At 73.0% G+C, this 55,998-nt stretch carries 50 protein-coding genes, 2 pseudogenes and 1 riboswitch (2 of these 53 only partly in view); of the genes and pseudogenes, 25 read left to right on the forward strand and 27 right to left on the reverse strand.

Annotated elements, in window-relative coordinates; translation table 11 throughout:
* From ACPXCS_RS02655 to ACPXCS_RS02670, 4 genes are all read right to left on the reverse strand, one after another.
* A protein-coding gene (locus ACPXCS_RS02655; protein WP_425946283.1) for an STAS domain-containing protein crosses the window boundary here: on the reverse strand, positions 1-251 show its 5' portion. Its footprint begins 79 nt before the window's first position; only the first 251 of its 330 coding nucleotides appear in the window; the start codon lies at positions 249-251; the stop codon falls past the left edge of the window.
* Positions 248-1,642, reverse strand: a complete 1,395-nt coding sequence (locus ACPXCS_RS02660; RefSeq protein ID WP_425946284.1) for a PP2C family protein-serine/threonine phosphatase — start codon at positions 1,640-1,642, stop codon at positions 248-250. The genes ACPXCS_RS02655 and ACPXCS_RS02660 overlap by 4 nt, the downstream gene beginning before the upstream one ends.
* The gene (locus ACPXCS_RS02665) at positions 1,642-2,445 is read right to left on the reverse strand and encodes an alpha/beta fold hydrolase (RefSeq protein WP_425946419.1); all 804 of its coding nucleotides are present in this window, start codon (positions 2,443-2,445) and stop codon (positions 1,642-1,644) included. Before ACPXCS_RS02665 ends, ACPXCS_RS02660 begins: the two co-directional genes overlap by 1 nt.
* A gap of 157 nt (positions 2,446-2,602) precedes the next feature.
* On the reverse strand, positions 2,603-3,259 hold the full coding sequence (locus ACPXCS_RS02670) for a maleylpyruvate isomerase N-terminal domain-containing protein (protein ID WP_425946285.1): 657 nt from the start codon (positions 3,257-3,259) through the stop codon (positions 2,603-2,605).
* Positions 3,260-3,424: 165 nt separating this feature from the next.
* Here ACPXCS_RS02670 and ACPXCS_RS02675 point away from each other — a divergent pair, with 165 nt between their 5' ends.
* A complete protein-coding gene (locus tag ACPXCS_RS02675; RefSeq protein WP_425946286.1) occupies positions 3,425-4,591 on the forward strand; it encodes an amidinotransferase in 1,167 nt (388 codons plus the stop codon).
* A gap of 21 nt (positions 4,592-4,612) precedes the next feature.
* Here the strand turns inward: ACPXCS_RS02675 and ACPXCS_RS02680 are convergent, their stop codons facing one another.
* The 10 genes from ACPXCS_RS02680 to ACPXCS_RS02725 form a co-directional block, all read right to left on the reverse strand.
* Positions 4,613-5,467, reverse strand: coding sequence for an ATP-binding cassette domain-containing protein (locus ACPXCS_RS02680; RefSeq protein WP_425946287.1), 855 nt, complete (start codon positions 5,465-5,467; stop codon positions 4,613-4,615).
* Entirely contained in the window at positions 5,464-6,213 is a 750-nt protein-coding gene (gene cbiQ / locus ACPXCS_RS02685) for a cobalt ECF transporter T component CbiQ (protein WP_425946288.1), read from the reverse strand. The genes ACPXCS_RS02680 and cbiQ overlap by 4 nt, the downstream gene beginning before the upstream one ends.
* 6 nt (positions 6,214-6,219) lie before the next feature.
* Positions 6,220-6,588, reverse strand: a complete 369-nt coding sequence (locus ACPXCS_RS02690) for an energy-coupling factor ABC transporter substrate-binding protein (RefSeq protein WP_425946289.1) — start codon at positions 6,586-6,588, stop codon at positions 6,220-6,222.
* Positions 6,585-7,286: an energy-coupling factor ABC transporter permease gene (locus tag ACPXCS_RS02695; protein WP_425946290.1), complete on the reverse strand. Its 702-nt coding sequence runs from the start codon at positions 7,284-7,286 to the stop codon at positions 6,585-6,587. Before ACPXCS_RS02695 ends, ACPXCS_RS02690 begins: the two co-directional genes overlap by 4 nt.
* 30 nt (positions 7,287-7,316) lie before the next feature.
* A riboswitch (cobalamin riboswitch) is annotated at positions 7,317-7,501 on the reverse strand.
* Between the two features lie 77 nt (positions 7,502-7,578).
* Complete coding sequence (locus tag ACPXCS_RS02700; RefSeq protein ID WP_425946291.1) at positions 7,579-9,018, reverse strand: serine/threonine-protein kinase; 1,440 nt, start codon at positions 9,016-9,018, stop codon at positions 7,579-7,581.
* Between the two features lie 118 nt (positions 9,019-9,136).
* Positions 9,137-10,426, reverse strand: a complete 1,290-nt coding sequence (locus ACPXCS_RS02705; RefSeq protein WP_425946292.1) for an MDR family MFS transporter — start codon at positions 10,424-10,426, stop codon at positions 9,137-9,139.
* Positions 10,423-12,333 (reverse strand): ABC transporter permease subunit, encoded by a 1,911-nt coding sequence (locus tag ACPXCS_RS02710; RefSeq protein ID WP_425946293.1) that lies wholly within the window; start codon positions 12,331-12,333, stop codon positions 10,423-10,425. The genes ACPXCS_RS02705 and ACPXCS_RS02710 overlap by 4 nt, the downstream gene beginning before the upstream one ends.
* A gap of 5 nt (positions 12,334-12,338) precedes the next feature.
* On the reverse strand, positions 12,339-12,875 hold the full coding sequence (locus tag ACPXCS_RS02715; protein WP_425946294.1) for a GNAT family N-acetyltransferase: 537 nt from the start codon (positions 12,873-12,875) through the stop codon (positions 12,339-12,341).
* Positions 12,876-12,954: 79 nt separating this feature from the next.
* Complete coding sequence (locus tag ACPXCS_RS02720; protein ID WP_425946295.1) at positions 12,955-13,752, reverse strand: VOC family protein; 798 nt, start codon at positions 13,750-13,752, stop codon at positions 12,955-12,957.
* Positions 13,753-14,145: 393 nt separating this feature from the next.
* Entirely contained in the window at positions 14,146-14,988 is an 843-nt protein-coding gene (locus ACPXCS_RS02725; RefSeq protein WP_425946296.1) for an SDR family NAD(P)-dependent oxidoreductase, read from the reverse strand.
* A 189-nt stretch (positions 14,989-15,177) separates the two neighbouring features.
* Between ACPXCS_RS02725 and ACPXCS_RS02730 the strand changes: the two genes are divergently transcribed.
* From ACPXCS_RS02730 to ACPXCS_RS02750, 5 genes are all read left to right on the forward strand, one after another.
* Positions 15,178-15,906, forward strand: a complete 729-nt coding sequence (locus tag ACPXCS_RS02730) for a hypothetical protein (RefSeq protein WP_425946297.1) — start codon at positions 15,178-15,180, stop codon at positions 15,904-15,906.
* A gap of 226 nt (positions 15,907-16,132) precedes the next feature.
* Positions 16,133-16,771, forward strand: coding sequence for a sigma-70 family RNA polymerase sigma factor (locus tag ACPXCS_RS02735; protein ID WP_425946298.1), 639 nt, complete (start codon positions 16,133-16,135; stop codon positions 16,769-16,771).
* 483 nt (positions 16,772-17,254) lie between these two features.
* Complete coding sequence (locus ACPXCS_RS02740; RefSeq protein WP_425946299.1) at positions 17,255-17,947, forward strand: helix-turn-helix transcriptional regulator; 693 nt, start codon at positions 17,255-17,257, stop codon at positions 17,945-17,947.
* Positions 17,944-18,924 (forward strand): pyridoxal-phosphate dependent enzyme, encoded by a 981-nt coding sequence (locus ACPXCS_RS02745; RefSeq protein WP_425946300.1) that lies wholly within the window; start codon positions 17,944-17,946, stop codon positions 18,922-18,924. The genes ACPXCS_RS02740 and ACPXCS_RS02745 overlap by 4 nt, the downstream gene beginning before the upstream one ends.
* A 61-nt stretch (positions 18,925-18,985) precedes the next feature.
* Entirely contained in the window at positions 18,986-19,345 is a 360-nt protein-coding gene (locus tag ACPXCS_RS02750; RefSeq protein ID WP_425946301.1) for a cupin domain-containing protein, read from the forward strand.
* 33 nt (positions 19,346-19,378) lie between these two features.
* Here ACPXCS_RS02750 and ACPXCS_RS02755 read toward each other — a convergent pair whose 3' ends face one another.
* Positions 19,379-20,356, reverse strand: coding sequence for an NAD(P)-dependent alcohol dehydrogenase (locus ACPXCS_RS02755; RefSeq protein ID WP_425946302.1), 978 nt, complete (start codon positions 20,354-20,356; stop codon positions 19,379-19,381).
* A 186-nt stretch (positions 20,357-20,542) separates the two neighbouring features.
* Here ACPXCS_RS02755 and ACPXCS_RS02760 point away from each other — a divergent pair, with 186 nt between their 5' ends.
* Entirely contained in the window at positions 20,543-21,247 is a 705-nt protein-coding gene (locus ACPXCS_RS02760) for an SDR family oxidoreductase (protein WP_425946303.1), read from the forward strand.
* On the opposite strand, the gene ACPXCS_RS02765 is transcribed toward ACPXCS_RS02760, so the two are convergent.
* Together ACPXCS_RS02765 and ACPXCS_RS02770 are read right to left on the reverse strand one after the other, a co-directional pair.
* Entirely contained in the window at positions 21,248-22,606 is a 1,359-nt protein-coding gene (locus tag ACPXCS_RS02765; RefSeq protein WP_425946304.1) for a vWA domain-containing protein, read from the reverse strand.
* The gene (locus ACPXCS_RS02770; RefSeq protein ID WP_425946305.1) at positions 22,603-23,460 is read right to left on the reverse strand and encodes an AAA family ATPase; all 858 of its coding nucleotides are present in this window, start codon (positions 23,458-23,460) and stop codon (positions 22,603-22,605) included. The genes ACPXCS_RS02765 and ACPXCS_RS02770 overlap by 4 nt, the downstream gene beginning before the upstream one ends.
* 154 nt (positions 23,461-23,614) lie before the next feature.
* On the opposite strand from ACPXCS_RS02770, the gene ACPXCS_RS02775 reads away from it, so the two are divergent.
* Positions 23,615-24,193: a TetR/AcrR family transcriptional regulator gene (locus ACPXCS_RS02775; RefSeq protein WP_425946306.1), complete on the forward strand. Its 579-nt coding sequence runs from the start codon at positions 23,615-23,617 to the stop codon at positions 24,191-24,193.
* 894 nt (positions 24,194-25,087) lie between these two features.
* Here ACPXCS_RS02775 and ACPXCS_RS02780 read toward each other — a convergent pair.
* Positions 25,088-26,401, reverse strand: a complete 1,314-nt coding sequence (locus tag ACPXCS_RS02780; protein ID WP_425946307.1) for an FtsX-like permease family protein — start codon at positions 26,399-26,401, stop codon at positions 25,088-25,090.
* A gap of 3 nt (positions 26,402-26,404) precedes the next feature.
* The gene (locus ACPXCS_RS02785; protein WP_425946420.1) at positions 26,405-27,190 is read right to left on the reverse strand and encodes an ABC transporter ATP-binding protein; all 786 of its coding nucleotides are present in this window, start codon (positions 27,188-27,190) and stop codon (positions 26,405-26,407) included.
* A gap of 158 nt (positions 27,191-27,348) precedes the next feature.
* Between ACPXCS_RS02785 and ACPXCS_RS02790 the strand changes: the two genes are divergently transcribed.
* The gene (locus ACPXCS_RS02790) at positions 27,349-28,143 is read left to right on the forward strand and encodes an SDR family NAD(P)-dependent oxidoreductase (protein ID WP_425946309.1); all 795 of its coding nucleotides are present in this window, start codon (positions 27,349-27,351) and stop codon (positions 28,141-28,143) included.
* Between the two features lies 1 nt (position 28,144).
* Here ACPXCS_RS02790 and ACPXCS_RS02795 read toward each other — a convergent pair whose 3' ends face one another.
* From ACPXCS_RS02795 to rhaI, 6 genes are all read right to left on the reverse strand, one after another.
* On the reverse strand, positions 28,145-28,780 hold the full coding sequence (locus ACPXCS_RS02795; protein WP_425946310.1) for a LutC/YkgG family protein: 636 nt from the start codon (positions 28,778-28,780) through the stop codon (positions 28,145-28,147).
* Complete coding sequence (locus ACPXCS_RS02800; RefSeq protein ID WP_425946311.1) at positions 28,777-30,255, reverse strand: LutB/LldF family L-lactate oxidation iron-sulfur protein; 1,479 nt, start codon at positions 30,253-30,255, stop codon at positions 28,777-28,779. Before ACPXCS_RS02800 ends, ACPXCS_RS02795 begins: the two co-directional genes overlap by 4 nt.
* Positions 30,252-31,007 carry a (Fe-S)-binding protein gene (locus tag ACPXCS_RS02805; RefSeq protein WP_425946312.1) on the reverse strand — a complete coding sequence of 252 codons (756 nt, stop codon included), beginning with the start codon at positions 31,005-31,007 and terminating at the stop codon, positions 30,252-30,254. The genes ACPXCS_RS02800 and ACPXCS_RS02805 overlap by 4 nt, the downstream gene beginning before the upstream one ends.
* A gap of 70 nt (positions 31,008-31,077) precedes the next feature.
* On the reverse strand, positions 31,078-32,526 hold the full coding sequence (locus ACPXCS_RS02810) for a rhamnulokinase (RefSeq protein WP_425946313.1): 1,449 nt from the start codon (positions 32,524-32,526) through the stop codon (positions 31,078-31,080).
* Complete coding sequence (locus tag ACPXCS_RS02815; RefSeq protein WP_425946314.1) at positions 32,523-34,562, reverse strand: bifunctional aldolase/short-chain dehydrogenase; 2,040 nt, start codon at positions 34,560-34,562, stop codon at positions 32,523-32,525. Before ACPXCS_RS02815 ends, ACPXCS_RS02810 begins: the two co-directional genes overlap by 4 nt.
* 111 nt (positions 34,563-34,673) lie before the next feature.
* Positions 34,674-35,834 carry an L-rhamnose isomerase gene (gene rhaI / locus ACPXCS_RS02820; RefSeq protein WP_425946315.1) on the reverse strand — a complete coding sequence of 387 codons (1,161 nt, stop codon included), beginning with the start codon at positions 35,832-35,834 and terminating at the stop codon, positions 34,674-34,676.
* A 284-nt stretch (positions 35,835-36,118) separates the two neighbouring features.
* Between rhaI and ACPXCS_RS02825 the strand changes: the two genes are divergently transcribed.
* The 14 genes and pseudogenes from ACPXCS_RS02825 to ACPXCS_RS02890 all read left to right on the forward strand — a co-directional run.
* The gene (locus tag ACPXCS_RS02825; protein WP_425946316.1) at positions 36,119-37,636 is read left to right on the forward strand and encodes a sugar ABC transporter ATP-binding protein; all 1,518 of its coding nucleotides are present in this window, start codon (positions 36,119-36,121) and stop codon (positions 37,634-37,636) included.
* A complete protein-coding gene (locus ACPXCS_RS02830) occupies positions 37,633-38,673 on the forward strand; it encodes an ABC transporter permease (RefSeq protein ID WP_425946317.1) in 1,041 nt (346 codons plus the stop codon). The genes ACPXCS_RS02825 and ACPXCS_RS02830 overlap by 4 nt, the downstream gene beginning before the upstream one ends.
* Positions 38,666-39,679: an ABC transporter permease gene (locus ACPXCS_RS02835; protein WP_425946318.1), complete on the forward strand. Its 1,014-nt coding sequence runs from the start codon at positions 38,666-38,668 to the stop codon at positions 39,677-39,679. The genes ACPXCS_RS02830 and ACPXCS_RS02835 overlap by 8 nt, the downstream gene beginning before the upstream one ends.
* A 29-nt stretch (positions 39,680-39,708) precedes the next feature.
* Entirely contained in the window at positions 39,709-40,791 is a 1,083-nt protein-coding gene (rhaS, locus tag ACPXCS_RS02840; RefSeq protein ID WP_425946319.1) for a rhamnose ABC transporter substrate-binding protein, read from the forward strand.
* Between the two features lie 17 nt (positions 40,792-40,808).
* Complete coding sequence (locus ACPXCS_RS02845; RefSeq protein WP_425946320.1) at positions 40,809-41,129, forward strand: L-rhamnose mutarotase; 321 nt, start codon at positions 40,809-40,811, stop codon at positions 41,127-41,129.
* Between the two features lie 16 nt (positions 41,130-41,145).
* Positions 41,146-42,570, forward strand: coding sequence for a BNR repeat-containing protein (locus ACPXCS_RS02850; RefSeq protein WP_425946321.1), 1,425 nt, complete (start codon positions 41,146-41,148; stop codon positions 42,568-42,570).
* 88 nt (positions 42,571-42,658) lie between these two features.
* Positions 42,659-43,684: a LacI family DNA-binding transcriptional regulator gene (locus ACPXCS_RS02855; protein ID WP_425946322.1), complete on the forward strand. Its 1,026-nt coding sequence runs from the start codon at positions 42,659-42,661 to the stop codon at positions 43,682-43,684.
* 67 nt (positions 43,685-43,751) lie between these two features.
* Positions 43,752-47,111, forward strand: a complete 3,360-nt coding sequence (locus ACPXCS_RS02860; RefSeq protein WP_425946323.1) for a hypothetical protein — start codon at positions 43,752-43,754, stop codon at positions 47,109-47,111.
* Positions 47,101-47,952, forward strand: a complete 852-nt coding sequence (locus tag ACPXCS_RS02865; protein ID WP_425946324.1) for a hypothetical protein — start codon at positions 47,101-47,103, stop codon at positions 47,950-47,952. Before ACPXCS_RS02860 ends, ACPXCS_RS02865 begins: the two co-directional genes overlap by 11 nt.
* Before the next feature lie 67 nt (positions 47,953-48,019).
* Entirely contained in the window at positions 48,020-49,321 is a 1,302-nt protein-coding gene (locus tag ACPXCS_RS02870; RefSeq protein WP_425946325.1) for an alpha/beta fold hydrolase, read from the forward strand.
* A gap of 28 nt (positions 49,322-49,349) precedes the next feature.
* Positions 49,350-50,096: a PIG-L deacetylase family protein gene (locus ACPXCS_RS02875; RefSeq protein WP_425946326.1), complete on the forward strand. Its 747-nt coding sequence runs from the start codon at positions 49,350-49,352 to the stop codon at positions 50,094-50,096.
* 59 nt (positions 50,097-50,155) lie between these two features.
* Entirely contained in the window at positions 50,156-51,058 is a 903-nt protein-coding gene (gene sigJ / locus ACPXCS_RS02880; protein ID WP_425946327.1) for an RNA polymerase sigma factor SigJ, read from the forward strand.
* A 606-nt stretch (positions 51,059-51,664) separates the two neighbouring features.
* Positions 51,665-51,772, forward strand: a pseudogene (locus tag ACPXCS_RS02885) (pentapeptide repeat-containing protein); the annotation flags it as partial.
* A gap of 21 nt (positions 51,773-51,793) precedes the next feature.
* A pseudogene (locus tag ACPXCS_RS02890) lies at positions 51,794-51,943 on the forward strand (pentapeptide repeat-containing protein); the annotation flags it as partial.
* Here ACPXCS_RS02890 and ACPXCS_RS02895 read toward each other — a convergent pair.
* On the reverse strand, positions 51,905-53,401 hold the full coding sequence (locus ACPXCS_RS02895; RefSeq protein WP_425946328.1) for a cytochrome P450: 1,497 nt from the start codon (positions 53,399-53,401) through the stop codon (positions 51,905-51,907). The pseudogene ACPXCS_RS02890 and the gene ACPXCS_RS02895 overlap by 39 nt on opposite strands.
* Positions 53,402-53,511: 110 nt before the next feature.
* Here ACPXCS_RS02895 and ACPXCS_RS02900 point away from each other — a divergent pair, with 110 nt between their 5' ends.
* Together ACPXCS_RS02900 and ACPXCS_RS02905 are read left to right on the forward strand one after the other, a co-directional pair.
* Entirely contained in the window at positions 53,512-54,120 is a 609-nt protein-coding gene (locus ACPXCS_RS02900; RefSeq protein ID WP_425946329.1) for a TetR/AcrR family transcriptional regulator, read from the forward strand.
* A gap of 85 nt (positions 54,121-54,205) precedes the next feature.
* Positions 54,206-54,934: a DUF2470 domain-containing protein gene (locus tag ACPXCS_RS02905; RefSeq protein ID WP_425946330.1), complete on the forward strand. Its 729-nt coding sequence runs from the start codon at positions 54,206-54,208 to the stop codon at positions 54,932-54,934.
* On the opposite strand, the gene ACPXCS_RS02910 is transcribed toward ACPXCS_RS02905, so the two are convergent.
* Positions 54,902-55,998, reverse strand: partial view of a lactonase family protein gene (locus ACPXCS_RS02910; RefSeq protein ID WP_425946331.1) — the 3' portion only. The gene runs 94 nt beyond the window's last position; the window shows 1,097 of its 1,191 coding nt (coding positions 95-1,191); its start codon lies beyond the right edge, outside the window; its stop codon occupies positions 54,902-54,904. The genes ACPXCS_RS02905 and ACPXCS_RS02910 overlap by 33 nt on opposite strands.

Raw genomic sequence — 55,998 nt, forward strand, 5'->3', positions numbered from 1 at the left:
GGCACGGCGGCGAGCACGATGTCGGCCCCGGCGGCCAGGGCGCGCTGGCGGGCGGCGAGCAGGGCGGTGATGCCGGAGGAGTCGCAGAACCCGAGGCCGGACAGGTCCATCACCAGGCACTGCCCGGTCTCCAGGGGCAGCTGGTCGATGTGCCGGCGCAGTTCGGGGGCCCGGTCGAAGTCGAGGTCGCCGGCCACCCGCAGGACGGGCCCGTTCGGGGTGGCGCGGAGGTCGATGGTCAGGGGGTTCATGACAGGCGGCTCGCCGGGGGGCGTCCCGCGGGGGAGGGGGAGGCGGGGCAGGGGACTCCGAGGGCGAGCAGGGCGGTGTCGTCGTCCAGCCCGTCACCGAAGCTCTCCAGCAGCCCGGTCAGCGCGGTGATCACCTCGCGGGGCGTGGCGGGCGCGTGGCCGGCGCCGAAGGCGAGCAGGGCGTCCTCCCCGTACCGGTCGTCGCGGCCGGGCCCGGACCGGGCCTCGGTGAGGCCGTCGGTGTACAGCACGAGGGTGTCACCGGGTTCCAGGGCCGTCGTGGCGGTGCCGATCGGGGCGTCGGGCAGCACGCCGACGAGCATGCCGCCCGGGGTCGGCAGGTACTCGGCGCCGCCGTCGGACCGCAGGACGAGAACCGGCGGGTGTCCGCCGGAGGCCAGCCGCACCACGGCCGGGCCGTGCTCACCCGCGGGCTCGACGATCCCGAAGATGCAGGTGCAGTAGCGGGGGTTGCCGTCGCCCGTGTACCGCTCGTGCAGCACGGCGTTGAGCGTGGCCAGGGCGGCGGCGGGCTCCGGGTCGTGGTGGGCGGCGGCCCGGAGGGTGTAGCGCGTCAGCGAGGTGAGCGAGGCGGCCTCGGGCCCCTTGCCGCACACGTCGCCCAGGAAGAACGCCCAGCGATTGCCGGCCACCGGGAACAGGTCGTAGAAGTCGCCGCCCAGCCGGTCCGGCGCGGCCGTGTGGTAGTGGACGGCCGTCTCCAGGCCCGGCACGGCGGGCAGCGAGTCGGGCACGAGGGACCGCTGCAGGACGGAGAGCGCGGTGGCCAGCCGGGTCCGGTCGGCCTCGGCCTGCCGCCGGGCCGCCTCGGCCTCGGCACGCGCCTGCTCGGCCTCGGCACGGGCCTGCTCGGCTTCCGCGCGGGCGCGTTCGGCTTCCGCGCGCACGCGCTCGGCCTCCCGGCGGCGGCGCAGCAGCTCCTCCTCGTAGGCGCGCCGGTCGGAGGCGTCGAAGACGGTGGTGCGGATCAGCAGGGGCTCGCCCTCGGTGCCGTACTTGACCAGGGCGGAGACCAGCACGGGCAGCCGGCCGCCGCCCGCCCGCCGCATCTCCAGGGCGATACCGCGCAGTTCGCCCTGCATGCGCAGCAGCGGCGCGAAGTGCGTCTCGTGGTAGAGCCGGCCGCCGACCGTGAGCAGGTCCGTGAAGCGCTTGCGGCCCACGACGTCCTCGCGCTCCAGGCCCAGCCAGTCCAGCAGCGTCGCGTTGATCTTGGCGATGGTGCCGTCCATCAGGGTGGACAGGTAGCCGCACGGCGCCATCTCGTAGAGGTCGTCGGCGCTGTCCTCCAGCAGGGAGGTGAAGGCCGCGTCCGTGCTCGCCCCGTCCCCGGTTCCCGCCGGCTCCGGCGCACCGCCGGTGCGGCACATCACTTGACGGTCTCCAGGAAGTCGAGGATCGCCCCGGCGGTGGCCTCCGGCGCGCTCAGCTGCGGGCAGTGCCCCGTGGCGGCCAGCGTGACCAGGCGGGAGGACGGGATCGTCGCGTGCACGTACGCGCCGACCTCGCGGGGCGCGATGGCGTCCTGCTCGCACTCCAGCACCAGGGTGGGCAGGCGGACGCCCTTCAGGTCCTCGCGGCTGTCGGTCAGGAAGGTCGTGCGGGCGAAGACCCGGGCGATGTCCGGGTCCGTGGCGCAGAAGCTGTTGGTCAGCTCCCGGCCCAGTTCCGGGCGGTCCGGGTTGCCCATGATCACCGGGGCCATGGCGGACGACCAGCCCAGGTAGTTCGCCTCCAGGGAGGACAGCAGCTCGTCGATGTCCTCCGTGCTGAAGCCGCCGCGGTAGTCGCCGCTGTCGATGTAGCAGGGCGAGGGCGTCACCATCACCAGGGCCCCGATGCGCTCCGGCGCGGCCTGCGCCGCCAGCACACCCACCATGGAGCTGACCGAGTGCCCCACGAACACCGCCTGCCGCAGGTCGAGCTCCTCGCAGACCTCGACGACGTCGCGGGCGTAGCCGTGCAGCGAGGAGTACCGCTCCTCGCTCCAGGCCGCCAGGTCCGACTTGCCCGAGCCGACGTAGTCGAACAGCACGACCCGGTAGCGCTCAGCCAGCACCGGTACCACCAGGCGCCACATGTTCTGGTCGCAGCCGAACCCGTGCGCCAGGAGCAGCACCGGTGCGTCATCGGGACCGGTGACGTTCACGTTGTTCCTGCGGCTGATGTCCATACCGGCCATGCTCCCACCTCGGCCGGGAGGCTTCGACGCCGGGCCTCGCGCCGGCTGCCCGACCACGGCTTCCCGACGACGGCTGGCCGACGACGGCTGGCCGGCGCCGGCTGCCCGGCGAGGGCGTTTCTGCCGCTGGTTCCCCGGCGCGGGCCGCTCAGCCGAGGTGGAGCGGGAGCCGGCCGGCCAGATCGCCGAGCTCGGCCCGCTCCGCCTCGGTCGGCGCCCGCCGTCCCGTGCCGATGAGCAGCGCGTCCATGTCGTACAGGGAGGCGGGGAACGCGCTGCCCGCGATCCGCTCCAGCAACGCGCGGGACCGGGTGAGCGTCGCCGCCGGGGGCTGCTCCGGGTCCGGCAGGTACGCGATCAGGTCCAGGTGGTGCAGCGTCCACTCCAGCACGTAGGCCTCGAGGTAGTCGGCCACCGTGAGGACCTCGTCCCGCGTACCGACCCGCCCGGCCGGATCGGCGAGCAGGGCCGCGCGCCCGGCCGCGGAGCCCACGTCGTCCAGGTGGAACTTGAGCAGGTGCGGCTCCTCGTACGCGGCGGCCAGCCGGACCGTCAGCGCGTCGAGCGGGTCCTGGCCGGTCGGCGGCGTGCCGGAGACCTCCCAGTAGGTCACCGCGTCACGGGTCGGCTCCCGGCGGGACGGGGTGGCCAGCGTGATCAGGACGTCCTGCGCGTCGATGACCAGGTGGCACACCAGGTCCCTCACCAGCCAGCCGGCGCAGCCGGACGGCCGGGCGAAGTCCTCGTCGGAGAGATCGGCGACGGCGGCACGCAGCGCCGTCCAGGCGGTCGAGAAGAGATCCACCTCGGCAACGTAGTGAAGTGCCCGAAGGTGGGCAACCGTATGGCACGGCCGGTCCGCACGCGCGGACGTCGAAGCCCCGCGCGACGGCTGCGGCGCACTCCGGCGGGCCGCCTCGCGCCGCTCCCGGCGCGTCCCGGAGGCTTGCGACCAGAAGAGTGGTGAGCAATGGCGGTCACACACCGAACCGGAACAGTCACCTCCGCCGGCGAGGCCGCACGGCACCCCGCCCCGCCGGACCCGGGCGGGGAGCCCTCCGTCCAGCCGGTCAACTCGCACAACGAGTGGGACCCGCTGGAGGAGATCATCGTCGGGCGTCTGGACGGGGCGACGATCCCCTCCGGCCATCCCGTGGTCACCTGCAACGTGCCGCCCTTGGCCGGTCGCCTGCAGGGGCTGGCCGCGGGGATGCGGTATCCGCGCCTGCTCGTCGAGCGGGCGCAGCAGGAGATCGACGCCTTCGTCGCCCTGCTGGAGTCCCTGGGTGTCACGGTCCGACGCCCGGACGCGGTCGACCACCGGCGCCGCTTCGGCACCCCCGACTGGTCCTCGCGCGGCTTCTGCAACACCTGCCCGCGGGACAGCATGCTGGTGATCGGGGACGAGATCATCGAGACCCCGATGGCCTGGCCGTGCCGGTACTTCGAGACGCACTCCTACCGGCCGATCCTCAAGGACTACTTCCGCCGCGGCGCGCGCTGGACGGCGGCGCCCAGGCCGCAGCTGACGGACGAGCTGTTCGACCCGGACTTCCGCGTCCCGCAGGACGGCGAACCCATGCGGTACATCCTCACCGAGTTCGAACCCGTCTTCGACGCGGCGGACTTCGTCCGGGCGGGCCGCGACCTGTTCGTCACGCGCAGCAACGTCACCAACGCCATGGGCATCGACTGGCTGCGCCGCCACCTCGGCCCCGAGTACCGCATCCACGAGATCACCAGCCGCTGCCGCACCCCCATGCACATCGACACCACGTTCGTGCTGCTCGCGCCGGGCAAGGTGCTGGTCAACCCCGAGTACATCGACCCCGACGGGCTGCCCGACGTCCTCGGCTCCTGGGACGTGCTGGTCGCGCCCGAGCCGGACCCGATCGACGAACGGCTGCTCAAGATCACGTCGATGTGCGGCAAGTGGCTCAGCATGAACGTGCTCATGGTCGACGAGAAGCGGGTGATCGCCGAGCGGCACCACACCGGGATGCTGCGCGCCCTGGAGCGGTGGGGCTTCGAGCCGATCCCGTGCGACCTGCTGCACTACGCGCCCTTCGGCGGCTCGTTCCACTGCGCGACCCTCGACGTCCGCCGCCGCGGCACGCTCCAGTCCTACGTCGACTGACCGCACCGGCCGGGCGGGCGCTCACCCCCCGGACGCCCCCAGCCGGCCGGCCGCCAGGGCGGCGAGTTCCGCGGGCGTGCGCGGTCCCGGCTCCGTGTCGCTCAACAGGCCCTGCGCCCGCAGCAGGTCCGCGGCGGCGGCGCCCCAGGGCAGCCGCAGCCCGGCCTCGCGCAGCAGTTCCGTGCGGGCCAGGACCGCGGGCGCGGGACCGGTGCGCACGCCGGACGGGGTGAGCAGTGCCGCGTCGTCGGCCCAGGCCAGCGCGAGATCGACGTCGTGGGTGGCCATCACCACCGTGGTGCCGGCGGCCCTCAGGCCGTCGAGCGTGGTGAGGAGCCGCTCCTGGCCGTCGGGGTCGAGTCCGGCGGTGGGCTCGTCGAGGATCAGGACCCGGGGCCGCATGGCGACCGCGCCCGCGATGGCCGTGCGCTTGCGCTGCCCGTAGGAGAGCAGATGCGTGGGCCGGTCGGCCAGGGCGGTGATGTCCAGGGCGGCGAGCGCCTCCGCCACCCGTGCCCGCACCTGTGCGTGGTCGAGGCCGAGGTTGAGCGGCCCGAACGACACGTCCTGCTCGACGGAGGCCGCGAACAGCTGGTCGTCCGGGTCCTGCACCACCAGCTGCACGGTCGTGCGCAGCCGCGTCAGGCCCTTGCGGTCGTACGTCACCGGCCGCCCGTCGACCGTCAGCCGTCCCTCGTCGGGCCGCAGTCCGCCGCTGAGCAGGCGCATCAGGGTCGTCTTGCCGCTGCCGTTGCGGCCGAGCAGGGCGAGCGCGCGCCCCTCGCGGATGTCGAAGTCGAGGCCGCTGAGCACGGTCGGACCGTCCTCGTAGCCGAAGGACGCGCCGCGCAGGGCGACGAGGGCGGGCTCGCTCATGTCAGCGGCCTTTCCAGGACGAGGGCGAGGGCGGCCAGCGCCACGAGGAGGGCGCAACTGGCGGCCGTGAAGCGGGCGGAGACCCGGGCCTCGGGCACCAGGACGCGCAGGGTGCCGTCGTAGCCGCGCCCGGCGAGTCCGGCCTGGAGGCGGGCGGCCCGGTCGAAGGCCCGGACGAAGGCGGTGGCGCCCAGACCGGCCAGGGAACGCCACTCGGCGGCCCGGCCGGTGTGACCGAGGCGCGCGGCCTGGGCCTCCCGGATGCGGCGCACCGAGTCCAGCAGCAGGAAGCTCATCCGGTACGTCACGAGCGCGACGTCGACGACCGCCGGCGGGAGCCCGGCGCGCACCAGACGCGGCAGCACATCGGACAGGGGCGTGGTGAAGGCGAACAGCAGCACGCCCAGGGAGGCCGCCGAGGTGCGCAGCAGCAACTCCCCGGCCCGCACCGGCCCGTCGGCGGCCAACGAGACGGCACCGCCGGGCCCGCCCACCTGCACCAGCAGTGTGAGCGCGCCCGTCACGCAGAAGCCCAGCGGTACCCGGTAGGCCCGCCACAGCCGCCGGCCCGGTACGCCCGCCGGCCCCAGGAGCAGCGTCAGGGCCGCCACCAGCACCAGGGCCGCGCCGGGCCAGGGCGGCAGCGAGATCGCGAGCACGGTGAGACCGAGCCCGAGCACGGCCTTGTCCACGGGGTGACGGCGGCGCCAGCGACTGCTGTGCGCCGCCGCGTCGATCGGCAGCACCCGGGCTCAGTCCTGCCCGTCGGCGGACTTCCCGACCGCGTCGGAGGGCACGCTCCCGGCTTCCCGCGCCAGGGCGCGCTGCTCACCCTGGCGCCGCCCCCGGTGCAGCCCGAAGTAGTAGGCGAGGACGCCGGCGCCGAGCGCCGCCTGCAGGGAGAACAGGGCCGACTCGATCTCCCCGGACGGCGGTTCGTACAGCGGGGAGAACCACGGCTCGTAGTCCGGCTCGATCTCGGTGATCGCGGACTCCGCCTCACCGTCGGCGCCGGCGAACGGCTCCTTCTTGTGGTCGCCGAGGCCGAGGGCCAGCGGCAGCACGGCGAGGGCGGCCACGATCAGCAGCAGCACCAGGTTGATCTTCGTGTTCCTGCTCATCGCGCCACCGCCTCCGCCTCGGTCCGGGACCCCTTCGTACCCGGCAGCACGCCCAGCCGGGTCAGCTCGCCCTTGCTGGACTGCACCAGCAGCCGCATCACGAGCACCGTCAGCAGCCCCTCGCTGACCGCGAGCGGGATCTGGGTGACGGCGAAGATGGACCCGAACTTGCCGAGGGCGCCCAGGAATCCGCTGCCCGGGTCGGGGAAGGCCAGCGCCAGCTGCACGCTGGTGACGCAGTAGGTGGACAGGTCGGCGACGAACGCCCCGCAGAACACGCTCACCATGAGCGGCACGTCGTACCGGCGCAGCAGCCGGTAGACGGCGTAACCGGCCCAGGGTCCGACGATCGCCATGGAGAAGACGTTGGCGCCGAGCGTGGTGAGCCCGCCGTGTGCCAGCAGCAGCGCCTGGAAGAGCAGGGTGATGGTGCCCAGCACCGCCATGATGGGCGGCCGGAACAGGATGGCCCCCAGGCCCGTGCCCGTGGGGTGGGAGCAACTGCCGGTGACGGACGGCAGTTTGAGGGCCGACAGGACGAACGTGAAGGCGCCGGAGGCACCGAGGAGCAGGGTGCTCTCGGGGTGCTCGCGCACCTCACGGGTGAGTGACCGGACTCCGTGGACGACGAACGGCGCCGACGCGACGCCCCAGGCGGCCGCGTGCACCGGAGGCAGAAAACCCTCGGCAATGTGCATGGCTCAGCAGACCCTCTCCAGCACCTCGTGGATGGTTGACGCGCCTTGGCCGGTCTCCTGGCTGACGGGTACCACCGCCCGAACTCCGCCTTCCCGGGTCACGAGGACCCAGTGGCTGCCCGCGAGGGCCGGAGCCGGACTTCCCGATTCACAGTGGCGAGGGCCGCACCGGCATCACACCGGATTTCCCGTTCACCAAGGCGTGGTGACAATAAGGCCGGGTCGAGGGACATGACAAGCCGCACCGGGGGCGCGCGAGGGGGCGCCCGCTCGCACACCGGCGCAGACTCGCTCAGTCGTCGCCCTCGTCCTCGCCGTCCTCCCCGCCGTCCACGGGGACCCGCGGAGGCTGCGGCTTCGGCTGCTCCGCCTCCGGCGCGCCGCCCTCGCCCGCCTCGTGCGCCGGGTGGGACGGGGCGGGCGCCGGCTCGGCCGGCGCGGAGGCGGCGGGTGCCACGGGGGACGGGGTGACATCGGCCACGGTGCCGACGGTCGACGTCCCGCCGGCTCCGCCGGTCCCACCGGTGTCGCCGGTACCGCCGGTGGAGGAGCGCGGGTCGGCGGACGTCCCGGCCTCCGCCCCCTGCGAGGTCGAGGCCGGGCTGCTCGCCGACGGGGAGGCGTCGGGCTCGGTGCCCTTCGTCGCGGTGTCGTCGGGCGAGAACCACACCATGCCGAGGTACATCGCGGCGAGGAAGAGCGCCGCGGCGGCCGCCGAGACCGCGAGGCGCGACCGGTTGCCGGAGCCGGTGCGCGGCGCCGCGCGGCGGGACCGCCCGCCCGCTGCCCCGCGCGACCCGGTGGGCAACGCGTAGGTGACCGGCGCGCCGGTCCCGGCCGGGACGTGGGCCGCCGGCCGCGGGGCGGGCGCCGGGGGCGTGACCTCCGGCAGCGGCTCGGGCCGCCCCTGCCAGGCGCCGCCGGCGAACCACTCGGCGGCCTGCTGGGCCGACGGCCGGTCCTCGGGCTGCTTGGCGAGCAGACCGAGCAGGTAGTTCTCGAAGGCCGGCGGCAGACCGGCGACGCCGAGTTCGCGCGGCGGCACGGGCGCGGCGTCGAGATGCTGGTGGAGGAGGGCGACGGCGCTGTCGGCCTCGAACGGCGGGCGCCCGCTGAGCAACTGGTAGAGCACGCACCCCAGGGAGTACATGTCGGAGGCGGGGCCGGCGGGCTGCCCGAGGGCGCGCTCGGGCGCGAGGTAGAGGCCGGTGCCGACGATCTGCCCGGTGGCGGTGAGCGCCGCCCCGGGGTCGTCGAGGAAGCGGGCGATGCCGAAGTCGCCGATCTTGAGGGTGCCGTGGGTGTCCAGCAGGAGGTTGGCGGGCTTGATGTCGCGGTGGACGATGCCCTGCGCGTGCGCCGCGGCGAGCCCCGAGGCCGCCTGGGCGGCCAGATCGGCCACCCGGCCGGCGGGCAGCGCGCCCGACGCGGCCAGCACCCCGGCGAGGCTGTCGCCCTCGACCAGCTCCATCACCAGGTACAGCCGGTTGTCGTACTCGCCGAAGTCGAGCACGCCGACCAGGTTCGGGTGGTTGAGACGCCCGGCGGTCTGGGCCTCCAGGCGGAACCGGGAGGCCGCCGTGGCGTCGGTGTCCTGGGGGAGCAGCAGCTTGACGGCCACCGCTCGGGCGAGCGTCTCGTCGTACGCCCGCCAGACCTCTCCCATTCCACCGCGCCCGATCTCAACATCCAGCCGGTAGCGGCCCGCTAGCAGCACTCGTCCTCGTCTCATGCGTGTGGGAAGTACGTTGCCGCAGCCCGAACTCCCCGTGTTCGCACAGGGATTGGTGGGGGGTGCCACAGCCGACCCAGGATACTGGCGCCGGGTGATCATTGTGCTCCGCGGCCGGTCAGTCCGTCCGGGCCCTCGCCTCCTCGCCGTCCGGCCGGTCCTCACGGCGCGGCAGCACCGCCACCGCCACCGCCGGTACGGCCGCCAGGACCAGCCACGGTACGGCGGTCGGCAGCCCCAGGTCGAGCAGGGCGCCGGTGCCCGCGCTGCCGGCGAGCACGATCAGGCCGGAGACGGAGGACAGCGCCCCCGTGTACAGGCCGATCCGGCCCTCTTCGGCGAGGTCGGGCACCCAGGCCCGGGCGGCGGGCACCACGAGCATCTGCCCCACGGTGAGCAGCACCACGAAACCCGCGGCGGGCAGCAGCCCGGCGGTGCCCGTCCAGCCGGCCGGGCGCGCGGCGGCCACCACCGCGAAACCGGCCGCGATCAGCAGCAGTCCGACCCTGAGCGAGCGGCGCAGATCGAGCCGGTCGCCCGCCCAGCGGGTCACCGGCAGCTGCGCGCACACCACGAGGACCGACGACAGGGCGAACAGCCAGGACAGCGGCGCCTGGGAGCCGGCCGCGCGCTGCACCTCGTCCGGCAGGGCCAGATACAGCTGGTTGTACCCCAGCAGGTAGGCGCCGTACGCGCAGCACAGCGCCAGGAAGCGGCGGTTGCGCAGCAGGTGGCGCACTCCGCCCCGCTCCCGGACGCGGGCCCGGCCGGGGATGTGCTGCGGCATCAGCCGCAGGTGCCCGGCGAGGACGAGCACGAAGACCGCCGCGCCGGCCAGGCAGGCGGTGCGGAAGTCGACGGCGAGCAGCAGCGCGCCCAGCAGCGGCCCGGCGAACGCCCCGATCTGCCCCGCCACGCTGAACAGGGCCAGCACCCGGGTGCGCGGGCCGTGCCCGTCCTCCTCCCACGCGACCGCCTGCCGGGCCACCTCGGACTCCACGGCGGGCGAGAACAGCGCGGCGGCGAAACCGATCACCAGCACCGCCCCGACCACGGCCCAGGTGGCCTCCGCGTACCCGAGCCAGGCGAACCCGGCGATCCGCAGCGCACAGCCGGCCAGCACGACCGGCCGCACGCCCCACCGGTCCACCAGCCAGCCCCCGACCACGAACAGCCCCTGCTGGCTGAAGGTGCGCAGCCCGAGCACGAACCCGACCAGCCAGCCCGCCATGCCGATCGCGGTGCCGAGGTGCTCGGCGAGGAACGGCAGCACGGCGTAGAAGCCGAGGTTGAAGGCGAGTTGGGTGAGGATCAGCAGTCGCAGCAGCGCGGACAGATCCGTCCAGAGCCGCCGGGTGCTGTGGCGCGGGGCCCGGCGGGCCAGGACACGGGAGATCAGGGTCGTCATCGTTCTTCTGCCGGTGCGGCGGACACGGGGGCCGGGAGGGCGTCGTGGCGGCCCGGCCCGTGCGGGAAGGGGACGTGGCGGCCCGGCCGTCGCCCGGGCACGGAACCGGTCCGGTCCGGCCCGGCGGCGGCCGGCCCGGCGGTCCGCCCGCGCCGCCCGGGCAGGCGTACGCCCCCGGCGGCCGTCACCGCCAGGGCCCCGAGCAGGGCGAGCACGGCCGCGGGGCAGAGGACGGCCCAGGGGGCCCGCTCGGTGTAGGGCTGGTTCTCGGCGAGCAGCAGGCCCCACTCGGGCGACGGCGGCTGGGCCCCCAGACCGAGGAACCCGAGCGCGGCCAGGCCCAGCGCGATGCCGGGCAGCCGCAGCAGGGCGTGCCGGGTGACCGGCCCCAGCACGGCCGGCAGCAGTTCGCGCCGGAGCAGGTACCAGCGCCCGGCGCCCAGGGCCCGGGTGGCGGCCACATGGGTGGTCGCGCGCTCCTGACGCAGCAGCGCGGAGGTGTGGACGGCCAGCGGGGCCCAGGCGACGGCACCGACGGCGAGCGCGGGCGTCCACGGGCCGCTGCCCGCCGCTCCGGCCGTGAGGAGGCCGGCCAGCACGGGCGGCACGGCGCTGACCGTGTCGGCCATCGGCCCGGACAGCCGCGGCAGCAGCCCCAGCAGCAGCCCGGCGGCCAGCGCGGCGGCGCTCACGGCGAGGGCGGTGCCGAGGGTGGTCAGCGCGCCGTGGGCGACCCGGGCGAGCACGTCCCGGCCCAGCGCGTCCGTGCCGAACGGGTGCGCGAGGGACGGCGCCCGGAGCCGGGCGGAGGTGTCCAGGGCGAGCGGGTCGCGCGGCAGGCCGAACGCGACGACGGCGGCCAGCAGCGCCCCGTACAGCAGGGGCAGGGAGCGCGGCGCGGGCGCGGCGGGCCGGTGCAGGGAGTGCAGGGCGCCGGCGCGCAGGGCGGGCCCGGTCAGCAGCCGGGCCGCGAGCCGGGCGAGGACTGCGGCCGCGGCCGCCAGCAGGACCAGGGCGAGGGTGCCGGTCTGCAGCACGGGCAGGTCCTGGGCCAGGGCGGCGTGCAGGGTGAGCCGGCCAAGGCCCGGGATGTCGAAGACCTGCTCGACGGCGACCGCACCACCGGTCAGACCGACCACGAACAGGCTCAGGTTGGGCAGCAGCCCGGGAACGCAGCGGCGCACCGCCTGCCGCGCCAGCGACGCCGGCGGGACGCCGCGTGCGGCCGCGGCCACCGCCCACGGCTCGGCGAACGCGCCGGGCAGCAGATCATCCAGCAGCCGCCCGAGGACCGCTCCCGCGGGCAGCCCGAGGGCCAGCGAGGGCAGCACCATCCACTGCGGCCCGTACCAGCCCAGGGCCGGCAGCCAGCCCAGCTGCACACCGACCACCGACGCCAGCACGGAGGCGACGAGGAACTCGGGCAGCGCGGCCGGCAGGGCCGCCGCCGTGCCCCCGGGCCGGTGCGCGCCGAGCCGCCGCCGCGCACCGAGCCGGAGCGTGCGGGCACACACCGCCGCCGCCGTGAGGGCGGCGACGACGAGGGCCCCGGACATCAGCAGCAGGGACACGCCGAGCGCCTGCGCGACGCCGGGCAGCACCTCGGAGCCGGACACCCACGAGGTGCCCGCGTCCCCGTGCAGCAGTCCGCCCAGCCAGCGGCCGAGCAGGTGCACCGGGCCGTCGTCCAGGCCGAGTTCGTCACGGACGGCGCGCAGCGTGCCGGGTGCCGGGTCGCGCTCCGCCGAGCGGGCCTTGAGGACCGTGCGGGCCGGGTCGGTGCGCGACAGCCACGGCAGCAGGCCGATCGCACCCACCAGGGCGGCCGTCAGCACGGCCCGCCACAGCAGCGCCGCACCGCCACCACGTGCGAGGGCGCGCACGCGCGCGCCGTACGGGAAGGCCATGTGCGTTACGCGAACGGGATCTCGAAGTGCACGGCCCCGCTGCCCCCGCCGGGCACGTCCGTCCGCTCGTCGCACAGCACCTTGCCCAGCGTCCGCCACAGGCCCATCGCGCCGGGGGAGTCCGGATACGTGTGCAGATACACCGACCGGTAGCCGCCGTCGGCCCGCGCGAAGTCCAGCAGTCCCCCCACCAGGCGCCGGGCCAGCCCCCGCCTGCGGTGCTCGGGCCGCACGTACACCCGGCGCAGCTGCGCCGTCTCGCCGGAGGGGAACCGCTCGGCCAGCCAGGCCGGGTTCGGCGGATGGGCCGGTCCGCGCGCGTCCAGCGCGGCCGTGGCGGCCACCGTCCCGTCTTGGCCGTCCACCGCGACGAGCAGCGTGTGCCGCGGGGGAGCGAGGTAGAACGACACCGGATCGATGATGTCGGCGTGCCAGCGCGGCACGTAACCCGTCCCGAAGTCCCGGTACACCGCGTCCAGCATCACCACCCGGGCCCCGTCGACGTCGTCCGGCGTGGCTTCCCTGATGACGTAGTCGCGCATTTGCGCATCATATGCAAGTGGAATCGTGGCGCTTCGCGGGGTCCCCGCCGGTCCGGGTGCCGGACCGGCGGGCCGGCGCTCACATCTCGGACGGAGTGAGCAGCACGAAGTCCGCGTCCGCCGGGTCCAGGCAGAGCGCGAGGCGGCCCACGCCCTCCGCGTCCTCGGGGCCCATCTGCACGCTGCCGCCGTTCTCCTCGACCCGGGACACCGCGGCATCGCAGTCGTCCACGGCGAAGACGGGGTGCCAGTACGGCCGGCCGCCCGCGAGGGAGAGGGCGTCCTTGCCGACCTCCATCAGACCGCCGTGCATCCGCTCCTCGGGGAGTCCCTTGGGCGCGATCATGGTGTACGTGCCCTCGCCGCCCGGCAGTGGCATGTCGCTGAACTGCCAGCCGAAGAGGCCGCCGTAGAACTCCTTCGCGGCGGCGGCGTCGCTCGTGTACAGCTCCGTCCAGACCAGCGAGCCCGGCTGGTCCACCAGTTCGAGGCCCGCGTTCGTCCCGGGCTGCCAGACGGCGAACTGACCGCCCAGCGGGTCGCTGAACTGCGCCATCCTGCCCCACTCGTCGAGGTCCATCGGGGCCACCCGTACCGTGCCACCCGCCTGTTGCACGGCCTGGGCCGTCGCGTCCGCGTCGGTGACGTGGTAGTAGAGCATCCACGCCGAGCGGGCGCCCTCCTCGGTGAGCTTGCCGAGGCCGGCGACGATCTTGCCGTCCTTCTTGAACATGCCGCCCTCGAAGTCCTCGCTCTCGCCCATGGACTCGTACTCCCACCCGAGCACGGGGCCGTAGAAGGCCGCGGCGGCCCGGACGTCCGGAGCGCCCAGGTCGAGCCAGCAGGGGGAACCGGGGGCGAACTCCGTCGTGATCATGGCGATGTTTCCCTTTCGCAGGTCCTGTGCCCAGCCTGACACCGGGCACCGGCATGCGCCCCTCGGCGTATCCGCCGTCCGTGGAGCCCCGGCCCGTGCCGGGCCCGGGGCCACGCCGAGGGCCTCGCGGAACAGGTCGGCGAGGCCGCGGGCGAGCGTCCCGGGGCCGCAGCCCGGGTCGAGCAGTCGGCACGCAGTGCACCGCCGGCCGCATCACCTGGCAGTCGCCGACGTACGACCGCGCGGCCACCCGGCGGCTGCCGCCACGCCCGTCCACCACTTTCCGCACGACGCCGCCGGAACGATCGCCGAAGCACGGTGGGCGGCCGCCGCGCGGGAAGCGACCGGCAGGACCCGCTGGGCAGGGGCCCGCGCGGCCGGGTCCTCGCCGCGTCAGTGGACGGACAGCCCGCCGTCCACGAAGAGGGACTGCCCGGTGACGTACGCCGACGCCGGGCTCGCCAGGAACACCGCCGCGCCCGCGAAGTCCTCGGCCAGGCCGTTGCGTCCGATGAGCGTGCGCGCGGCGAGGCCGGCGACCTTCTCGGGATCCGCCGACAGCCGGGCGTTGAGCGGGGTCATGACGAAGCCCGGCACCAGGACGTTGCAGGTGACGCCGCGCGGCGACCACGCCTCGGCCTGGGAGCGGGTCAGCGCCTCCAGTCCGCCCTTGGACGCGCCGTAGGCGCCGCTCTGGACGAACGCCCGGTGCGCCTGCTGCGAGCTGACGTTCAGGATCCGCCCGTACCCGCGCTCCGCCATGCCGGGGCCGAAGCGCTGTCCGAGCAGGAAGGGCGCCTCCAGGTTGACGGCCATGGTGGCGTCCCACACGTCCTCGGTGAGCTCGTCCATGTGCGGACGGAGGTTGATCCCGGCGCAGTTGACGAGGATGTCGGGCTCGCCGAAGGCCTCGACCGCCCGATCGGCGGCCGTCCGCACGCCCTCGCGGGTGCCCAGGTCCGCGCTGACCCCGGCCGCGCGGCAGCCCTGGGCGGTCAGTTCCTCGGCCGTCGCGCGCAGGGCGGCCTCCGTACGGGCCACGGCCACCACGCTCGCCCCGGCGCGCGCGAGGGCGCCGGCGATGGCCCGGCCGATACCGGAACTGCCGCCGGTGACCACCGCGACCCGGCCCTCCAGGGAGAACAGCGAGGAGAGATACGCCGGTGCCGCGTGGTCGTCGTCGTGTCCTGCCCGGTCGCTGTGCCGCGCCTGGTCCGCCGCCGGATTTGTCGTCATGCCGAGCACCCTAAGCGGACCGGCGGGGCCAGCGGGCAGACGGCCGTCCGCGGTGCCGTCCCCGCCCCGCCGGCACGGCGGCGAGCCGCTGTGATCTGGTTCACATCAGGTCGATTGAGTGCCCGGCCCGGTCGGTGTCCGTACTCATGGGTGTGTCCGTGGGGCCCGAAAATGCGAGGATGAGGCGCCATGACGGCTGGGTGGGGTGTGCGCGCGATACGGGCCGCGGTGTTCGCGGCCGTCTGTGTCGTGCTCGCCGCCCTGGGGCACGTCATGATGTCCGGCAATCACGTGCCCGTGCCGGTCCTGCTGGCGGGCTGGGGCGCGACCGGCGCCGCGGGCTGGTGCCTGGCCGGCCGCGAGCGGGGGCTCCGGCTCGTGGTCGCCGTCGCCGTCGTGGTCCAGACGGCGCTGCACACGGCCTTCTCGCTCGCCTCCCCGGCGGCCGGCGCCCCCGCCCCGGACGTCCACCCACCGCACCCGGGCCCGCCGGGTGGGTCCGCCGCCTCGGCGCACGTCACGGGCTCGATGGACTCCCTGCCCGCGTCCCTGTCCACGCCCCCGTCCATGACCGTGCCCATGTCGCCGGACCTGGACCACCTGGACCACCTGGACCACCTGGGTCACCTGGGGCACGCCTCGGGCGGTGACTCCTCCCTCGGGATGCTCGCCGCCCACCTGCTGGCCGCCCTGCTCTGCGGACTGTGGCTGGGTCACGGTGAGCGCGCCGCGTTCCGGCTCCTGCGCGCCGTGGGCGGCCGGCTGGCCGCGCCGCTGCGGCTGCTGCTCGCCCGGCCCGTGCCGCCGCCCCCGCCCGCCCGCGTACGGCGGCCGTCGTCCGACCGCGCCCCGCGTCTGCTCCTCCTCGTCCACGCGATCACCTCCCGCGGCCCGCCCCTGGGGACCGCTGCCGCCTGACGGCAGCCGGCACTCCCGGGGCGGCCCTGCGCGCCCCGGTCACGGTCGTACCCCGGTACGCCGGTGCCCCGGGCGGCCCGGCCGCCCCGGCACGGGCGTGCCGCAGGGCGACGGCCGTGTCCCCACTCAGCTCACCGGACCCCGCGGCCCGCGCGCGCACGCCCCGGCACCCGTGTGCCGCCGTGCCCGCCCGTCCGCGGTCCGGGACACCCGAGAAGGACATCAGGTGATCACTCCTGCCCTGCCCCTCGCGCCCGAGAGAACGCCCTCGGCCGACGCGTCGGTCACCGCCTGGGCGCTGGCCGCCCGCGGCGGCGACGCCGAGGCCGTCGAGCGGTTCGTGCGCGCCCTGCACCGCGACGTCATCCGCTACGTGGCCCACCTGTGCGCGGATCCGCAGGCCGTGGACGACCTGGCACAGGACACGTTCCTGCGGGCGCTCGGCAGTCTGCACCGGTTCGAGGGCCGCTCCTCGGCGCGCACCTGGCTGCTGGCCATCGCCCGGCGCGCGGTCGCCGACAGCATCCGGCGCACCGCCGTACGCCCCCGCCGGGCCGACCTGCCCGACTGGGAGCTTGCGGTCGAACTCGCCCAGCCACGCGGCCTGCCCGGCTTCGACGACGGTGTGGCGCTGAAGGAGCTGCTGGCGGCGCTGCCCGAGGAGCGGCGCGAGGCGTTCGTCCTCACGCAGCTGCTCGGGCTGCCGTACGCGGAGGCCGCCGCATTGAGCGACTGCCCCGTCGGCACCGTCCGCTCCCGGGTGGCCCGGGCCCGGGCGACACTCATGGCCCAGCTCGCCGAGGCGGAGGAACCGGGGGCGGCCCCGGGGGCGCCCTCGGTGCCGGCCCTGGCGGCCGCGGCCTGAGGAGTCCGGGTCGCGGGCGTCCGCCGCAGGTGCGAGGTGCCTCCGGCGGACGTCTGCGGCAACGGGCGGTGCGTCCGTACCTGAACGGGCGGTGCGTCCGTACCTGAACGGGCGGGGCGTCCGCATCCGGACGGGCCGGTCCTCCGCATCCGGACGGGCGGGCCCTGCGCGCCCGGACGGGCGGGCCCTCCATGTCCGTTGAGGCCCCGTCAGGCCGGCCGCGCCACCGTCCGCCCCACCCCGCGGCGGCGCACGCCGTACCGGCCCGGCACCGGCAGCGACCCGACGCCCTGCACCGCCAGGGCGACCCGCGGGTCCGGGGACCGGCAGCGACGCGAAGGACTGCCCGCGCTCCGGCGCCCCCCGCACGCGGGCGCCGCAGGACCGGTCCGCGACACTGCGGCGCCGGTCGAACTTCTGGACGGTCTATCCAGGAGCTGGACTCCTGGTCTAAAGTGGTGGTCGACGGTGAGAGGAGACGGGATGACCACCGCGCTGAACGCCGAACGGGACGCGATTCTCGCCGCGCTGACTCCGGTCGTGCGCGGCGTCGCCGCCACCTTCGGCCCGGTCTGCGAAGTCGTGCTGCACGATTACAGGGACCCGGAGAAGTCGGTCGTCGCCGTGGCCGGTTCGGTGACCGGCCGGACGGTGGGCGGCGCCATGAGCGAGATCGGCATGCGCGTCCTCGCCGACGGCGACAAGGCGGCCGACGAACTGAACTACGTCACCCGGGCCCGGAACGGGACGGTCGTGAAGTCCTCCACGATGGTGCTGCGCGACTCGACGGGAGCCGTCTTCGGCGCCCTGTGCGTCAACGTGGACGTCAGCGCCGTCGGCAAGGTCCACGAGCTGCTCGGCGCGCTCGCCGGAGCGGGGGGCGGCTCCGGCTCCGCCCCGGCCGAACTGCCGGTCACCACCTTCGGCAACGACATCGACTCCGTGGTCGACGCCCTCGTCGACGCACACCGGACCCGGCAGCGCGGCAGCTGGCCCGAGCTCGACCGGGAGGAGCGCCTGGAACTGTTCGGCGGCCTGGACGACCGCGGTGTCTTCGCCGTGCGCGGCGCCGTGGAGCAGGTCGCCGCCCGGCTCGGCATCTCCCGCGCCTCCGCCTACAACTACCTCGCCCGGGCCCGGGCGGCCCGCGACACGTCCCCTGGAGGGCACTCGTGACGACCACCACCCCACCGGTCACCGTCGACGACGTCCGGGACGCCGCCGCCCGGCTCGAGGGAGTCGCCCACCGCACGCCCGTGCTGCGCTCGCGCACCCTCGACGCGCTCGTCGGCGCCGAGGTCCACCTCAAGTGCGAGAACTTCCAGCGCGTCGGCGCCTTCAAGTTCCGCGGCGCCTACAACGCCGCCTCCCGGATCGCCCCCGAGCAGTTGTCCCGGGGCATCGCCGCCTACTCCTCCGGCAACCACGCCCAGGCCGTCGCCTTGGCCGCCCGCGAGCTCGGCACCACCGCCGTGATCGTCATGCCCGAGGACGCCCCGCCCTCCAAGCGGGCGGCCACCGCCGGCTACGGCGCCGAGATCGTCACCTACGACCGCTACACCGGCGACCGCGTCGCCGTCGCCGAGGCCCTGGCCGCCGAGCGGGGCCTCGCCCTCATCCCGCCCTACGAGCATCCGCACGTCATGGCCGGGCAGGGCACCGCCGCTCTCGAACTCCTCGAAGAGGTCGGTGAGCTGGACGCGATCGTGACGCCGGTCGGCGGCGGTGGGCTGATGGCCGGCAGCGCCACGGTCGCCAAGGCCCTGTACCCGGGCATCCGCATGATCGGCGTCGAGCCGGAAGCCGGGGACGACACCAGGCGCTCACTTCAGGCCGGGCGGCGCGTCAGCATCCCGGTCCCGCACACCATCGCCGACGGGCAGGCCCTGCACACACCCGGGGAGCTGACCTTCTCCGTCAACAGACGGCTCGTCGACGACATCGCGCTGGTCGGCGACGACGAGATCCGGGACGCGATGCGGTTCGCCTTCGAGCGTCTGAAGATCGTCGTCGAGCCGAGCGGCGCCACACCGCTGGCCGCCCTGCTCACCGGCCGGGCAGGCACGCTTCCCCGGCGGGTCGGCGTGATCGTCTCCGGCGGCAACGTCGACGCGGAACGCTTCGCGGCGCTGACGGCACGGACGTCTCCCTGAATGGCGTGGCCCGTTCGGCGGACGGACGATGGAAGCAAACCCCTCACCGAGGAGGAGCGTCATGCTTGAAGTGAAGACGCTCGACAAGCCGGACGAGCGGCGCGACTACCCCCGGGGCCACCTCGAAGCCGTCCACATGAGCGGACTGGACTTCGCCGTGGCCACGTTCGAACCGGGCTGGCGCTGGTCCGAGTCGGTGGCTCCCATCGCCGGCACCGACAGCTGCCGGATCCACCACAACGGCTACGTCGTATCGGGCCGTTTGCACATCCGCATGGACGACGGCGCGGAGAGCGAAGTCGGACCCGGGGACGTGTTCGTCTGCACGCCCGGGCACGACGCCTGGGTCGTCGGCGACGAGCAGTGCGTGGTGTACGACTTCGCCGGCAGCATGGCCAAGGAGTACGCCAAGAAGGACTGACACCGCACGGCCCGCCTCCGCGCCGGCGGAGCGTCACACGGTGACGACCACCTTCGCCCGTGCGTGTTCCCCCTCCAGATACCGGATCGCCTCGGCGGCCTCGCCGAGCGGATACGTCCGCTCGACGACCGGGGCGATCGCGCCGGACTCGGCCAGTTCCCGCAGGGCCGCGAGGTTCGCCGTGCTCTGCCGCGCCGACACCTCCAGCAGCCGGCGGCCCCGGGCGAAGGGCGCCACGGCCCGCCGTCTGAGGAAGAGTCCCATCGGGCCCACCACGCTGCCGCCGTCGTACACCCCTCCGCCGGACAGCACCAGCGTCCCGGTGGGGGACAGGACGCGCCGGAACTCCCCGAGCGAGCGGTTGCCCACCAGGTCCAGGACGACGTCGTACCGGCTGTCACCGCGCGCGAAGTCCTCCCGGGTGTAGTCGACGACCCGGTCCGCGCCCAGGGAGCGGACCATGTCCACGTTCCGTGTGCTGCACACGGCCGTCACCCGCGCACCGAAGGCCTTGGCGAGCTGCACGGCGAACGTGCCCACGCCGCCCGACGCCCCGTTGACCAGGATGGCCTGCCCCGGTTGCACCCGGGCGACGTCACGCAGCGCCATGAGCGCGGTGTTCCCCGCCAGCGGCACCGCCGCGGCCTGCTCGAACGTGAGGCCGGCGGGTTTCGGGCCCGTCTCGGCCGCCCGGGCGCACACGTACTCCGCGAACGTGCCGTCGGCCTCCCCGTACACCTCGTCCCCGGGGCGGAGCCCGGTGACCCCGGTGCCCAGGGCCTCCACGACGCCCGCGAAGTCCCGGCCCCGCACGGGCGTTCCGGGTCTGCGCAGCCCCATCACGCCGCGGCCGATCAGCGGGTCACCCCGCATGAAGTGCCAGTCGTAGGCGTTGACCGAGGCCGCGCGCACCCGCACCAGCACCTCACCCGCGCCCGGCACCGGTCTGTCGACGTCCCGGAGCTCCAGCACGTCCGCCGAGCCGTACCGGTCCTGCACCACTGCCTTCATCGTGCCCCCTCTGCCACCCCGAGCGTAGGGAGGCCCCCACCCCCGGGCCATCGGGGACGAACCCTGATTTTCCCCTGGGTCGCGCCACCCGGGAGCCCGCGCTTGCCCTCGGAAACCGATCGGTTTACGCTTCCGGGCATGGGAAACCGATCGGTTTCCAGCTGAGGCAATGCGAGGGAGATTCCCATGACCGCCATCGAAGGTTCCGTCGCCCTGGTCACCGGCGGCAGCCGCGGCATCGGCCGGGCCCTGGTCGCGGGCCTGTACGAGCGGGGCGCGAAGAAGGTGTACGCCACCGCCCGCGACCCGCGCAGCGTCACCCACCCCGACGCCGTACCGCTCGCCCTGGAGGTCACCGACCCCGCCTCCGTCGCCGCGGCGGCCGAGCAGGCGCAGGACGTCACCCTCCTGATCAACAACGCCGGAGCCTCGGTGAACGCGAACTTCCTCGACTCGCCCGTGGAGGACGTGCGCCGCGAGTTCGAGACGAACTTCTACGGACCGCTCCTGGTCACCCGGGCCTTCGTCCCCGTCATCGAGCGCAACGGCGGCGGCCACCTCCTCAACGTCCACTCCGTGCTGTCGTGGATCGGCCTCGCCGGCTCCTACAGCGCCTCCAAGGCCGCCTTCTGGTCGCAGACCAATTCCCTGCGCCTGGACCTGAAGCCGCGCGGCATCGAGGTGACCGGTCTGCACGTCGGCTATGTCGACACGGACATGACCGTGGGCATCGACGCCCCGAAGTCCACGGCCGAGGCCGTCGCGGCCCAGGCGCTCGACGGCATCGCCTCCGGCGCCTTCGAGGTTCTCGCCGACGACATCTCGCGCCAGGTCAAGGCCGGACTCGCGGCCGACCCGTCCGCCCTGTACCCGCAGCTCACCGCCGCCTGATCAGACCGGCAGCAGCCGCGCCACCAGCGCGCTCAGCTGCCGGGCGGTGCGGCACTCGTGCATCTCGACCAGCTCGGCGTAGGCGGGCGCGACCGAGTCGCCGGTGCCCCAGCGGGAGCGCTGCTCCGGGTTCAGCCAGTAGACGCGGCGGGCGCGTTCGGCGATCCGGCGCAGGGCCGGCAGGTTGGGATCGGCGCCGTTCGTCCGGGCGTCACCGAGGACGAACACGGTCGTGCGCGGACCGGCCGCCTCCGCGTAACGCTCGGCGAACTCGCCCAGGGCCATGCCGTAGTCGCTGCTGCCGTGCCAGCCCGTGATCGCCGCCTCCGCCCGGATGCGCACGCCCAGCCCCTCCGGATCGGCCGCGCCGTGCTCCAGTAGCCCGGTCACCTCGTCGATCCGGTTGACGAAGGCGAACACGCGCACCTTGCTGAACTGGTCGTGCAGCGCCTGCACCAGCAGCATCGTGAAGTCCGAGAAGCCGGACACCGAGCCGGACACGTCGCACAGCAGCACCAGCTCGGGGCGGGCGGGCCGCCGCCGGCGCAGCACCGGCTTCATCGGCATCCCGCCCGTCGACAGCGAACCCCGCAGGGTGCGCCGCAGGTCGATCGCACCCCGGGAGGCCCGCCGGCGCCGGGCCGCCAGCCGCGTCGCGAGCTTGCGGGCGAGCGGCTGCACCGCCCTGCGCAGCTCGGCCAGCCGGTCCTTGCCCGCGAAGAGGAAGTCGACCCGGTCGGCGGTCGGCGCCACCGCCCGCCGGGCGATCTCGTCCCGGCCGCGCCGCTCGGCGACCCGGCGGCGGGCCTCGGCGGCCACCAGCGCCCGGAAGGCGTCGATGCGCCGCCGGACCTCGTCCTCCAGCAACCGGTCCGTGAACCCGGGACTGCCGCCCCTCGCGCGTATCTCGTCGCGCACCCGGGCCATCAGGGTCTGCGGGCGCAGCCGTTCCAGCGTCTGGTACGACGACCAGCCGTCCGACTCCGGCGAGGAGCCGTAGCCACCGAAGCCGTCGACCGCCTCGACCGCCAGCCGGCCCAGCATCGCCCGGTCGTCGGCGGCCAGCGCGTCCGCCAGCCGGTCGCGCAGGTCCTGCCGCCCGGCCGGCCTCCCCTCCGGGGCGCCCACCCCGCGCGGGAAGTAGAGGTCGAAGACCGGGTCGAACACCTGCCGCTGCCCGGTCCCGTGCAGCAGGGTGGCCGCGAGGCCCTCGCGCAGCAGTTCCCGGTCCGCCAGGCCCAGCTCCCCGATCGCCCGCGCCGCGTCCACCGTCTCGCCGGTGCCGATCCGCACGCCGTGCGCCCGCAGGGCGGAAACCAGGGACGTCAGCCGCTCCGCGACGCCCGGCGCCGTGGTCACAGCGCGTCCAGGTCGAGCTTGGCCGACGCCTTCAGGACGTCGTCCTGGTGCTTGAGGAGCACCCCCAGGGTGGCCTGCACGACCGTCTCGTCCAGCGTGCCGGCGCCGAGCGCGAGCAGAGTGCGCGCCCAGTCGATCGTCTCGGCGACCGACGGCACCTTGCGCAGGTCCATCGCCCGCAGCGCGCCCACGACCCGCACGACGGAACGGGCGAGCGTCTCGTCGAGCCCCGGTACCTTCAGCCGTACGATCCGGCGCTCCAGCTCCTCCTCGGGGAAGCCGATGTGCAGGAAGAGGCAGCGGCGGCGCAGCGCCTCGGACAGCTCGCGGCTCGCGTTGGAGGTGAGCACGACGAACGGGCGGCGCGTCGCGGTGATCGTGCCCAGCTCCGGGACGGTGACCTGGAAGTCGCTGAGCACCTCCAGCAGCAGGCCCTCCACCTCGACGTCCGCCTTGTCGGTCTCGTCGATCAGCAGCACCTTCGGGTCGTCGCCCCGGATGGCCGTCAGCAGCGGCCGGGTGAGCAGGAACTCCTCGCTGAAGATGTCGGTGCGGGTCTCGTCCCAGGTCTCGTCGCGGCCGGCGCTGATGCGCAGCAGCTGCTTGGCGTGGTTCCACTCGTACAGCGCCCGGGACTCGTCGACGCCCTCGTAGCACTGGAGCCGGACGAGACGTGCCCCGGCGACCTCGGCGACGGCCTTGGCCAGTTCCGTCTTGCCGACGCCGGCCGGGCCCTCCACCAGAAGCGGCTTGCCGAGGCGGTCGGCGAGGAAGACGGTCGTGGCGACGGCGGGCGAGGCAAGATAGCCGGTCTCGGCCAGACGGGCGGAGACGTCGTCGACGGACGTGAACACCGGGGCCTCCAGGACAGGGCGGCGGGGCGGGGCTGGGTGGCTCAGGGGCCTATCTAAGCGCTTGTTCAGCGATGGTGTCACGGGGTCGCCGCGGCGGAGCACGGGTAAAACCGATCGGTTTCCTCCGTGTGTGCGGCGCGGTAACCTCACGGGTATGGCCACCACCGACAAGGCGTCCACCAGGGACCGGCTCCTCGACGCGGCGTCCGAGCTCTTCTACCGCGAAGGGGTCTCGATCGGGGTCGAGACGCTGTGCCGGAGCGCCGGGGTCTCCAAGCGGTCGATGTACCAGCTCTTCGCGAGCAAGGACGAGGTCCTCGCGGCGAGCCTGGCCCGGCGGCTCCCCGAGTACGAGGCCCGGCTCGCGCCGCCGCCCGGCCCGCAGGACGGGCGGCTCACCCCGCGCGAGCGCATCCTCGACGTCTTCGCGCGGCTGGAGAAGGGGACGTGCGAACCGGGCTACCGGGGCTGCCCCTACCTCGCCGCACTGGTCGAGCTCAAGGACCCCGAGCACCCGGCGAGCGTGGTCGCCCGCGGGGCGAAGGAGTGGATGCGGGAGTACTTCCGCACCCACGCCGAGGAGGGCGGCGCCCGCGACCCGGACCTCCTCGCCCGCCAGCTGATGCTGGTCTTCGACGGGGCCAGCGCCCGGTCCGGCGCGGGGATCGAAACGCTGGACGGCCTGACGACGACGACCGTGACGGCCCTGCTGGACGCGTCCGGGACGCGGTAGCGGCCGGCCCGCCGCGTCCCTGCCTGCGGCCGCCGGCCGCGGCTGCGCCCGGCAGGGGCCGCCGCGCCGACGACGGCGGCGCCCATCGCGCCGGACGCTCCGGTTCCCGCCCGGGCGTGCCGGGGGTTCGTGCCGGGCGTACCGGTCCCTGCCGGGCACAGCCGTCCCCGCTGGTCCTTCCGGTTCCTGCCGGGCGCGGCCGTCTCCGCTGGGCCTTCCGGTTCCCGCGGGGCGAAGCCGTCTCCGCCGGGCGGCCTACCGGTTCCCGCGGGGTGCGGCCGTTTCCGCTGGGCCTTCCGGTTCCCGCGGGGCGCGGCCGTCTCCGCCGGACCTACCGGTCCCTGCCGGGCACAGCCGTCTCCGCTGGTCCTTCCGGTTCCTGCCGGGCGCGGCCGTCTCCGCCGGACCTACCGGTTCCCGCGTGGCGCAGCCGTCCCCGCTGGTCCTTCCGGTTCCTGCCGGGCGAAGCCGTCTCCGCTGGTCCTTCCGGTTCCCGCGGGGCGAAGCCGTCTCCGCCGGGCGGCCTACCGGTTCCCGCCGGGCGCGGCCGTCCCCGCTGGTCCTTCCGGTTCCTGCCGGGCGAAGCCGTCTCCGCCGGACCTACCGGTTCCGGCGTGGCGCGGCCGTCTCCGCCGGGCCTACCGGTTCCCGCCGGGCGCGGGCGCGAGGCGCGGTGGTTTCAGCAGACTCGGCGCTTCCCAGGGGCGACCACGCCGGCTGCGTCGGCCGCGGCGTTCCCGCCGGGGAGCCCGGCCGAGGCGCTTGCGTCACCGGGGTGTGTTTCCAGCCGGTGAGGGCGCTCCCGAGGGCTGTTCGCAGGCCCCGGCGGGCCGCCGCGGGGGCGTTCGGCGCGCCGGGACCGGCACGATCCCGACTCCGCCCACCACCCCCGCATCACGCCGCCGACGCCACCGCCCGTACCGCCGGGGTGCGCAGGACACGCCGGGCCGTCGCCAGGGCGGTGCCCAGTGTCACCGTCGCCGCCACCGCCACGACCGCGAGCCACACGCCGAGCATCTGACCGGGCAGCACCCCGTCGGTGCGCACCACCGTGAACGGCACGATGCCCGCCAGTGCCGCCAGCGTGCCGCAGCAGACGCCGGTCACCGTCAGGACCAGCCCCTCCGCTCCGACCGTGCCCAGCACCTGCCCGGGAGTCGCCCCGGCCAGGCGCTGCTGCCCGAACTCCCGCTCGCGGTACGAGGTCGCCGCGTACAGGGAGTTGACGAGCATGACGCAGACGAAGACGACGATGATGCCGACGACCGTGAAGTTGAGCGTCTCCAGGTTCTTCGCGTCGACCGACTTCACCGCACCACCCGAGGCCGCGACGGCGTCGCTCTCCACCGCCTGCATGGTCAGCGTCGCCGTGGCGACGGCCGTGAACAGGATCAGCGACATCAGGATCCCGGCGAGCTGCCCGGCCCGCGCGCGCAGGTTCCGCACCGCCAGCCAGCCGCTCGCCCCGCCCTGCGGCAGCCGGTCCAGCACTGCCGACAGCAGCCGCGGCGCCTTCAGGGCGCAGCCGACCGACAGCAGGATCGCCCCGTAGGCCGGCGGCGCCATCAGTGCCGCGTCCGTCGCCGACAACGCGAACGTCGACGTCACCGCCGCGGCACCGGCCGCCAGCGCCGCGTAGGCGAGCACCGTCCGCGCCCGGCCCGGCCGCCGTCCCCGGCCGGTGGCGCGGCGCACGGCGAGGAACGCGGCGCCCGCGGCGGCGAGCAGTGTGATGTCGAAGCCGGTCAGGTAGGCCACCGGCCCGAAGGAGAACTCCACCGACCGCGCGACCTGACCGCTGTCCTGGAACACCTCCAGCAGCGCCTGGCCGCCCAGCATCGCCGGGCCGACCGCCAGCGCGGCGCCCACCAGCGCCACCACCACCGCCTCGCCCACGACCATCCGCTTCAGCTGCGCCGGAGTCGCCCCCGAGCAGCGCAGCAGCTCCAGCTCGGCGGCCCGCTGCCGCACGTTCACCGTCAGCGTCGAGGCGATCGCGAAGAACACCAGCAGGGTGCCGTAACCGCCGACCACGCCCGCCGCCGTGGCGAGGGTCTCCGAGCTGACCGGGTCCACGCCCGGCTGCCCGGCCGTGTCGTGCATCGAGTTGAACGTCATGATGATCGCCGCGCCCAGGAACGCGGACAGCAGCGTCGCCAGGAACCGCCCGGGCCGCTGCCGGATCGAACGCATCGCCAGGACGAACATCGCTCACACCCCCGCCGGCACGTCGTCGCCCAGGTGCGCGAGCCGCTCGGCGACCGCCTCCGCCGTCGGGGCGTCCAGCCGGCCCGCCAGCCGGCCGTCCGCGAGGAACAGCACGGTGTCGGCCCAGGAGGCGGCGACCGGATCGTGCGTCACCATCACCACCGTGCGGCCGTGCACCCGCACCGCCTTCCGCAGCAGCCCGAGCACGTCCCGGGCGCTGCGCGAGTCGAGCGCGCCCGTCGGCTCGTCAGCGAAGATCACCCGTGGCTCGGTGACCAGGGCCCGGGCGATCGCCACCCGCTGGCGCTGACCGCCGGAGAGCTGGTCCGGCCGGTGCCCGAGCCGGTCGCCGAGCCCCAGGTCCGTCAGCACCTCGCGCACCCGCCGCCGGTCCACGCGCCGCCCGGCCAGCTTCAGCGGCAGGACCGTGTTCTGCCCGACGGTCAGCGTCTCCAGCAGGTTGTACTGCTGGAACACGAAGCCGATCCGGCCGCGCCGGAACCGGGTGAGTTCGGCCTCGCCACCGCCGGTCAGCTCGGTGCCGTCCACCCGCACGATCCCGCTGTCGGGCCGGTCCAGGCCCGCCGCGCACTGCAGCAGCGTCGACTTGCCGGAACCGGACGGCCCCATCACCGCCGTGAACGTGCCCCGCCCGAGCCCGAGCGTCACCCCGTCCAGGGCGGTCACGGCGCTGTCGGCGCTCCCGTACGTCTTGGTGACCTTGACCAGCCGCAGCGCCTCGGCGGCGGGTTCGCGCTGCTGGTCCTGTCGTGGGCCGGTGCGGAACATCTCGTCGTCCCCCTTCGTCGACACGCCCTGTGTCTCGCCCTCGACGCTACGGAGCGGGGGACGCGACCACACTGGCCGCAGAACCCGTATCGCGGGGTGTACTCAGCGACACCCCCCGGGTACTCGATCACCCCCCGTACGGAAAGGGCTGACTCGGCATGCAGATCGATCTGAAGGGCCGCACCGCTCTCGTCACCGGCTCCACGCAGGGCATCGGCGCCGCCATCGCCGCGGGACTGGCCCGGGCGGGCGCCCGGGTGGGTGTCAACGGCCGGTCGCCGGGCCGCGTGGAGGAGGCCGTGGAGCGCATGCGGGACGAGGTGCCCGGCGCCGACCTGGTGCCCGTCGCCGCCGACGTCACCGGCGACGAGGGCGCCCGGCAGGCGCTGGACGCCCTGGGGCAGGTGGACGTCCTCGTCAACAACCTCGGCGTCTTCGAGTCCGCCGACCCGCTGGAGATCAGCGACGACGAGTGGCGGCGCTACTTCGAGGTGAACGTGCTGTCCGCCGTGCGCCTCACCCGGCTCGTGCTGCCCGGCATGACCGCATGCGGCTGGGGCCGCGTCCAGTACATCGCCAGCGACTCGGCCGTCGTCATCCCCGCCGAGATGATCCACTACGGCATGTCCAAGACGGCCCTGCTCGCCGTGAGCCGGGGCTTCGCCAAGCAGGCCGCCGGCACCGGCGTCACGGTGAACTCCGTCATCGCCGGGCCGACCCACACCGGCGGCGTCGAGGACTTCGTGTACCAGCTCGTCGACCGCGACCTGCCGTGGGACGAGGCCCAGCGCGCCTTCATGCGGAAGCACCGGCCGCAGTCGCTGCTGCAGCGGCTGATCGAGCCGGAGGAGATCGCCCACATGGTCGTCTACCTCGCCTCCGACCAGGCCTCGGCCACCACGGGCGGCGCCCTGCGCGTGGACGGCGGCTACGTCGACTCGATCCTGCCCTGAGTCACGCGCCGCCCACCAGGATCACCTCCAGCGTGCGCGGCCCGTGCACCCCCTCCACCCGGTCCAGCTCGATGTCACTGGTCGCCGAAGGACCGGAGATCCAGGTCAGCGGGCGCGCCGGGTCCAGGCGTCCGAGCGCTTGCGGTACGGACGACACGACCTGGTCCGGGACGTGGACGACGCAGACGTGATGGTCCGGGACGAGGGTGATCCGGCGCCGCCCCTGGTCGGGCGAGCCGTCCAGCACGATCGTCCCGGTCTCCGCGACGGCGACCGCACAGGCCGTCACGACGCTGTCCACCCGGTCGAGTTCGGCCGGGGTGCTCCCGGCCCGGTCCGCCACCCGCGGCACGCCGGTCGCCGCCAGCCACGCCTCGTCCAGCCCGGGCGGCACCAGCACCGACGCCGCACCGCGCTTCTCCAGCAACGCCGCGATCAGTGCGGGCAGGCCGGCCTCGTCGGTGCGGTGCACGAGCGCCCGGTAGTCCGCCAGGTTCTCGGCGAGCAGCTCCACCGTCTCCGCGGCGGTCCGCTGCCCGTGCTCGCGCAGATAGTCCCGCGCGATCGGCGCGTCGTCGGCCGGCGCGTCCGCGAGCGCGCGCCGCACCCGCCCCAGGATCCGCTCCCTGCTGTTCACTTCGCCCCGTCCTTCCCGCCGCGCGTGCGCTGCCACCAGTCCCGGAACGGCTCGGCCGGCATCGCCGGCAGATCCCTGGTCCCGCTCCACGCCTTGCCCGGGCCGGGCAGCGTACGGGGATGGAAGCGGCGGGTCCGGGAGGCGGCGCGCTGGCCGGTGCGCAGGGCGCCCGGGTGCGTGAACGCCCAGCGGGCCGCGCGCATCGCCGCCCGCTCCGCGGCATGGCCCTTCGCCGGCCGCAGCACCACCCGGTTGCCCTCCCGGGTCACCGCGCCGCCCTGCACGACCCGCTCCCGCAGGTGCACCAGCACCTCGGGGATGTCGATGGCGACGGGGCACACCTCGTAGCACGCCCCGCACAGCGAGGACGCGTACGGCAGCGAGGCGTCGATCTCGCTGCCCGTGCCCCGCAGTTGGGGGCTGAGGATCGCGCCGATCGGGCCGGGGTACACCGAACCGTAGGCGTGGCCGCCGGCCCGCTCGTAGACCGGGCACACGTTCAGGCAGGCCGAGCAGCGGATGCAGCGCAGCGCCTGCCGGCCGACCTCGTCGGCGAGGGTGTCGGTGCGGCCGTTGTCCAGCAGCACCAGGTGGAAGGTGCTCGGCCCGTCCCCGTCGGCGGTGCCGGTCCAGGTCGACGTGTACGGGTTCATGCGCTCGGCGGTGGAGGAACGGGGGAGGGTCTGCAGGAACACCTCCAGGTCCCGCCACGTCGGCACGATCTTCTCGATGCCGACGACCGAGATCAGCGTCTCGGGCAGGGTCAGGCACATCCGCCCGTTGCCCTCGGACTCCACGACCACGAGGGTGCCCGTCTCGGCGACCATGAAGTTGGCGCCGGAGATGCCGACCTTGGCCCGCAGGAACTTCTCGCGCAGGTGCAGCCGGGCCGCCTCGGCGAGTTCGGCGGGCGTGTCGGTCAGGCCCTCGGGAGCGGGGCGGCCCCACTCGCTCATCTCCCGGGCGAAGATGTCGCGGATCTCGCCCCGGTTGCGGTGGATGGCCGGCACGAGGATGTGCGAGGGCCGGTCCCGGCCCAACTGCACGATCAGCTCGGCCAGATCGGTCTCGTAGGCGTGGATGCCCGCGGCCTCCAGGGCCTCGTTGAGCCCGATCTCCTGCGTGGCCATCGACTTGACCTTGACGACCTCCGTCTCGCCGGTCATCCGCACCAGCTGCGTGACGATCTCGTTGGCCTCGGCGGCGTCGGCGGCCCAGTGCACGACGCCGCCCGCCGCCGTGACCGCCTCCTCCAACTGCACCAGGTAGCGGTCGAGGTGACGCAGTGTGTGGTCCTTGATCCGCTTGCCCGCCTCGCGCAGCTCGGCCCAGTCGGACACCTCCGCCACGGCCTTCGCCCGCTTGGCGCGGATGGTGTGCGTGGCGTGCCGCAGGTTGCCCCGCAGGGTCGCGTCGCCCACGGCCTCCCGCGCCGCCTCCGGAAAGGCCGGCATCCCCAGGTACGTCCCGCTCATACGGCCGGTTCCTCCTCCGTGCTCGCCAGGATCTCCGCGATGTGCACCGGCCGCATGCCGGTCCGCAGCCGGGTCATCGTGCCCCCGATGTGCATCAGGCAGGAGTTGTCGGCCGCGCACAGCACCTCGGCGCCCGTCGACTCGGCGTTGCGCACCTTGTCCGCGCCCATAGCCGCCGACACGTCGGAGTTCTTCAGCGCGAAGGTGCCGCCGAAGCCGCAGCACTCGTCGGCGCCCGGCAACTCGGCCAGCTCCAGCCCCTTCACCGCCTGCAGCAGCCGCCGCGGCCGGTCGCCGAGCCCGAGCCCGCGCAGCCCGTGGCAGGTCGGGTGGTAGGTCACCTTGTGCGGGTAGTACGCCCCGACGTCCGTCACGCCCAGCACGTCCACCAGGAACTCGGTGAGCTCGTACGTCTTCGGCACCACCGGCGCCAGCGTGGCCGCGAGGGTGTCCCCGCGCCCCTCGGCCCGGGCCCGCTCACCCATCCGCGGATACAGCTCCCGCACCATCGCCCCGCACGACCCGGAGGGCGTCACGATCGCCTCGTACGCCCCGAAGACATCGGAGAAACGCCGGGCGAGCGGCTCGGCCTCACGGCGGTATCCGGTGTTGTAGTGCGCCTGCCCGCAGCACGTCTGCGCCATCGGGAAGTCGACCTCGACGCCCAGCCTGGTCAGCAGTTTCACCACAGCGCGCCCGGTGTCCGGATACAGCGTGTCGTTGACGCAGGTCAGGAACAGAGCGACACGCATCGCGGCTCCTCGGGGTTGATCATCGGATGAGTGCAGGGTAGTGCGGGCGCGGGGCCGCGGGGAGGCCTCGTCAGGCCGCGGCGAGCCGGTCCTGCGCGGCACGCCACCGCTCGGTGCCGCCCCGCGGTTCGTACCGGGTGAGCGGCTGGGTCCGCACGAGCAGGTTGCGCATGCCCGCCAGGTCCCCGACCAGACCGTGCGCCCGGGCCTGGACGAGCACGTTGCCCAGGGCGGCCGCCTCGGTCGGCCCGGCCACCACCGGCAGCCCGCAGGCGTCGGCGGTCAGCTGGCACAGCAGCGCGTTGCGCGTGCCGCCGCCGACCACGTGCACCACGTCGACGGGGTGCCCGGCCAGCCGCTGCGCGTCCTGGACCGCCTTGCGGTGGGCGAGGGCGAGCGAGTCGAGGATGCAGCGCGTCACCTCGCCCGGCGTGCCGGGCACGGGCTGCCCCGAGGCCCGGCAGGCCTGCGCGATCCGCTCCGGCATGCGACCCGGCGCCAGGAACGCCGCGTCGCCCGCGTCCACGACCGACCGCAGTGCCTCGGCCCTGGACGCCTCCAGCAGCAGCGCGCCCAGGTCCGGCTCGCCCCAGGCCCGCAGGCACTCCTGGAGCAGCCACAGCCCCATGATGTTGCGCAGATACCGGACGGTCCCGTCCAGGCCCAGCTCGTTGGTGAAGTTGGCCGCCCGGCTCTCCTCGGTCAGCACCGGGGCGTCCAGCTCCAGGCCGGCCAGCGACCAGGTCCCGGTGCAGATGTAGGCGAACCGCTCACCCGTCGCGGGGACGGCGGCGACCGCCGAGGCGGTGTCGTGCGACCCGACGGCCGTCACCGGCACGGGACCGGTCAGCCCGGTCTCCTCCAGCACCGCCGGCCGCAGCACCCCCGCCGGGTCCCCGGGCCGGCGCAGCGGGGCGAACAGCCCGAGGTCGATCCCGAGGCGCTCCGCCAGGCCGTACGCCCAGTCCCGCGTGCCCGGGTCGACGAGCTGCGTGGTGGAGGCGTTGGTCAGCTCCGTGCCCTGCTCGCCGGTGAGCCAGTACGTCAGCAGGTCCGGCATCAGCAACAGCCTTTTCGCCTGCGCGAGTTGGGCCGTGCCACGGGCCGCCGTCAGCTGGTACAGGGTGTTGAACGGCGCGTACTGCAGCCCGGTGGCGGCGTACAGCTCCTCGGCGGGCACGGACGCCCACACCTTCTCCGCCACCCCGTCGGTGCGGGAGTCCCGGTAGTGCACGGGGTTGCCGAGCAGAGCGCCGTCGGCATCCAGCAGCCCGTAGTCCACGGCCCAGCTGTCGACGCCGACGGAGTCGACCTGCCCGGCCGCCCTCAGCCCCTCCAGCACCCCGGCGTACAGCGCGAGGACGTCCCACCGCAGCCCCTCGGGCACCCGGACGGGCCGGTTGGGGAAGCGGTGCGCCTCGGTGAGCCGCAGGCTGTCCGGGCCGACCCGGCCGACCATGACGCGCCCGCTGGACGCGCCCAGGTCGACCGCGGCGTAGGACCTCACGTCGGCGCTCACCGCAGGAAGGCGGCCGCGACGCCGGCGTCGACGGGGATGTGCAGACCGGTCGTGTGGGTGAGGTCCCCACCGGTCAGGGCGAACACGGCGTTGGCCACGTGCTCGGGCAGCACCTCGCGCTTGAGGAGGGTCCGCTGGGCGTAGAACTCGCCCAGCTTCTCCTCCTCGACCCCGTACACGGCCGCGCGCTTCGCGCCCCATCCGCCGGCGAAGATCCCCGAGCCGCGCACGACGCCGTCGGGGTTGATCCCGTTGACGCGGATCCCGTGCTCGCCCAGCTCGGCGGCGAGCAGCCGCACCTGGTGGGCCTGGTCGGCCTTGGTGGCCGAGTAGGCGATGTTGTTGGGCCCGGCGAACACGGCGTTCTTCGAGGCGATGTAGACGATGTCACCGCCGAGGCCCTGGGCGATCATCACCCGGGCCGCCTCCCGCGACACCAGGAACGAGCCGCGCGCCATGATGTCGTGCTGCAGGTCCCAGTCCTTCGCGGAGGTCTCCAGCAGCGGCTTGGAGATGGAGATGCCCGCGTTGTTGACCACGAGGTCCACCCCGCCGAAGGCCAGCACCGCCGCCCGGAAGGCCTCGGCGATCTGCTCCTCCGAGGTCACGTCGACCGTCACGGCGACGGCCTTGTCGGGCCCGCCCAGCTCCTCGGCGACGGCCTCGGCGTTCTGCGTGTTCAGGTCGGCGACGACCACGCACGCGCCCTCGGCGACGAGCCGGTGGGCGATGGCCTTGCCGATCCCGCTGCCGGCCCCGGTCACCAGCGCGACCCGCGTGGCGAGCGCCTTGGGCTTCGGCATCCGCTGGAGCTTGGCCTCCTCCAGCGCCCAGTACTCGATGCGGAACTTCTCCGACTCCTCGATCGGCGCGTAGGTGGAGACGGCCTCCGCCCCGCGCATCACGTTGACGGCGTTGACGTAGAACTCGCCCGCGACCCGGGCGGTCTGCTTGTCCTTGCCGAAGGAGAACATGCCGACCCCCGGGATCAGCACGATCGCCGGGTCGGCGCCGCGCATCGCGGGGGAGCCGGGCTCGGCGTGCCGCTCGTAGTAGGCGGCGTACTCCTCGCGGTACCGCGCGTGCAGCTCCTGCAGCCGGGCGATCGCCTCGTCGAGCGGGGCGGCCGGCGGCAGGTCCAGCACCAGCGGCCGGACCTTGGTGCGCAGGAAGTGGTCGGGGCAGGAGGTGCCGAGCGCGGCCAGCCGCGGGTGCTCGGCACGGGCCAGGAAGTCGAGGACGGCCTCGGAGTCGTCGAAGTGCCCCACCTGGGGACGGTCCTGGGAAGCGAGGGCCCGCACGTGCGGCGCGAGGGCGGCGGCCCGCTCCCGCCGCCCGGCGGCGTCCAGGGGGGCGTACCCGTCGAGCACCGGCCCGAAGGGCTCGGGCCTGCCGCGCTCGGCGAGGAACCGCTCGGCGGTGCGGATGATGTGCAGCGAGTTCCGCTCGCACTCCTCCGAGGTGTCGCCCCAGGCGGTGATGCCGTGCCCGCCGAGGATGCAGCCGACGGCCTGCGGGTTGGCCTTCTGCACGGCGGCGATGTCCAGCCCCAGCTGGAACCCGGGCCGCCGCCACGGCACCCACACGACGCTGTCCCCGAAGCACTCGGCGGTCAGCTTCTCGCCGTCGGCGGCGCAGGCGAGCGCGATCCCGGAGTCCGGGTGCAGATGATCGACGTGCGCGGCCTCGACCAGTCCGTGCATGGCGGTGTCGATGGAGGGCGCCGCCCCGCCCTTGCCGTGCAGGCAGTAGTCGAACGCGGCGACCATCTCGTCCTCGCGCTCGACGCCCGGGTACACGTCGACGAGCGCCCGCATCCGGTCCAGCCGCAGCACGGCCAGCCCCGCCTCGGTCAGCGTCCCGAGGTCCCCGCCGGACCCCTTGACCCACATCAGCTCGACGTCCCCGCCGGTGACGGGGTCGGTCCCGGTGCCCTTGGCGGAGGCGTTGCCACCCGCGTAGTTGGTGTTCCGGGGATCGGCCCCGAGCCGGTGCGACCGGGCGAGCAGAGCGTCAGCTTCGGGATGAACAGCCATGCCAGTTCCTTTTCGAATAAGGGGTGAAGTGTCGTCCTCGAGGGGCGCGGGGAACTGCGCGGTCAACCACACACGACCCGCACTCCGCAGATCACAGAACTCGGCAGACGCCTACGCGCCCCACCCCGCCTGCTGCCCACCCACCCGCTCGGCGACGATCTTCTCGGCCCACCCGGACCGCCGGTACGCGGCAAGCGGCTCGGGGTCCAGCCCCATCTCCTCGCGCACTTCCCGCAGCAGCGGCCGCACGTCCGTGTCGTACGCGTCCATCAGCACCGCGTTCGCCTCCAGCACGTCACCGTCCCGCTGCGCGGCGGCCAACGCCTCCCCGTCGACCAGCAGCGCCTTCGCCGTGGCCTCCTGGACGTTCATCACCGACCGGATGATCGCCGGGATCTTCGCCTCGATGTTGTGGCACTGGTCGAGCATGAACGCGACCTCGGGGGAGAACCCGCCGCCGCGCACCACCTCGTACATGATCCGGAACAGCTGGAAGGGGTCCGCGGCACCGACCATGAGGTCGTCGTCCGCGTAGAACCGCGAGTTGAAGTCGAACCCGCCGAGCTTGCCCTCGCGCAGCAGCGTCGCCACGATGAACTCGATGTTGGTCCCGGGCGCGTGGTGCCCCGTGTCGACCACGACCTGGGCCTTGGGCCCGAGCTTGAGGCAGTGGGCGTAGGCGGTGCCCCAGTCCGGCACGTCCGTGGTGTAGAAGGCCGGCTCGAAGAACTTGTACTCCAGCAGCATCCGCTGCCCGTCCCCGAGCCGCTCGTACACCTCGGCCAGCCCTTCGGCCAGCCGGTCCTGCCGGCCGCGGATGTCGTCCTGCCCGGGGTAGTTCGTCCCGTCGGCGAACCACAGCTTCAGATCCGCGGACCCGGTCGCGTCCATGATGTCGACGCACTCCAGCAGGTGGTCCACGGCCTTGCGCCGCACCGCGGCGTCCGGGTGGCAGATGCTCCCGAGCTTGTAGTCGTCGTCCTGGAAGGTGTTGGAGTTGATCGCCCCGAGCCGCACGCCGCGGTCCTCGGCGTACTTCGCCAGCGCCGCGTAGTCGTCGACCCGGTCCCAGGGGATGTGCAGCGCGACCGTCGGCGCGACGCCCGTGAACTCGTGCACCTTCGCCGCGTCGTCCAGCTTCTCCCGCGGCGTGCGCGGCACGCCCGCCTGCGCGAACACCTTGAACCGCGTGCCGGAGTTCCCGTACGCCCACGACGGCGTCTCGACGGCCTGTGTCTTGAGTGCGGCCTTCACCGCGGCGAGCTCGGTCACGTCAGAACTCCTGAGACATCGGGTCGCGACGGCCACGCGTGACGACCACTGAATGAAACGATTCAGGACGCGAAGCTATGGGCCCCCCGAAGGGGTGTCAACCCCTCCGGCCAAGACGCTTTCCCGTGACCAGGGTGTGACCTTCTGGCGTCGAAACTTTTTCGACCGGAACCCATTGACGTGACATGCGCGGCCCGCCTAACGTCCCGGCAACCCAGTTGAAACCTTTCACGACGCCCACGACGCCGAGAGGCTCTCCCGCCGGCGTCGTCGAGGAGCCCCCAATGACCCACCCGTCCACCACGGGTCCGGCCCCGGTTCTGGCGCTGAGGGACGTCTCCAAGTCCTTCGGCGCGGTCCGCGCCCTGCGGGACGTCTCCCTGGAGCTGTTCCCCGGGGAGGTGCACGCCCTGGCCGGCGAGAACGGCGCCGGCAAGTCGACCCTCATCAAGACGCTCGCCGGAGTGCACCGGCCCGACGCCGGCCAGGTGCTGCTCGACGGCGCGCCCGCGGCCTTCCACGGGCCCGGCGACGCCCGCGACGCCGGCATCGCCGTGATCTACCAGGAGCCCACGCTCTTCCCCGACCTGTCGATCGCCGAGAACATCTACATGGGCCGCCAGCCGCGCCGCGCGCTCGGCCGCATCGACCACAAGGCCACGCACCACGCGACCGCCGAGCTGATGAAGCGCCTCGGCGTCGAGCTCGACCCCGACCGCCCCGCACGCGGCCTGTCCATCGCCGACCAGCAGATCGTCGAGATCGCCAAGGCGCTCTCCTTCGAGGCCCGCGTCCTGATCATGGACGAGCCCACCGCCGCCCTCACCGGCAGCGAGGTCGCCCGTCTCTTCGGCGTCGTGCGCACCCTGCGCGAACAGGGCGCCGCCGTGCTGTTCATCTCCCACCGGCTGGAGGAGATCTTCGAGATCTGCCAGCGGGTCACCACCCTGCGCGACGGCGCCTGGATCGCCAGCGAGCCGCTCGCGGGCATGACCGAGGACGACCTGGTGCGCCGCATGGTCGGCCGTGACCTCGACGAGCTGTACCCCAAGCAGCAGGTCGAGCCGGGCGAGGTCGCCCTGAGCGTGCGCCGGCTCACCCGCGAGGGCGTCTTCACCGACGTCTCCTTCGACGTCCGGCACGGCGAGATCGTCGGTCTCGCGGGCCTGGTCGGCGCCGGGCGCACCGAGGTCGCCCGGGCGATCTTCGGCGTCGACCGCTGGGACGCCGGCGAAGTGACCGTCGGCGGCAGGACCCTGGTCAACGGGGCCCCCTCCACGGCCATGGCCGCCGGACTCGCCCTGGTCCCGGAGGACCGGCGTGCCCAGGGCCTGGTGATGGACATGTCGATCGAGCGCAACATCGGTCTGACCGGGCTGCGCACGACCGTGCGGGCCGGGCTCATGGACCGCGGCGCCGAACGCAGCCGCTCCCTGGACTGGGCCGTCAAACTCCAGGTCAAGTACGCCCGGATCGCCGACACCGTCAACACGCTCTCCGGCGGCAACCAGCAGAAGGTCGTGCTGGCCAAGTGGCTCGCCACCGGCCCCGAGGTGCTGATCGTCGACGAGCCGACCCGGGGCATCGACGTGGGCACCAAGGCCGAGGTGCACCGGCTGCTGTCCCAGCTGGCCGCCGACGGCGTGGCCGTCCTGATGATCTCCTCCGACCTGCCCGAGATCCTCGGCATGGCCGACCGCGTGCTGGTGATGCACGAGGGCCGCCTCACCGCCGAGATCCCGCGCTCCGACGCCACCGAGGAAACCGTGATGGCCGCAGCCACCGGGAGGGCCGCCGCATGACGGTCGTGACCCCGCAGGAGGCCCCCGTGGCCGACGTGCCCAAGTCGAGCGGCACACGGCTGGTCGACCGCGTCTTCAAGATGCGCGAACTGGCCATCCTGGTCGTCTTCCTGGTGATGATCGGCGTCACCCAGGCCGGCAACAGCGAGTTCCTCTCCGAGCAGGGCATCAAGGACCTGCTGCTGAACGCGACGATCCTGGTCCTGGTCGCCACCGGCCAGTCCCTGGTCGTCATCACGCGCAACGTCGACCTGTCCGTCGGCTCCACGCTCGGCATCAGCGCCTTCGCCGCCGGCACCTACCTCCAGGGCGGCGGCAACCCGGTCGTGGCGATCGCCCTGGCCGTGCTGCTCGGCATCGCCTTCGGACTGCTCAACGGACTGCTCGTCAGCCTCGGTCAGGTGCCCGCGCTCGTGGTCACCCTCGGCACGCTGTACATCATCCGCGGCATCGACTCCATCTGGGTCGGCTCCCGGCAGATCACCGCGGCCGACCTGCCGGGCGGGTTCGTCGACTTCGGCTCCGGCGGCATCTCCGCGGTGCCGTACCTGGCGCTGATCGCCCTGGCGGTCCTGGTCGCCACCGCCTACTACCTCAAGCACTTCGGCAGCGGCCGCGAGCTCTACGCGCTCGGCTCCAACCCGGAGGCCGCCCGCCTCGCCGGCATCCCGGTGCGCAAGCGGATCCTCGCCGCGTACACCTTCTGCGGCGCCCTCGCCGGACTCGCCGGCGCGATGTACCTCGCCCGGTTCGGCAACGTCGACTCCGGCACCGGCAACGGCTACGAACTGACCGTCGTCAGCGCGGTCGTGGTCGGCGGCGTCGTCTTCACCGGCGGCTCCGGCAGCGTCTACGGCGCGGCCCTCGGCGCCCTGCTGCTGACCTCCATCAACAGCGTGCTGCCCGCCCTCGGCGTCAGCTCCGTCTGGGTGCTCGCCATCAACGGCATCCTGCTCATCCTCGCCATCGCGGTCGACCGGATCGTCGCGCTGCGCGTGGCCTTGGCCCTGAAGAAGAGGAACGCCCGCCATGGCTGACATCTCCGCGAGCCGAGCGGTCCCGTGGTCCGTCCTGAAGAGGTGGGACTCCGCCGTCGGCGCACTCCTCGTCGTCGTCCTGCTGTTCTCCTTCGGCTTCGTCGACGGGTTCGGCAACGCGCTCAACCTGTCGTTCCTGATCGGCAACACGCTCCCCATCGCCCTGATCGCGCTGCCCATGACCCTGCTGGTCGTCTCCGGCGAGATCGATCTGTCGGTGGCGTCCACGGCCGGCCTGTCCGGCGCCGTGATGGGCGCCCTGTGGAACCAGGGCATGGCCATCGAGACGATCATCCCGATCTGCCTGCTGCTGGGCGTGGTGTGCGGCCTGGTCAACGGGCTGCTGGTGACCAGGCTGGGCCTGCCGTCGCTGGCCGTCACCATCGGCACGCTGGCCGCCTACCGGGGCATCGCGCAGATCGTGCTCGGCTCCGACGCGGTGACCGACTTCCCCACGCAGTACCTGGACTTCGCGGCCGGCCGCCTCGGCGACACCTTCATCCCGTACGCCCTGCTGCCCTTCCTCGTGCTGCTCGCCATCGCCGTGGTCGCCCTGCACGCCACACCGTTCGGGCGCTCGCTGTTCGCCATCGGGGCGAGCGAGGAGGCCGCCCGCTTCGCCGGCATCCGCGTCAAGCGGCAGAAGCTGATCCTGTTCACGCTGACCGGACTGATGGCCTCCCTGACCGGCGTCTTCTGGGCGCTGCACTACGCCAGCGCCCGCTTCGACAACGCCACCGGCCTGGAACTGTCCGTCGTGGCGGCCGTGCTGCTCGGCGGCATCGACTTCGACGGCGGCAAGGGCACGCTGGGCGGCGCGATCGCCGGGGTGTTCCTGCTGGGGGCGCTGCAGAACGTGATGAGCCTCCAGGACGTCTCCGCCCAGTCGCAGATCGTCGTCACCGGCGTCCTGCTCGTTCTCTCCGTGCTCGGCCCCCGGGTCGTACGGCAGATCTCCACAGCGAGGGCGGGCCGCAGAGCCGCCGCCTCGACTCCCACCTCATGACCAGCCCCTCCTCGTAAAGGACGACAGCCATGCGCAAGACGACCCTCCGCCGCAGCTGCGCGGCGCTCGCCACCGCCACCTCGCTCGCCCTGGCGCTCACCGCGTGCGGCGGCACCACCAAGAAGGACGTCGCGAACGAAGGCGGTTCCGCCGCCACGGCCGGCAAGGCCGACCCCGACGCCGAGCTGAAGAAGGGCCTGACGGTCGGCTTCCTGCCCAAGCAGGTCAACAACCCCTACTTCACCACCGCCGACAAGGGCGGCGAGAAGGCGCTGAAGGAGCTGGGCTCCAGCTACAAGGAGGTCGGGCCGTCCAGCGCGACCGACACCGCCGGACAGGTCTCCTACGTCAACACGCTCACCCAGCAGCAGGTCGACGCGATGGCCGTGTCCGCGCAGGACCCCGGCGCCCTGTGCACCGCGCTCAAGCAGGCCATGAAGAACGGCATCAAGGTCGTCACCTACGACTCCGACACCACCGCCGACTGCCGCAACGCCTTCGTCTCGCAGGCCTCCGCCGAGGACCTGGGCCGTACCGAGGTGCAGTTGCTCGCCAAGCAGATCGACTACAAGGGCGAGATCGCGATCCTGTCCGCCGCGCAGACGGCGACGAACCAGAACACCTGGATCGACTTCATGAAGGACGAGCTGAAGAAGCCCGAGTACAAGAACATGAAGCTGGTGAAGGTCGCGTACGGCAACGACGACGCCCAGCAGTCCTTCCAGCAGACCCAGGGCCTGCTCCAGGAGTACCCGAACCTGAAGGGGATCATCTCCCCGACCACCGTGGGCATCAAGGCGGCCGCCCAGTACCTGTCGGGCTCCAAGTACAAGGGCAAGGTCAAGCTGACCGGTCTCGGCACCCCCAACGACATGCGCAAGTACGTCAAGAACGGCACCGTCGAGGCGTTCGAGCTGTGGGACCCGGCCAAGCTGGGCGAGCTGGCCGCGCGGACCGCCGTCGCGCTGTCCTCCGGCCAGATCACCGGCAAGGAGGGCGAGACCTTCACGGCCGGTTCCATGGGCGAGTACACGATCGGCAAGGACGGCGTGATCAGCCTCGGCAAGCCGACCGTGTTCGACGCGAAGAACATCGACCAGTTCAACTTCTGAGCCACGAAGGAGCGTTGATGCAGCGCGTGTGCTTCCTGCTGAAGGTCCGGGCGGACCGCCTCGACGAGTACCGCGAGCGGCACGCCGCCGTGTGGCCGGAGATGCTCCGAGCGCTCTCCGAGACCGGCTGGCACAACTACTCGCTCTTCCTGCGCGAGGACGGACTGCTCGTCGGCTACCTGGAGACCGAGGACTTCACCGCGGCCCTGGCCGGTATGGAAGCCACCGACGTCAACGCCCGCTGGCAGGCGGAGATGGCGCCGTTCTTCGAGTCGCTGGACGGCGCCCGGCCCGACGAGGCCATGAAACCGCTCACGGAAGTCTTCCACCTCGCATGACGACGGAGTCCACGAGATGCACAGACGTACCCTGCTGGCCGCCGCCCTCGCGGGAACGGTGGTGACACCCGCCCTGGCCTCCGGCACCGCGCGGGCCGCGACCCCCGGCCCTTCGGTCACCCGGACCGGGACCACCACCCTCGACAGCCAGGCCCTCTTCTTCGTCTCCTACGACGGGCTGGTCAACAACAACGCGTTCCAGAAGAACGGCCTGCTGACCTGCAAGGGCCACCAGTACGCCGTCTGGTACACCGCCGACCGCAACGCCGTCGTCGGCCGCCGCGCCCTCGCATCGACCACCTGGTCGACGGTGAAGGCCGGGCACACCCTGCGCTACGACGACTCCCACAACGTCATCTCCATGGGTGTCTCCAAGGTCGACGGCCGCCTGCACCTCAACATGGACTCCCACAGCGACGGCTTCACCTACGTCAAGTCCGTCGCCGGGCTGATGGACGACCCCGCGGGGCTGAGCTGGACCGCGAGCCGCTTCGGCGCACCGCAGTCCACCCTCGACGGCCTCGCCCTGACCTCGCAGTTCACCTACCCGCAGTTCGTCGCCACGCCGGAGGGCAGGCTCCAGCTCAGCTACCGCGCCGGTGTCTCCGGCAACGGCCGCAACGCGCTCGCCGAGTACGACGGCACCCGGTGGACCGCCCTGGGGGAGTGGTCGAGTTCCACCGGCACCTACACCAGCGAGCACGGCTCCTCCACCGCCCGCAACATGTACCTGCACGGCATCGACTACGACCGCAGCGGCCGGCTGCACGCCTTCTTCACCTGGCGCGAGCAGAACGGCGCCGTGATGTGCAACGGCGGCGGCATCACCAACCACGACACCGGCTACGTCCACTCCGACGACCGCGGCCGCACCTGGCGCAACGTTGCCGGGACCGTCGTCGGCGTCACCGGCGGCTCCGACAAGGTCTCCGTGAACGACGCCGGGCTGGTCGTGGACCCGCTGAACCCGGACCACTCCCTGATGAACCAGGAGAGCCAGTTCACCGACTCCGCGGGCCGGCCGCACGCGATCATCTCCTACGTCCCGGGCCGCTTCGGGCAGTGCACCACGAACTACGTCGCGGACCGGACCAGGAACGGCCGCGCCTTCCACCTCCGCCGCGACGCCTCCGGCACCTGGCGGAAGACCGAGATCCCGGTCCCGCTCGGCTCCAGCCAGCGCACCAAGCTGATCCTGGACCGGTACGACAACGCCTACGCGATCCTCCCCTTCGGCCGGATCGCCGGCGCCTCCGCGGCCTCGGGGCACACCGACTGGAAGGTCCTCTTCGACGGCAGCGGCCTGAACGCCTTCGGCGAGGTCGTCGTCGACGAGACGCGGGTCGCCCAGGACGGGGTGCTGTCCTTCATGTACCAGGAGAAGTCCACCGGTACGACCCCCTCGGCGCTGCGCGTCGCCGACTTCCGGCTGCCCGTCTGACCGTGACCGGTTCCGGGGCGGCGTGCCGGTAATGTGAAGCCGCCCCGGGCCGCCGCCCCCCTCGTCTCCCTCTGGAGGTCCCTGCCCGATGGCCCAGTCGGTGGGTATCAAGGACGTCGCCCGCGCCGCCGGAGTCTCGGTCGGCACGGTGTCGAACGTGATCAACCGCCCGGACACGGTCGCCACCGAGACCCGGGCGCGCGTGCTGTCCGCGATAGACCGGCTCGGCTACGTCCGCAGCGAGTCCGCGCGCCAACTGCGCGCCGGCCGCAGCCGCATCATGGGGCTGCTCGTCCTCGACATGGGCAACCCCTTCTTCGTCGACGTCGCCCGCGGCGCCGAGCGCGCCGCCCGCCAGGCCGGACTCGGCGTGATGGTCTGCAACAGCGCCCAGAACCCGGGCGAGGAGGCCGAGTACCTGTCGCTCTTCGCCGAGCAGCGGGTGCGCGGCGTGCTGCTCACCCCGGCCGACGCGACCGGCCGCAACATCGAGGCGTTCCGCCGGCACGGCATCCCGTTCGTCCTGGTCGACCGGGTCGCCGAGGGCACCACCGAGTGCTCGGTCTCCGTCGACGACGTGGCCGGCGGCGCCCTCGCGGTGCGCCACCTCGTCGACGCCGGGCACCGCTCCCTCGCCTACGTCAGCGGCCCGCCCGGCCTCAACCAGGTCCGCGACCGCCGCACCGGCGCCCTCGAAGCGCTCGCCGAGGCCGGGCTCGGCCCCGACGCGCTGCGCGAGCTGCCCACCGAACGGCTGGACGTCGCAGCGGGCCGGGACGCCGGAGCCCGCCTGCTCGGGCTCGCCGACCGGCCCACCGCCGTGTTCTGCGCCAACGACCTGCTCGCCCTCGGCGTCCTGCAGGCCATGTACGCGGCCGGTGTGCGCGTCCCCGACGACCTCGCCATCGTGGGCTACGACGACATCGAGTTCGCGGCCGCCGCCGCCGTCCCGCTCACCTCGGTCCGCCAGCCCGCCGTCACCATGGGCGCCATGGCCGCCGACCTGCTCCTGGAGGAGACGGAGGAGGAGGGCACGGCCCGGCCGCACGAGCACCGGCGGGTCGTCCTCCAGCCCGAACTCGTGGTCCGGCGCTCCAGCCTTTCGGCCCGCTGACGCCGAGGGTACCTTCGGCTTTACCCAAACCGGGAGATCTGGACGCGCGGAACGCTACTGTGACGTGGTGGAAGCCTCAATCCAGACTCTCCTGGCCCGGCTTGTGAAGGGGCCTGCTTTTCTGCTGCTCGGGCAGTCGCTGGAGTCCCATGAGGGAGTTGCGGGTGCCCAAGGTCCGCAGGTGCCGAGTACGGTGGCGAGCCTCGGACATGATCCGTCCGCCGCATACGAGCAATTCAACAACCGCGTCACCACCGAACCCGTTCCCGAGTGGCTCTCCGACATTGCCGGGTATCCGTGGAACGGGGTGTTCACGTCCCGCGTCGACTCGTCGTTGAGTGAACTGTTCAGCCGTGACTGGCGCCGCGTAGTGCCCACTGCCCAGGCACAGCTTGGCAGACATCCGCGTAGCACCACAGAACTCCAGCTTCGTCATCTCTTCGGTGGGCTGGGACTTCCTGAAGATGAGCGACCGCCCATGGACGTGATCCAGGAGGTTGAGATCCGTGGGCGAGCCGTTGAATCGCTGAACACCCTGGCCGACACGCTCGTCACACCACGTGGTGTGGTAGTCGTAGAGGGCTACGGTACCGACGACTGGCTGACCCCCCAGGACCTATTCGCCTTCGTCCGCCGCCTACAGCCGGGCCAGGCTCACATGTTCTCCGTGTCCGACGCGGTGCGCGAGAACCCCTTCATCGCGGCCGCGGTCACCCGAGAGGTTCTCGTCCTTCACGAGGAGTCGTTTGCCACGCTGTTGTCGGAGTTGGAGGAGAACGGACGGTTCCAGCGCTCCGCAGCTGGGCGCGGTCTGTCGGGGCAGCGGGTCATCCCGGTCCGCGACTCCTTCGTCGAAGTCGACGTAAGCACGTGGAACCGGGTGATCGGTGCTGCTCGGCCCGTGGACACCGATCTGCTGGAACCTTTCCCGTCCTCGTCCAGCGCGATGCGGTACCAGCGGTTCCGCAATTTCCTGGGCGCGAGTGAAGGCACCCCACCCTGGAAGGCGATTGCCAGCGAGTACCACCTCCGCCGCGACTTCGAGGAGCCATTGCTCCGTCGGGTCCGTGCGGGCTTGGACGAACTGTCGCCCCCCGAGCCGATAGTTGTCGCGGGGCAGACGGCAACGGGCAAGTCGGTTGCTCTGTGCGCCCTGGCGCTCCATGTCGCCAGGTCGGGTCAGGGGGCCGTCCTCCATACGTCCCGTCGAAGCGACCGTCCGACACTAGCTGACATCGACGCTTTCGCCTCCTGGGCAGACGAGTACCACGGTGTCCCCACTTTGCTTGTCTGGGACGGAATGGTCAGTACGGACGAGTACTACGCGCTGCAGCGGCAGCTGCGCTCGCGAGGACGCCGGGTTCTGATTGTCGGCAGCAGCTATCTCCAGCCCGGACAGATCAAGAAGCGTGTCCACAAGAATGTCATCCAGGTCGAGTCGGATCTGAGCTCGAGCGAGCTGGAACGTGTTAGGGAGTGGTTGCCCAGGTTCGGCGTCCCCGTCCCCGGCGACTTGGGCGAGACCGTGGATTCCTCGTTCCTCGCCTTCTTGTACCGGATCCTGCCCGATACGGAGCGCGGCCTCCGGCGTGGTCTGTCGATGGAGATGCGGGCAGCCGAAACGGGCCTGGAGAGGCTGGTCAAGTCCGCCAAGCGCTCCAATCGGACTCATCTGACAGCGATGGCACAGGCGCTCGCCGCCGCCGGCTTCATCGTCGGCGACCTCGTGCCGTCGGAGCGGCCGCACGGTGAACTCGTCGACTTGTCCTTCGCGGAACGCAGCTCGACGGAAAAGCTGACCTCCATGATCCTCGTTGGTGGACGCCGAGGCCTTCTCGTTCCGCTGGAGCTTCCTCTGCGCGTTCTCGGGCAAGACGGATCCAGCAGCATCGTCGAGCTTGTGAAGAATTTCGACATCTTCCGCTGGACGGACAACGACAGCGGAAACCAGTACTTGGGGACGCGGACCCAACTCGAGGCCGAACTGCTCGCCAAGGAGGATCTGAACGTCCGCGCCGAGGTCGAGGTTATCGTTCAGATCATCGAGAATCTCCGCCCGGCACTGAACCGTTGGGGTGGCGAAGAAGTCCAATACATCGTTGATCTCATGGAACGGATCGGGCCCAAGTCCCGTCTGCCGGAATACAAGCCTCATTATCTCGATTTTGCTGACGCCTTCAGGCAGCTGCGCGAGAGCCTCGGCCGCACCCATCATCGGCTCGTACTGCTGGAGGCGACCCTCACCCGCGAGTACGTGCACTGGGCCCAAAGGGGTAAGAGGTGCGCCTACGACGAACGGATCCGCCTCCTCAGAGACGTTGAGCAGTTGGTACAGAGGACGCTGGAAGAGGCCGATGCCGCTCCACGGTCACGTCTGAACCTCCTCGTCGAACTGGCCAGTACCGCTGGTGCTCAGGTGTTCGAGATGTCGCAGGTGGGCGTCAGTAAGGACGCCGCAAGCATTGAAGAACTCATGCGTGGCGTCATGCGCGCCGCCTTGGCCGCGAGGGCGTTCGACCCGGAGAACGTCTACCCGGTAGATGTCGTGGCCTGGACGACGCGGCAAGCGGTGGAAAGCGGCGTTCTCACGGAGAAGCTCAAGATCGACCTGCTGGCCAACGCTCAGGCCTCGCTTGACTCGATCGATCCCGCGACGCTGAGTCCGGAACAGCGTGCGACGTATGATCAGCGGAACCTCGAAATGTCGCGCATGCTCAGGGATCCGGCTCTCGAAGTGAAGCACCTGGCGGCGCTGTCGGAGAACTCCGACCCGGCGGCATACTACTTCCTCGCGCTGGCAGCGATGAGAGGCGGGCTGGAGGGAATGAAAGTCGCCGTCGAGACCCTACGCCGCGCGCCTACGGAAGTGCGTGCCGACTGGCGCTGCTCCCGGCTGCTGTTGGACCTCTTCTGGGAACTGAAGACGGGCAGGCGCTTCCTCCGAGGTGAGCGCGAGGTGCTCGCCTTCAAGGCCAGTGACTGGGAAGAATGCCTGCGGGTGGCGGATGCCATTCCCGAGGCCGGTGGGTTCGACCGATACCGTTTGGATTTCCTGCGAGGCCTGAGTCTTTTCCACTTGGGCTCCTATCGTCGGGCGGATGAAGTCTTCCGCGCGCTTGACCGTGAGTCGCATGACCTGTCTTCGCGTGTGGTCGCCACGTACCTGCTCTCCAGCCCGGAAGGAAGCGCTTGCGTGTTCACCGGGCGCGTCACCTGGGCGACCGCGGACGGCAGGAAGGGGACGGTATGGGTGGATCAACTGGGCACCGAAGTAGCTTTCATCCCTCAGCGATTCTCGGTGTCCGACTACCGGAAGAAGGGAGACGTCCTGCCCTCCTTCCATATCGCTTTCAATATGCGTGGCGCGCTGGCGGATCCGATTCGCGCGAGCCATCGAGCGGAGCGGAGGGCCCCCGGTGCTCAGTGAGGTGCTGGAGTTCCGGCGCGCCTGCCGGGACTTGTCGGACTGGAGAAGGATCTGTGCGGGCGAGGCGCTCCTGCCGCCGGATGAGCAGTCGTGGCCGAACGCGGTGCGAACCGAAGCGGAATTTGATGCCCTGGTCTCGGCTGCTTACAAACTTTGGCGTGAGAGTTGGAAGCTGGACATTGGATTCCTGCTCGCTCAACGAGGGAATGACCGTCCGGCTCGGCAGTTCGATGAGCTTGTTTATCATCTACGGACAGCGAGCCAGCACACGGACAACAGCGATTCGGTGGCGCGCCGCAGTGTCTGGATCAGCGAGGCATGTGGCGGCCGGATGCCAGAAGGTGTCGAGGACTGGGAACGCTGCGGCCGGTCCCTCATGACGGAGATCAGTGCTGCCATAGCCTGCCTGACCAAACTCGCGTCAGCAGGGCGCAACAACAGGACATTTCGGCAGGCCTGGCAGGCGAAGGTCTCGGAGAGCGTCCCGTCCATTGTGGCGCAAGTGGCCGATGACCTGGGTTTGCGTTTGAGTGAGAGATCCCAGGCTTACCACGTGAGGGAAGTCGACCGACAATGGAGTCGTTATCGCCTCAGGCGCGGTGAAACGGCTTCCGTGGTGATCGCCTCCCTCGCTGAACGCAGTCTCGTCGGAAAAGTAGATGCATTACCGTGCAATTATGATCTGGTTCTCGATGAGCTGCGCATCCTGGGCACCGCCCACGCGGCTCCCGCTCTTCGGCTGGCGCACGCTGTCGCCGAGATCTCAGGTGCCAAGGGAGAGACGTATCTGAAGCAGGTCAAAACCATATGGGCATCGTTGCGTATGGGTACCCTCGCCTGATCGACGGCGCTTGGACATGTGATGAACTGGGACGCGGTCCGAAAATCCGTCCGTCCCGGGAGCCCTGTTGATCCTCAGCTACCGCCAGCCCGGAGTCGTCCTCACCGACCGGCGCTTCACCGTGCCCCTCGACCACGACCACCCCGAGGGCGAGACGATCGAGCTGTACGCCCGCGAGGTCGTCGCCGGAGAGAAGGCGCGCCAGGAGCTGCCCTGGCTGCTCTTCCTCCAGGGCGGACCCGGCTTCGGCGCGGACCGGTCCGTCGGCCGGCCCGGGTGGCTGGGCAGGGCGCTGAAGGAGTACCGCGTGCTCCTGCTGGACCAGCGCGGCACCGGCCACTCCACGCCCGCCAACCGGCAGACGCTGCCGCTGCGCGGCGGTCCCGCCGAGCAGGCCGACTACCTCACCCGCTTCCGCGCCGACTCCATCGTCCGCGACTGCGAGGCCATCCGCGCCGAGGTCACCGGCGGCGCGCCCTGGACCGTCCTCGGCCAGAGCTTCGGCGGCTTCTGCGTGACCAGCTACCTCTCCCTCGCCCCCGAGGGCCTGGCCACCGCCGTGATCACCGGCGGGCTGCCCGCCCTGGACGCCCACGCCGACGACGTCTACCGGGCCGCCTTCCCGCGGGTCGAACGCAAGGTCGCCGCCCACTACGCCCGCTATCCGCAGGACGTCGAGCGCGCCCGCCGCATCGCCGACCACCTGCTCACCCACGACGTGGTCCTGCCGAGCGGCTACCGGCTCACCGTCGAGGCCTTCCAGTCCCTCGGCATCGTCCTCGGCACCGGCGACGGTACGCACCGCCTCCACCACCTCCTGGAGGACGCCTTCGTCCGCACCCCGCAGGGCCTCACGCTCTCCGACTCCTTCCAGGAGCAGGTGCAGGGCATGCTCTCCTACGCCCGGCACCCGCTGTACGCCCTGATCCACGAGTCGATCTACGGCCAGGACGCCCGGCCCACGGCCTGGTCGGCCGAGCGGGTCCGCGCCGAGTTCCCGCGGTTCGACGCCGCCAAGGCACTCGCGGGCGACGAACCGGTGCTGTTCACCGGAGAATCGATTCACCCCTGGATGTTCGACTGCGACCCGGCCCTGCGCCCGCTGCGCGAGACCGCCGACCTGCTCGCGGACCGCACCGACTGGACGCCGCTGTACGACCCCGCGCGCCTCGCCGCCAACGACGTACCGGTCGCCGCCGCCGTCTACCACGACGACATGTACGTCGACACCGCGCACTCCCTGCGCACCGCGCGGGCGGTCCGCGGCCTGCGCACCTGGGTCACCGACGAGTTCGAGCACGACGGCGTGCGCACCGGCGGTCCCCGGGTCCTGGACCGGCTGCTGGCCCTCGCGCGTGACGAGGCGTGATGTCGGCGCCGCGGACTAGTCTGCCGACATGACGGAGCCGACGAGCACTCAACTCCAGCCCATGCCGGGCGATTGGCGACGCGCCCTGGCGGTCGTGGCCCACCCGGACGACCTCGAGTACGGCTGTTCAGCGGCGATCGCGGCCTGGACCGACGAGGGCCGCGAGATCGCCTACGTCCTCGTCACCCGCGGCGAGGCGGGCATCGACACGATCGCACCGGAGCAGTGCGGCCCGCTGCGCGAGCGGGAGCAGCGGGCGAGCGCGGCGGTGGTCGGCGTGAGCGAGGTGGAGTTCCTCGACCACCGGGACGGCGTCATCGAGTACGGCCCCGCCCTGCGCCGCGACATCGCCGCCGCCATCCGCCGGCACCGGCCCGAGCTGGTCATCACGCTCAACCACCGGGACACCTGGGGCGGCGTCGCCTGGAACACCCCCGACCACGTCGCCGTCGGCCGGGCCACGCTGGACGCGGCCGGCGACGCCGGCAACCGCTGGATCTTTCCGGAACTCCTCACCGAGCAGGGCCTCGAACCCTGGGACGGCGTGCGCTGGGTCGCCGTCGCCGGTTCCAGCACCCCCACCCACGCCGTGGACGCGACGCCCGGCATGGAGCGCGCGGTGCGCTCGCTGCTGGAACACCGCACGTACATCGAGGTGCTGACCGACGAGGACCCCGAGACGTACGTCCGCGGCTTCCTGACGCAGCACGCCGAGGCGACGGGGGAGCGGTTCGGGGGCCGGCCGGCGGTGGCGTTCGAACTGTTCGCCAGATGAACCGAGTCGGCCATGACGGGGAGACGGGGAGACAGGGAGTCGTGGAGACGGGGGAGACCATGACGGGCAGTGAGGAACTGGCCGGCCGGTTCGAGGAGCACCGGGGCCGGCTGGAGGCCGTCGCGTACCGCATGCTGGGTTCGCTCAGCGAGGCGGAGGATGCCGTGCAGGAGACCTGGCTGAAGCTCAGCCGCTCCGACCCGGACGAGATCCGCAATCTCGGCGGCTGGCTCACCACCGTGACCGGCCGGGTCTGCCTGGACCTGCTGCGCTCGCGCGCCGCGCGCCGCGAGGAGCCGATGGACGACACCGGCGGCGCGTTCGTCCCCGACCCCGTGCTCCGGCCCCTGCCGCACGCCGACCCGGCGGAGTCGGTGCTCCGGGACGACTCCGTGGGCCTGGCGCTGCTCGTCGTCCTGGAGAACCTGGCGCCCGACGAGCGGCTCGCGTTCGTGCTGCACGACCTGTTCGCCGTGCCGTTCGACGACATCGCGCCCGTCGTGGAGCGCAGCCCGGCCGCGGCCCGGCAACTGGCCAGCCGCGCCCGGCGCCGGGTGCGCGGTGCCACGCCGTCCACCGAACCGGACCTAGGACGGCAGCGGGAGGTGCTCGACGCCTTCCTCGCGGCCTCCCGCGCCGGGGACTTCGAGTCGCTGGTGGCACTGCTGCACCCGGACGTGGTGCTGCGGGCCGACTCGGGCGTGCTGGTGCGGGGCGCGGCCGCGTCCAAGGTCGTCCAGGGGGCGAAGGCGGTCGCGGAGCAGGCGCTGATGTTCGCCCGGTTCTCGCAGGCCGCGGAGCCGGTGCTGGTCAACGGCTCGGTCGGATTGGCCGACGCGACCGGGGGACAGCTGCGGTCGGTCATGGGCGTCACGATCACGGACGGCCGTGTCACCGGCCTGTACATCCTCGCCGACCCCGAGCGGCTGGCTCGGCTGGAGGCACCCGGGCGCGGGCAGTGAACGGGGCGACGACAGCCGGCGGCGGGTGATCGGTCGTTTCGTATGCTGAACGGTATGCGAGATGATCAACCCGCGCGGGCGGACCTGCGCGGCGACTGCGAGCGGTGCTTCGGACTGTGCTGCGTCGCCCTGCCCTTCGCCGCCTCGGCCGACTTCGCGGTCTCCAAGGACGCCGGCACGCCCTGCCGCAACCTCCGGGACGACCACCGCTGCGGCATCCACGCCACACTGCGGCAGAAAGGATTCACCGGCTGCACGGTCTACGACTGCTTCGGGGCCGGGCAGCGGGTCTCGCAGGTCACCTTCGGCGGGCGGGGCTGGCGCGGCGGACCGCCGGACGAGGCCCGCCGCATGTTCGACGTCTTCCCGGTCGTCCGTCAGCTGCACGAGCTGCTGTGGTACCTGACCGAGGCACTGACCCTGCCCGCCGCCCGCCCCCTCCACCCCGGACTGCGCACCGCGCTGGAGCGGACCGAGGAGCTGGCCGGCGGCACCCCCGGGGAGCTCGCCGCGCTGGACGTGGGCGCGCACCGCCAGGCGGTCGACGTCCTGCTGCTGCGGACCAGTGAGCTGGTCCGGGCCGGCACCAAGGGCCGCAGGAAGGACCGCCGGGGCCAGGACCTGATCGGCGCCCGCCTCCGGGCCGCCGACCTGCGGGGCGCCACGCTCCGCGGCGCCTGCCTCATCGCCGCCGACCTCACCGGCGCCGACCTGCGCGGCGCGGATCTGATCGGCGCCGACCTGCGCGACACGAACCTCACGGACGCCGACCTGACCGGGGCGTTCTTCCTCACCCAGCCGCAGCTCAACGCGGCGCGCGGCAGCGCCGGGACCCGGCTGCCGGAGTCAGTCACCCGCCCCGGGCACTGGACGGCGCGGCTCTGAGACCGGCTCCCGCACCGGCGTCCGGCGCTCCGGGCGCAGCCGCAGGCCCTCGGGCATCAGCGTCAGCCGTTCCGTGACGCGCAGCCGGTAGGCCGGGTCGGGCCGCAGCTCGTAGCGGCGCAGCAGCAGGCCCAGCACCAACGTCGCCTCGTGCAGGGCGAACTGGCGCCCGATGCACGCCCGCGCCCCGGTCCCGAACGGCTTGAACGCGTGCGGGGGCCGGGCCCGTACGGCCTGCGCCTCGAAGCGGTCCGGGTCGAACCGCTCGGCGTCCGCGCCCCACACCTCCGGGTCCCGGTGCAGCATCGGCGTCAGCACCAGGGCCCACGCCCCGCGCCGCATCGGGTGCTCCCCGGCCAGCACGGTGTCCTCCCGGGCCTCCCGGGCGAAGGCCGGCGCGGTGGGCCACAGCCGCAGCGACTCGTCCAGCACCCGGCGGACGTAACGCAGCCGGGCCACCTGCTCGTAGGCCGGTTCCCCCGCGCCGCCCCAGACCCGGTCCACCTCGGCGCGGGCCCGGTCGGCGACCTCGGGGTGGCGGGAGAGGTAGTGCAGGGCGAACGAGAGCGCGCCGGACGTCGTCTCGTGGCCGGCGACCAGGAAGGTGATCACCTGGCGGCGGACGTTGTGGTCCGCCAGCCGCTCCCCGGTGACGGGGTGGGCCGTCTCCAGCATCCGGTCGAGCAGGTCACCGGCCCCGCCGCCCCCGGCCCGCCGGGCCCGGACCAATGCGTCGACCGTGGCGTCGAGGTGGGCAATGTCGGCCGCGTTGCGCCGGCTCGCACCCCGCAGCAGCAGGGGGGCCAGCGGGGAGGGCACGGTGTTCAGCCGCTGCGCGTAGGTCAGGGTGCCGACCATCGCGGTCACGAAGGGGTGCGGCCGGGACCGTTCGAACGAGCCGAAGTCGTGCCCGAAGCCGGTGCGCGCGATCGTCTCCAGCGTCAGCTTGGTCATGTCGCCCGGCACGTCCACGGTGCGCCCCGCGGAGGCAGCGCGGTCCCAGTGCTCGGTCAGCCGCCGCGCCACGGACAGCATCATCGGGTGGTAGCCGGCCATGGCCTCCCGGCTGAACCCCGGTGCGAGCACGTCGTGCGCCAGCTGCCAGTTCGGTTCGTGGTTGTACGCCGTGAACAGGCCGTCCCCGGCCACCGGCCGCAGATTGGCGACGCCCAGCCCGACGTGCTTGGCGAACCGCGACTCGTCCGCGAGGTCGGCCGTGTGCCGGGCGCCCCAGACGAACACGAACTCCTTGCCGAAGGCCCTGCGCCGGAAGACGGGACCCAGTTGCCGGGCGTAGCGGAGCGAGTCCTGCACGGGCGTACGCCGGCTCGCGCCCACCACGTCACCGAGCAGCGGGATCCGGTGCGGCGGGTGCGGGATGCGGTCCAGCTCCGGCCAGCCCAGCTCCGCACTGCGGAAACCCTTGGGCTGCTCCGCCCGGGTCGGCGCCTGGGTCATGACGCGATCTCCCCTCGGTTCGACGGCGGCTGCGCATGTGTTGTACGTGGGTTCAATAGCGCGGCTCAGTCTGGTCCCGTTGTTGAACCGGCGTCAAGTAAAGTGCGGGCATGGCCGCGAACCAGGGCGGGCGCACGCGCCGCCGGCTCAGCACCGAGGAGCGCCGGGAGCAACTGCTCTCGGTCGGGGCGCGGCTGTTCTCGGACAACCCCTACGACGACGTGTGGATCGAGCAGGTCGCCGAGATCGCCGGGGTGTCACGCGGGCTGCTGTACCACTACTTCCCGACCAAGCGGGACTTCTTCGCCGCGGTCGTCGAACGCGAGAGCGAGCGGATGCTCCGTATGACGGCGGCGGTGCCCGGCGTCCCGGTGCGGGCGCAGCTCGCGGCCGGTCTCGACGCCTATCTGGAGTACGTGCAGGCCCATGCGCACGGCTACCGGGCCTTCCACCGCGCCGACGCGGCCGGGGACCGGGCGGTGCGGCGCGTCTACCGGCAGGCCCTGGCCGCACAGGAACGGCAGATCCTCGCCGCGCTCGCCGCGGACCCCGAGTTCGGCCCCGCCGCCGGGGAGCGGCCGGAGGTGCGGCTGGCGGTGCGCGGGTGGCTCGCCTTCACCACGTCCGTGTGCCTGGAGTGGCTGCGGGACGCGGAGTTGAGCCGGGATCAGGTGCGCGAGCTGTGCGCACGCGCGCTGCTGGGCGTCCTCACGCCCTGAGAAGTCCCGCAAAGATCGCGTGCCCTGGTTGGCGCGCACCCCGATCTTCGGTAGGTTAGGCAAGGCTTACCTAAGGAGGTCTGGGATGGGTGACGACAGCCACAGCTGGACGGCGGCCCCCGCCGCGGCGGAACGGGCGCGCTCGGTGCTCGCCGCCGCGTGGTCGTGCTCGGTGACCGCGGAGGGCACGCGCGAGGAGCTGGTCGGCGCGCACACGGTGGCCGCGGACGGCCGGCTGACGGTGACCGTGCCCGAGGACAGCGCCCTGCTCGGGGCCGCGATCTGCGCGCCCCGCGGCGAGCCGTCCGCGGTGCTGGAGTTCGCCGACGTCGCCCCCGTCCCGCTGCGCAGCCGGATCCGCGCCCGGCTGTGGCTCGCCGGCTGGTTCGCCGTCGAGGAGGACCGGCTCGCCTTCACCCCCACGCGTGTGGTGCTGCGCCGGCCCTCGGGAGCCGTGGTCGTGGACCTCGACGAGTTCGCCGCGGCCGAGCCCGATCCGCTCACCACGGCCGAGGCCCGGCTGCTGACCCACCTCGCCGACTGCCACGCCGACGCCGTCGAGCGGCTCACCCGGCTCGTCGAGCCCGACAGCCTGCACGGCGCGGTCCGCGTCCAGCCCCTCGCCGTCGACCGGCACGGGCTGACGCTGCGCATCGAATGCGCCCGCGCCCACGGTGACGTACGTCTGGCGTTCCACCGGCCCGCCGACGACGTCGCGCAGCTCACCGAGCGGATGCACGTGCTGCTCAGCCAGGCGGCCGCCGCCTCCTGCCCCCGGGCGCTACAGCGGCAGCGCACAGACGGCGACCGGTGAGGCGAACGGCGCGCCCGCGGACCGCAGGGCGCCGCTCTCCTCGTCCACGTGGAAGACGCTGACGGTGGAGGACTTCTGGTTCGCCGCGAACAGCAGCGTGCCCTCGGGGGAGAAGGCGATCTGGCGCGGGAAGTCCCCCGCCACGGGCACGGTGTCCAGCAGCCTGAGCCGGGCACCGTCCTCCTCGACGGCATAACGGGTGAGGCTGTTGTGGCCGCGGTTGGCGAGGTACGCGTACCGGCCGTTGCCGGTCACCAGGAGCTGCGCGGGGTAGTTCGTGCCCGGACCCGTGCCCGTGGACTGCGCCTCACCGACGCGCAGCCGGCCGGACGCCGGGTCGTAGGAGCAGACGGCGACCGTGTCGTCGACCTCGCCGGCGAGGTAGGCGTACCGGCCGCCCGGGTGGAACGTGAGATGCCGCGGCCCGGCGCCCGGCCGCGTCCGTGCCCGGGAGACCTCGGTGAGCGTGCCGGCCTTCTCGTCCAGCCGGTACGTGTAGACGGTGTCCGTGCCCAGGTCGACGGCGAGCACATGGCGGCCGTCGGGACTCGTGACGAACTGGTGGGCGTGCGGCCCGTCCTGGCCCGGGCCGGGCGGCGGGGCGGAGTGCCGCACGAGGCCGGTGCGCTCGCCCAGCGCCCCCGAGGCGTCGATGGGGTGCACGGCCACGCTGCCCGACCCGTAGTTCGCGCTGAGCAGCCAGCGGCCGCCCGGATGCACCGACAGATGGCAGGGCGCCGCCCCGCCGGTGCTCCGGCTGCCCAGCACCTTGCGGTCGGACAGCCGGACGGCGGTCACGGCCCCGTCCTCCCGCTCGTCGACCGCGTACAGCGTGCGCCGGTCCGGGTGGACGGCGAGGTACGACGGGTCGCCGACGCCGCCGATCGTGCCCGCGCCGGTGATCCGGCCCGTCGCCGGGTCGTACGTCGCCAGGCCGATGCCCTTGCCGCCGCCCTCGGCGGAGGTGTAGGTGCCGAGGTACAGGGGCCGGGGCCCGGAGGGGCGCCGGGCCTGCCGGGACGGGCCGGTGCCCTCCTCGGCCGAGGGCGTCGCGGTCGTGGCGG

It is taken from the genome of Streptomyces sp. DT190, from assembly GCF_049846985.1.
Taxonomy (GTDB): domain Bacteria; phylum Actinomycetota; class Actinomycetes; order Streptomycetales; family Streptomycetaceae; genus Streptomyces.

Bases quoted from the DNA above. Each gene is read 5' to 3' on its own strand.
- ACPXCS_RS02660 (WP_425946284.1), bottom strand. From the start codon at position 1,642: ATGTGCCGCACCGGCGGTGCGCCGGAGCCGGCGGGAACCGGGGACGGG.
- ACPXCS_RS02665 (WP_425946419.1), bottom strand. From the start codon at position 2,445: ATGGACATCAGCCGCAGGAACAACGTGAACGTCACCGGTCCCGATGAC.
- ACPXCS_RS02675 (WP_425946286.1), top strand. From the start codon at position 3,425: ATGGCGGTCACACACCGAACCGGAACAGTCACCTCCGCCGGCGAGGCC.
- ACPXCS_RS02680 (WP_425946287.1), bottom strand. From the start codon at position 5,467: ATGAGCGAGCCCGCCCTCGTCGCCCTGCGCGGCGCGTCCTTCGGCTAC.
- ACPXCS_RS02690 (WP_425946289.1), bottom strand. From the start codon at position 6,588: ATGAGCAGGAACACGAAGATCAACCTGGTGCTGCTGCTGATCGTGGCC.
- ACPXCS_RS02695 (WP_425946290.1), bottom strand. From the start codon at position 7,286: ATGCACATTGCCGAGGGTTTTCTGCCTCCGGTGCACGCGGCCGCCTGG.
- ACPXCS_RS02700 (WP_425946291.1), bottom strand. From the start codon at position 9,018: ATGAGACGAGGACGAGTGCTGCTAGCGGGCCGCTACCGGCTGGATGTT.
- ACPXCS_RS02705 (WP_425946292.1), bottom strand. From the start codon at position 10,426: ATGACGACCCTGATCTCCCGTGTCCTGGCCCGCCGGGCCCCGCGCCAC.
- ACPXCS_RS02710 (WP_425946293.1), bottom strand. From the start codon at position 12,333: ATGGCCTTCCCGTACGGCGCGCGCGTGCGCGCCCTCGCACGTGGTGGC.
- ACPXCS_RS02715 (WP_425946294.1), bottom strand. From the start codon at position 12,875: ATGCGCGACTACGTCATCAGGGAAGCCACGCCGGACGACGTCGACGGG.
- ACPXCS_RS02720 (WP_425946295.1), bottom strand. From the start codon at position 13,752: ATGATCACGACGGAGTTCGCCCCCGGTTCCCCCTGCTGGCTCGACCTG.
- ACPXCS_RS02725 (WP_425946296.1), bottom strand. From the start codon at position 14,988: ATGACGACAAATCCGGCGGCGGACCAGGCGCGGCACAGCGACCGGGCA.
- ACPXCS_RS02730 (WP_425946297.1), top strand. From the start codon at position 15,178: ATGACGGCTGGGTGGGGTGTGCGCGCGATACGGGCCGCGGTGTTCGCG.
- ACPXCS_RS02740 (WP_425946299.1), top strand. From the start codon at position 17,255: ATGACCACCGCGCTGAACGCCGAACGGGACGCGATTCTCGCCGCGCTG.
- ACPXCS_RS02750 (WP_425946301.1), top strand. From the start codon at position 18,986: ATGCTTGAAGTGAAGACGCTCGACAAGCCGGACGAGCGGCGCGACTAC.
- ACPXCS_RS02755 (WP_425946302.1), bottom strand. From the start codon at position 20,356: ATGAAGGCAGTGGTGCAGGACCGGTACGGCTCGGCGGACGTGCTGGAG.
- ACPXCS_RS02760 (WP_425946303.1), top strand. From the start codon at position 20,543: ATGACCGCCATCGAAGGTTCCGTCGCCCTGGTCACCGGCGGCAGCCGC.
- ACPXCS_RS02775 (WP_425946306.1), top strand. From the start codon at position 23,615: ATGGCCACCACCGACAAGGCGTCCACCAGGGACCGGCTCCTCGACGCG.
- ACPXCS_RS02780 (WP_425946307.1), bottom strand. From the start codon at position 26,401: ATGTTCGTCCTGGCGATGCGTTCGATCCGGCAGCGGCCCGGGCGGTTC.
- ACPXCS_RS02785 (WP_425946420.1), bottom strand. From the start codon at position 27,190: ATGTTCCGCACCGGCCCACGACAGGACCAGCAGCGCGAACCCGCCGCC.
- ACPXCS_RS02790 (WP_425946309.1), top strand. From the start codon at position 27,349: ATGCAGATCGATCTGAAGGGCCGCACCGCTCTCGTCACCGGCTCCACG.
- ACPXCS_RS02800 (WP_425946311.1), bottom strand. From the start codon at position 30,255: ATGAGCGGGACGTACCTGGGGATGCCGGCCTTTCCGGAGGCGGCGCGG.
- ACPXCS_RS02805 (WP_425946312.1), bottom strand. From the start codon at position 31,007: ATGCGTGTCGCTCTGTTCCTGACCTGCGTCAACGACACGCTGTATCCG.
- ACPXCS_RS02815 (WP_425946314.1), bottom strand. From the start codon at position 34,562: ATGGCTGTTCATCCCGAAGCTGACGCTCTGCTCGCCCGGTCGCACCGG.
- ACPXCS_RS02825 (WP_425946316.1), top strand. From the start codon at position 36,119: ATGACCCACCCGTCCACCACGGGTCCGGCCCCGGTTCTGGCGCTGAGG.
- ACPXCS_RS02830 (WP_425946317.1), top strand. From the start codon at position 37,633: ATGACGGTCGTGACCCCGCAGGAGGCCCCCGTGGCCGACGTGCCCAAG.
- ACPXCS_RS02835 (WP_425946318.1), top strand. From the start codon at position 38,666: ATGGCTGACATCTCCGCGAGCCGAGCGGTCCCGTGGTCCGTCCTGAAG.
- rhaS (WP_425946319.1), top strand. From the start codon at position 39,709: ATGCGCAAGACGACCCTCCGCCGCAGCTGCGCGGCGCTCGCCACCGCC.
- ACPXCS_RS02845 (WP_425946320.1), top strand. From the start codon at position 40,809: ATGCAGCGCGTGTGCTTCCTGCTGAAGGTCCGGGCGGACCGCCTCGAC.
- ACPXCS_RS02850 (WP_425946321.1), top strand. From the start codon at position 41,146: ATGCACAGACGTACCCTGCTGGCCGCCGCCCTCGCGGGAACGGTGGTG.
- ACPXCS_RS02855 (WP_425946322.1), top strand. From the start codon at position 42,659: ATGGCCCAGTCGGTGGGTATCAAGGACGTCGCCCGCGCCGCCGGAGTC.
- ACPXCS_RS02875 (WP_425946326.1), top strand. From the start codon at position 49,350: ATGACGGAGCCGACGAGCACTCAACTCCAGCCCATGCCGGGCGATTGG.
- sigJ (WP_425946327.1), top strand. From the start codon at position 50,156: ATGACGGGCAGTGAGGAACTGGCCGGCCGGTTCGAGGAGCACCGGGGC.
- ACPXCS_RS02895 (WP_425946328.1), bottom strand. From the start codon at position 53,401: ATGACCCAGGCGCCGACCCGGGCGGAGCAGCCCAAGGGTTTCCGCAGT.
- ACPXCS_RS02900 (WP_425946329.1), top strand. From the start codon at position 53,512: ATGGCCGCGAACCAGGGCGGGCGCACGCGCCGCCGGCTCAGCACCGAG.
- ACPXCS_RS02905 (WP_425946330.1), top strand. From the start codon at position 54,206: ATGGGTGACGACAGCCACAGCTGGACGGCGGCCCCCGCCGCGGCGGAA.